At 61.3% G+C, this 55323-nt stretch carries 52 protein-coding genes (1 of these 52 running past the window's edge); 27 read left to right on the forward strand and 25 right to left on the reverse strand.

All coding sequences use genetic code 11. The features are described 5' to 3' along the window. A partial coding sequence (locus SYN65AY6A5_RS02920) for a zinc ribbon domain-containing protein (RefSeq protein ID WP_143597130.1) occupies window positions 1–297 on the forward strand: 297 nt, incomplete at its 5' end. A gap of 52 nt (window positions 298–349) precedes the next feature. Next, window positions 350–799, forward strand: coding sequence for a tetratricopeptide repeat protein (locus SYN65AY6A5_RS02925; protein WP_168174234.1), 450 nt, complete (start codon window positions 350–352; stop codon window positions 797–799). Here SYN65AY6A5_RS02925 and lipB read toward each other — a convergent pair. Next, window positions 796–1578, reverse strand: coding sequence for a lipoyl(octanoyl) transferase LipB (gene lipB / locus SYN65AY6A5_RS02930; RefSeq protein WP_099813144.1), 783 nt, complete (start codon window positions 1576–1578; stop codon window positions 796–798). The two genes, SYN65AY6A5_RS02925 and lipB, sit on opposite strands and share 4 nt — an antisense overlap. Window positions 1579–1591: 13 nt before the next feature. Next, window positions 1592–1924: a thioredoxin gene (trxA, locus tag SYN65AY6A5_RS02935; protein WP_011430556.1), complete on the reverse strand. Its 333-nt coding sequence runs from the start codon at window positions 1922–1924 to the stop codon at window positions 1592–1594. A gap of 209 nt (window positions 1925–2133) precedes the next feature. On the opposite strand from trxA, the gene SYN65AY6A5_RS02940 reads away from it, so the two are divergent. Further along, entirely contained in the window at window positions 2134–3390 is a 1257-nt protein-coding gene (locus SYN65AY6A5_RS02940) for a coenzyme F420-0:L-glutamate ligase (protein ID WP_240527862.1), read from the forward strand. On the opposite strand, the gene sulP is transcribed toward SYN65AY6A5_RS02940, so the two are convergent. The 4 genes from sulP to SYN65AY6A5_RS02960 form a co-directional block, all read right to left on the reverse strand. Beyond that, a complete protein-coding gene (gene sulP / locus SYN65AY6A5_RS02945) occupies window positions 3365–5161 on the reverse strand; it encodes a sulfate permease (protein WP_099883886.1) in 1797 nt (598 codons plus the stop codon). The two genes, SYN65AY6A5_RS02940 and sulP, sit on opposite strands and share 26 nt — an antisense overlap. Then, on the reverse strand, window positions 5158–5739 hold the full coding sequence (locus SYN65AY6A5_RS02950) for a rhodanese-like domain-containing protein (RefSeq protein ID WP_099813146.1): 582 nt from the start codon (window positions 5737–5739) through the stop codon (window positions 5158–5160). The genes sulP and SYN65AY6A5_RS02950 overlap by 4 nt, the downstream gene beginning before the upstream one ends. Before the next feature lie 19 nt (window positions 5740–5758). Then, entirely contained in the window at window positions 5759–6226 is a 468-nt protein-coding gene (locus tag SYN65AY6A5_RS02955; RefSeq protein ID WP_099883888.1) for a DUF29 domain-containing protein, read from the reverse strand. A 97-nt stretch (window positions 6227–6323) separates the two neighbouring features. Continuing rightward, on the reverse strand, window positions 6324–7040 hold the full coding sequence (locus tag SYN65AY6A5_RS02960) for an MBL fold metallo-hydrolase (protein ID WP_011430551.1): 717 nt from the start codon (window positions 7038–7040) through the stop codon (window positions 6324–6326). A gap of 112 nt (window positions 7041–7152) precedes the next feature. On the opposite strand from SYN65AY6A5_RS02960, the gene SYN65AY6A5_RS02965 reads away from it, so the two are divergent. Then, a complete protein-coding gene (locus SYN65AY6A5_RS02965; protein WP_206336922.1) occupies window positions 7153–7560 on the forward strand; it encodes a metalloregulator ArsR/SmtB family transcription factor in 408 nt (135 codons plus the stop codon). Here the strand turns inward: SYN65AY6A5_RS02965 and SYN65AY6A5_RS02970 are convergent. Beyond that, window positions 7527–7943: a DUF202 domain-containing protein gene (locus SYN65AY6A5_RS02970; RefSeq protein WP_099813149.1), complete on the reverse strand. Its 417-nt coding sequence runs from the start codon at window positions 7941–7943 to the stop codon at window positions 7527–7529. The two genes, SYN65AY6A5_RS02965 and SYN65AY6A5_RS02970, sit on opposite strands and share 34 nt — an antisense overlap. Window positions 7944–7959: 16 nt before the next feature. Continuing rightward, a complete protein-coding gene (arsB, locus tag SYN65AY6A5_RS02975) occupies window positions 7960–9108 on the reverse strand; it encodes an ACR3 family arsenite efflux transporter (RefSeq protein ID WP_099813388.1) in 1149 nt (382 codons plus the stop codon). 150 nt (window positions 9109–9258) lie between these two features. On the opposite strand from arsB, the gene SYN65AY6A5_RS02980 reads away from it, so the two are divergent. From SYN65AY6A5_RS02980 to SYN65AY6A5_RS14105, 9 genes are all read left to right on the forward strand, one after another. Continuing rightward, window positions 9259–9672, forward strand: coding sequence for a DUF3119 family protein (locus tag SYN65AY6A5_RS02980; RefSeq protein ID WP_011430547.1), 414 nt, complete (start codon window positions 9259–9261; stop codon window positions 9670–9672). After that, window positions 9669–10481 carry a peptidoglycan editing factor PgeF gene (gene pgeF / locus SYN65AY6A5_RS02985; protein ID WP_011430546.1) on the forward strand — a complete coding sequence of 271 codons (813 nt, stop codon included), beginning with the start codon at window positions 9669–9671 and terminating at the stop codon, window positions 10479–10481. The genes SYN65AY6A5_RS02980 and pgeF overlap by 4 nt, the downstream gene beginning before the upstream one ends. Window positions 10482–10545: 64 nt before the next feature. Continuing rightward, window positions 10546–10887 carry a hypothetical protein gene (locus tag SYN65AY6A5_RS02990; protein WP_011430545.1) on the forward strand — a complete coding sequence of 114 codons (342 nt, stop codon included), beginning with the start codon at window positions 10546–10548 and terminating at the stop codon, window positions 10885–10887. Between the two features lie 55 nt (window positions 10888–10942). Continuing rightward, window positions 10943–11374 (forward strand): DUF6464 family protein, encoded by a 432-nt coding sequence (locus tag SYN65AY6A5_RS02995; RefSeq protein ID WP_041438398.1) that lies wholly within the window; start codon window positions 10943–10945, stop codon window positions 11372–11374. Between the two features lie 20 nt (window positions 11375–11394). Then, window positions 11395–12093 (forward strand): orotidine-5'-phosphate decarboxylase, encoded by a 699-nt coding sequence (gene pyrF, locus SYN65AY6A5_RS03000; protein ID WP_011430543.1) that lies wholly within the window; start codon window positions 11395–11397, stop codon window positions 12091–12093. 101 nt (window positions 12094–12194) lie between these two features. Then, window positions 12195–12737 (forward strand): hypothetical protein, encoded by a 543-nt coding sequence (locus SYN65AY6A5_RS03005; protein WP_187147154.1) that lies wholly within the window; start codon window positions 12195–12197, stop codon window positions 12735–12737. Continuing rightward, window positions 12734–13831: a hypothetical protein gene (locus SYN65AY6A5_RS03010; RefSeq protein WP_228375226.1), complete on the forward strand. Its 1098-nt coding sequence runs from the start codon at window positions 12734–12736 to the stop codon at window positions 13829–13831. Before SYN65AY6A5_RS03005 ends, SYN65AY6A5_RS03010 begins: the two co-directional genes overlap by 4 nt. A 26-nt stretch (window positions 13832–13857) precedes the next feature. Next, window positions 13858–14889 (forward strand): PLP-dependent aminotransferase family protein, encoded by a 1032-nt coding sequence (locus SYN65AY6A5_RS03015; RefSeq protein ID WP_206336846.1) that lies wholly within the window; start codon window positions 13858–13860, stop codon window positions 14887–14889. A gap of 27 nt (window positions 14890–14916) precedes the next feature. Beyond that, window positions 14917–15063: a hypothetical protein gene (locus tag SYN65AY6A5_RS14105; RefSeq protein ID WP_206336951.1), complete on the forward strand. Its 147-nt coding sequence runs from the start codon at window positions 14917–14919 to the stop codon at window positions 15061–15063. 248 nt (window positions 15064–15311) lie between these two features. On the opposite strand, the gene SYN65AY6A5_RS03020 is transcribed toward SYN65AY6A5_RS14105, so the two are convergent. From SYN65AY6A5_RS03020 to SYN65AY6A5_RS03035, 4 genes are all read right to left on the reverse strand, one after another. After that, a complete protein-coding gene (locus SYN65AY6A5_RS03020) occupies window positions 15312–16346 on the reverse strand; it encodes a TMEM43 family protein (RefSeq protein ID WP_143597105.1) in 1035 nt (344 codons plus the stop codon). 270 nt (window positions 16347–16616) lie between these two features. After that, on the reverse strand, window positions 16617–17042 hold the full coding sequence (locus SYN65AY6A5_RS03025; protein WP_011430539.1) for a TerB family tellurite resistance protein: 426 nt from the start codon (window positions 17040–17042) through the stop codon (window positions 16617–16619). A gap of 88 nt (window positions 17043–17130) precedes the next feature. Continuing rightward, window positions 17131–18978 (reverse strand): aminopeptidase P family protein, encoded by a 1848-nt coding sequence (locus SYN65AY6A5_RS03030; protein WP_240527865.1) that lies wholly within the window; start codon window positions 18976–18978, stop codon window positions 17131–17133. A 131-nt stretch (window positions 18979–19109) separates the two neighbouring features. Beyond that, complete coding sequence (locus SYN65AY6A5_RS03035) at window positions 19110–19523, reverse strand: rhodanese-like domain-containing protein (RefSeq protein ID WP_099813392.1); 414 nt, start codon at window positions 19521–19523, stop codon at window positions 19110–19112. A gap of 133 nt (window positions 19524–19656) precedes the next feature. Here SYN65AY6A5_RS03035 and SYN65AY6A5_RS03040 point away from each other — a divergent pair, with 133 nt between their 5' ends. Together SYN65AY6A5_RS03040 and ileS are read left to right on the forward strand one after the other, a co-directional pair. Next, window positions 19657–20499 (forward strand): nuclear transport factor 2 family protein, encoded by an 843-nt coding sequence (locus SYN65AY6A5_RS03040; protein ID WP_240527920.1) that lies wholly within the window; start codon window positions 19657–19659, stop codon window positions 20497–20499. 564 nt (window positions 20500–21063) lie between these two features. Then, on the forward strand, window positions 21064–23829 hold the full coding sequence (gene ileS, locus SYN65AY6A5_RS03045) for an isoleucine--tRNA ligase (RefSeq protein WP_049749824.1): 2766 nt from the start codon (window positions 21064–21066) through the stop codon (window positions 23827–23829). Window positions 23830–23858: 29 nt separating this feature from the next. On the opposite strand, the gene cysK is transcribed toward ileS, so the two are convergent. Beyond that, window positions 23859–24839, reverse strand: a complete 981-nt coding sequence (cysK, locus tag SYN65AY6A5_RS03050) for a cysteine synthase A (protein WP_011430534.1) — start codon at window positions 24837–24839, stop codon at window positions 23859–23861. A 507-nt stretch (window positions 24840–25346) separates the two neighbouring features. Between cysK and dxs the strand changes: the two genes are divergently transcribed. After that, window positions 25347–27296, forward strand: coding sequence for a 1-deoxy-D-xylulose-5-phosphate synthase (gene dxs / locus SYN65AY6A5_RS03060; protein WP_011430533.1), 1950 nt, complete (start codon window positions 25347–25349; stop codon window positions 27294–27296). Window positions 27297–27298: 2 nt separating this feature from the next. Here dxs and SYN65AY6A5_RS03065 read toward each other — a convergent pair whose 3' ends face one another. The 3 genes from SYN65AY6A5_RS03065 to fbp form a co-directional block, all read right to left on the reverse strand. Continuing rightward, window positions 27299–28213: a tetratricopeptide repeat protein gene (locus SYN65AY6A5_RS03065; protein WP_240527867.1), complete on the reverse strand. Its 915-nt coding sequence runs from the start codon at window positions 28211–28213 to the stop codon at window positions 27299–27301. Window positions 28214–28389: 176 nt separating this feature from the next. Then, the gene (gene zwf / locus SYN65AY6A5_RS03070) at window positions 28390–29940 is read right to left on the reverse strand and encodes a glucose-6-phosphate dehydrogenase (RefSeq protein WP_099883891.1); all 1551 of its coding nucleotides are present in this window, start codon (window positions 29938–29940) and stop codon (window positions 28390–28392) included. A gap of 41 nt (window positions 29941–29981) precedes the next feature. Further along, the gene (gene fbp, locus SYN65AY6A5_RS03075; protein ID WP_011430530.1) at window positions 29982–30980 is read right to left on the reverse strand and encodes a class 1 fructose-bisphosphatase; all 999 of its coding nucleotides are present in this window, start codon (window positions 30978–30980) and stop codon (window positions 29982–29984) included. 267 nt (window positions 30981–31247) lie between these two features. Here fbp and ilvD point away from each other — a divergent pair, with 267 nt between their 5' ends. Further along, window positions 31248–32945 (forward strand): dihydroxy-acid dehydratase, encoded by a 1698-nt coding sequence (gene ilvD / locus SYN65AY6A5_RS03080; RefSeq protein ID WP_099813398.1) that lies wholly within the window; start codon window positions 31248–31250, stop codon window positions 32943–32945. A 129-nt stretch (window positions 32946–33074) separates the two neighbouring features. Here the strand turns inward: ilvD and SYN65AY6A5_RS03085 are convergent, their stop codons facing one another. Next, window positions 33075–35120, reverse strand: a complete 2046-nt coding sequence (locus SYN65AY6A5_RS03085; RefSeq protein ID WP_099883893.1) for a PhoX family phosphatase — start codon at window positions 35118–35120, stop codon at window positions 33075–33077. Window positions 35121–35363: 243 nt separating this feature from the next. Further along, a complete protein-coding gene (locus SYN65AY6A5_RS03090; protein WP_240530972.1) occupies window positions 35364–36734 on the reverse strand; it encodes a DUF2079 domain-containing protein in 1371 nt (456 codons plus the stop codon). A 369-nt stretch (window positions 36735–37103) separates the two neighbouring features. Here SYN65AY6A5_RS03090 and SYN65AY6A5_RS03095 point away from each other — a divergent pair, with 369 nt between their 5' ends. The 4 genes from SYN65AY6A5_RS03095 (at window position 37104) to fmt (ending at window position 42294) form a co-directional block, all read left to right on the forward strand. Next, a complete protein-coding gene (locus SYN65AY6A5_RS03095) occupies window positions 37104–38828 on the forward strand; it encodes a 4Fe-4S dicluster domain-containing protein (RefSeq protein ID WP_099883897.1) in 1725 nt (574 codons plus the stop codon). Between the two features lie 288 nt (window positions 38829–39116). Continuing rightward, window positions 39117–40517 (forward strand): magnesium transporter, encoded by a 1401-nt coding sequence (gene mgtE / locus SYN65AY6A5_RS03100; RefSeq protein WP_099813160.1) that lies wholly within the window; start codon window positions 39117–39119, stop codon window positions 40515–40517. Between the two features lie 76 nt (window positions 40518–40593). Further along, window positions 40594–41301 (forward strand): hypothetical protein, encoded by a 708-nt coding sequence (locus SYN65AY6A5_RS03105; RefSeq protein WP_071813519.1) that lies wholly within the window; start codon window positions 40594–40596, stop codon window positions 41299–41301. A 24-nt stretch (window positions 41302–41325) separates the two neighbouring features. Then, window positions 41326–42294 (forward strand): methionyl-tRNA formyltransferase, encoded by a 969-nt coding sequence (gene fmt, locus SYN65AY6A5_RS03110; RefSeq protein ID WP_011430523.1) that lies wholly within the window; start codon window positions 41326–41328, stop codon window positions 42292–42294. An 84-nt stretch (window positions 42295–42378) separates the two neighbouring features. On the opposite strand, the gene radC is transcribed toward fmt, so the two are convergent. From radC to SYN65AY6A5_RS03125, 3 genes are read right to left on the reverse strand one after another with little or no spacing between them, the layout of a single operon-like run. Then, on the reverse strand, window positions 42379–43110 hold the full coding sequence (radC, locus tag SYN65AY6A5_RS03115) for a DNA repair protein RadC (RefSeq protein ID WP_011430522.1): 732 nt from the start codon (window positions 43108–43110) through the stop codon (window positions 42379–42381). Window positions 43111–43117: 7 nt separating this feature from the next. Beyond that, entirely contained in the window at window positions 43118–44809 is a 1692-nt protein-coding gene (locus SYN65AY6A5_RS03120) for a phospholipid carrier-dependent glycosyltransferase (RefSeq protein ID WP_011430521.1), read from the reverse strand. After that, window positions 44802–45863: a CIA30 family protein gene (locus SYN65AY6A5_RS03125; RefSeq protein WP_099883899.1), complete on the reverse strand. Its 1062-nt coding sequence runs from the start codon at window positions 45861–45863 to the stop codon at window positions 44802–44804. Before SYN65AY6A5_RS03125 ends, SYN65AY6A5_RS03120 begins: the two co-directional genes overlap by 8 nt. A 391-nt stretch (window positions 45864–46254) precedes the next feature. On the opposite strand from SYN65AY6A5_RS03125, the gene psbV reads away from it, so the two are divergent. The 4 genes from psbV to SYN65AY6A5_RS03145 all read left to right on the forward strand — a co-directional run bounded on the left by psbV (window position 46255) and on the right by SYN65AY6A5_RS03145 (window position 48770). Beyond that, window positions 46255–46791 (forward strand): photosystem II cytochrome c-550, encoded by a 537-nt coding sequence (psbV, locus tag SYN65AY6A5_RS03130; RefSeq protein WP_011430519.1) that lies wholly within the window; start codon window positions 46255–46257, stop codon window positions 46789–46791. Then, window positions 46791–47315 carry a photosystem II cytochrome PsbV2 gene (gene psbV2 / locus SYN65AY6A5_RS03135; RefSeq protein WP_011430518.1) on the forward strand — a complete coding sequence of 175 codons (525 nt, stop codon included), beginning with the start codon at window positions 46791–46793 and terminating at the stop codon, window positions 47313–47315. Before psbV ends, psbV2 begins: the two co-directional genes overlap by 1 nt. Window positions 47316–47385: 70 nt before the next feature. Beyond that, entirely contained in the window at window positions 47386–47886 is a 501-nt protein-coding gene (locus SYN65AY6A5_RS03140; protein ID WP_011430517.1) for a hypothetical protein, read from the forward strand. Then, on the forward strand, window positions 47874–48770 hold the full coding sequence (locus SYN65AY6A5_RS03145) for a sulfatase-like hydrolase/transferase (RefSeq protein ID WP_083759164.1): 897 nt from the start codon (window positions 47874–47876) through the stop codon (window positions 48768–48770). Before SYN65AY6A5_RS03140 ends, SYN65AY6A5_RS03145 begins: the two co-directional genes overlap by 13 nt. Window positions 48771–48850: 80 nt before the next feature. Here the strand turns inward: SYN65AY6A5_RS03145 and SYN65AY6A5_RS03150 are convergent, their stop codons facing one another. The 4 genes from SYN65AY6A5_RS03150 to SYN65AY6A5_RS03165 form a co-directional block, all read right to left on the reverse strand. Beyond that, a complete protein-coding gene (locus SYN65AY6A5_RS03150) occupies window positions 48851–49987 on the reverse strand; it encodes an AI-2E family transporter (protein WP_011430515.1) in 1137 nt (378 codons plus the stop codon). Window positions 49988–50008: 21 nt separating this feature from the next. After that, window positions 50009–50785: an enoyl-ACP reductase FabI gene (fabI, locus tag SYN65AY6A5_RS03155; protein WP_011430514.1), complete on the reverse strand. Its 777-nt coding sequence runs from the start codon at window positions 50783–50785 to the stop codon at window positions 50009–50011. Window positions 50786–50844: 59 nt separating this feature from the next. Further along, window positions 50845–52650: an aspartate--tRNA ligase gene (gene aspS, locus SYN65AY6A5_RS03160; protein WP_099813162.1), complete on the reverse strand. Its 1806-nt coding sequence runs from the start codon at window positions 52648–52650 to the stop codon at window positions 50845–50847. 72 nt (window positions 52651–52722) lie between these two features. Further along, window positions 52723–53676, reverse strand: coding sequence for a zinc ABC transporter substrate-binding protein (locus SYN65AY6A5_RS03165; RefSeq protein WP_240527869.1), 954 nt, complete (start codon window positions 53674–53676; stop codon window positions 52723–52725). A 44-nt stretch (window positions 53677–53720) separates the two neighbouring features. On the opposite strand from SYN65AY6A5_RS03165, the gene SYN65AY6A5_RS03170 reads away from it, so the two are divergent. Both SYN65AY6A5_RS03170 and SYN65AY6A5_RS03175 read left to right on the forward strand, forming a co-directional pair. Continuing rightward, window positions 53721–54476, forward strand: coding sequence for a metal ABC transporter ATP-binding protein (locus SYN65AY6A5_RS03170; RefSeq protein WP_011430511.1), 756 nt, complete (start codon window positions 53721–53723; stop codon window positions 54474–54476). A gap of 15 nt (window positions 54477–54491) precedes the next feature. After that, window positions 54492–55323, forward strand: partial view of a metal ABC transporter permease gene (locus SYN65AY6A5_RS03175; RefSeq protein ID WP_011430510.1) — the 5' portion only. The gene runs 2 nt beyond the window's last position; only the first 832 of its 834 coding nucleotides appear in the window; the start codon lies at window positions 54492–54494; its stop codon straddles the right edge of the window (only 1 of its three bases is visible, at window position 55323).

Consider the following 55323-nt stretch of genomic DNA (forward strand, 5'->3'; position numbering starts at 1 on the left):
CACTATCGGTTCAAGCAGTTCCTGAAGTTTCAAGCCAAGAAGAAAAACGTGGTTGTCGTGGAAGTATCGGAAGCGTACACCAGCAAAACCTGTACCAAGTGCGGGCACATCCACACCAAGTTGGGTGGCGCAAAGGTGTTTAGATGCCCAAAGTGCAACCATAGGCTACCACGAGATTGGCAAGGCGCTCTGGGCGTTATGCTCAGGGCTTTGCGGGATACCGCCATCCTGTTCAGCAGTGGGCAGGATGCTATCGCTGCACCGTTGAGCGATAATACTCAGCAGTGTTCAGCGTAAATGTATCAGCACAATCAAGTGTCGATGGGGAAGGATAGCTCTGATAGGTTTCTTGGCAGCATTCCTCGCTCCTGCCCCTGCCATCTCTTTGCTTGCCTTCCCACCTCCTCCTGAGAAGACCTCGGCCCCAAACACCGCTTCCGAGTTCAACTGGCAGGGATCCCTCAAGTTGCTGCGGGGGGATCCCGTAGCTGCCCTGGCGGATCTGGATCGGGCGGTGCAGTTGGATCCCAGCTATGCTCCGGCCTATGTGAACCGCAGCTACGTCTACAACCAGTTGCGCCAGCCGGAAGAAGCTCTGGCCGATGCGGAGCGGGCCATTCAGTTGGATCCGCGAATTCCAGAAGCCTACTTCAGCCGCGGCGTGGCCCACCTGCAACTGGGGGATCGAGAAGCCGCCATGGCCGACTTTCGCCAGGCCTTGGCTCTCTTTTCCAAGAGTGGCAACTTTGCCAACCAGGCCATCCTGCAGCAACTGCTGCGCCAGTTGGGGGTGGATTAGCCTTGAGTCTTTAGAGACTTGCGTTCTCCCAACCACTCTGATAAGGAAACTTCCTGAGCTTGCAGCCCAAAGACCTGACAAAAGGACTTCACCACCACCGGGGCCACTGCCGCCATCGTTACTCGGGGACAAAACTGAACCAGGGATCCCACCGGGCGATCAGGGATCCCACAGGGCACGATGGCCTCGAAGGCAGCTAGATCCGGGCAGACGTTGAGGGCAAAGCCGTGGTAGGTCACCCAGCGGGAGACCTTGATGCCGATGGCCGCCACCTTGTGGCCTTGCACCCAAACCCCTGTTAGGCCAGGGATCCGCTCCCCCTGCAGGCCGAAGTGGGCCACAGTCTGGATGAGCACCTCTTCTAGGTGGCGCAGGTAGCGATGCAGATCCGGCTGGCCGTGGGAGCCGTAGACAGTCCTATGGCGCTTTAGGTTGAGCAGGGCATAACCCACCCACTGGCCCGGCCCGTGGTAGGTCACTTCGCCGCCCCGCTCCACCCGCAGGATCTCCGGCCCCTCAGTAACAGGGGACTCTGGCTGAGTGTCTGGAGATCCTATCTGTCCAGCCAGGCTTTTGAGAAACTTGGGATCGGCCCCCGCCCCCAGGGTGTAGACCGGCGGGTGGGTGAGCAACAAAAGCCCATCTGGCACCTGGGGATCGCGGATCATCTGGGCCAACCTGACTTGCTGCCAAGCCCACGCCCTGCGGTAGGGCACCTCTCCCGCCTGGTGAACTTGGAGAACCGGCCCCGCCTCAAGCTCCTGCCAAAACGCCCTCAAGGTCTATCTGCCCTTAGCTGACCGGCAGGCCGATCTGCGCCCGCAACCGCTCCACCAGGGCGCGAGGCTGCAACAGCCCCTCGATGCGGTCAACCGGCTTCCCGTCTTTGAACAGGATGAGAGTCGGCACAGCGTAGATCCCCCAGCGGGCAGCAATGTTGGGGTATTTATCTATATCCACCTTCACGAAGGAAATAGCATCCCCCACCTGCGGCTTCACCTGCTCCAACACCTGAGCCATCACCTGACAGGGACCACACCAGGTAGCGTAAAAGTCCACCAGAATGGGAGTTTTGGATCCCTGGATCATGTCGTCAAAGCTCTTGAACTGCTGTTTTTGGGCCATGGGCAACCTCCAAAGGATGCGGCAGAAAACTTAGGGTGCAATCTATTTTTAGTCTAACTGTTTGAGATGAAGGTGTAGATAGGGATCCTGCTACAGGGTGCTGGCGGTTTCCCGGTAGGATGGCTAGGGCTGGGGAGCGTACCTGTAGTCTAGGGTGCAGGCCTGAAGGAAGGGGCAGACTTGAGCAGGGTTTAAGGAGTGGGATCCCAATGGCAACCATTCGGATGGTGAGCCGAGGTGTGGTGGCTGGCGTATTGGCTGGCATGGTCTTGAGCCTCTGGGGGATCGGGCGCTGGCTTTGGGATCCCTCGGCCTGGATCCAGGTGGTGGCCGGGCTGCTCCTAAGTGTGGCGACGTTGCTGTACTGGCTGAAGACCCGCCCCGCCGACTGTCTGCTGGTGGAGCCCCAGAGCTGGCGCCTCAGCCGCCTCAGCCCTCATCGCTGGCTTATCCAGGCCGAGTTTGTGGCCCGCAACCTCAACCCCCTTTTTGAGGTCACCTTGGCCCAGGTGCAGCCGCGGCTGCATCTGCTCAGCGCCGGCTCCCTCGAAGGGATCCAAAGTAGGATCCGCCTGCGCTCCCGCCATCCGGATCTGCCCCCCCGCCCAGACAACTACTGGCAGGCCTACATCATCTCCCCCCAAAGCCAGACCGGCTTAGAAGTCGAGATCGAGCTAGAGGGGGAAGGGCTGGCAGATTTGCGCTCGGCCTGGCTGGAGTTGGACTACATCCAGTACGGGCGGCAACGGCGCACCCTGAAGACCAGCCACCTGATCCTGCCCTTGCAGGAAGTGGAGCCCTTGCCGGAGCTGGCCTGGCAGCAGCAGGGGCTGGTGAGTTGGGCTCCTGTTCCCACCCATCTGCTTACCCCCAGCGACGACCTAGCCGAGGTGCTGCGGCACTACGTAGGCCCCCATATCCAGCCCGGCGATATTGTGGCCATCTCGGAAAGCGCGGCGGCCATCGTCCAGGGCAACTTTCGCCATCCCCTGCAGGTGCAGCCCGGCTGGCTGGCCCGCACCCTCTGCTACTTCTTCCCTTCCAAAACCAGTCTCTCAAGCTGCTATGGGATGCAGACGTTGATCGACTGTTCGGGGGCCTGGCGGGTGTTGGGGGCTTTTGTCGTCGGATCCCTGGCCAAATTGCTGGGGATCCGCGGAGCCTTCTACGCCCTGGCGGGGGAGCAGGCGGCCTTGATCGACGATGTCACCGGCACTTTGCCCCCCTACGACCAGTTCATCGTCTTGGGGCCGCGGGATCCAGCCAAGCTGGTGGCCGAGCTCCATGCCCAGACCGGCTACGAGGTGGCCATTGTCGATGCCAACGATCTAGGCGAAGTAAGCGTTCTGGCAACCAGCCCTGGCGTGGAGGAGGAGCTGGTGGAGCAGGCGCTGCGCAAGAACCCAGCCGGCAATGCGGCAGAGCAAACGCCGATTGTGCTCATCCGGAAGCGGCTGCCGGCATAGAGTTCGTCTGAGACTTGAGAACCTGCATCGCCTGGTGGGTCGACAAGAAGAAGCGCTCGGCGCCCACTTTCTCCACAAACCCAGCCCTTTTGAGGCGATCCATCACCGGCCCCTTCACCTCGGCCAGGGCAAAGCCCACCCCCATTTGCTGCAGACGTTCTACCAACTGGGCCAGGGCCTCCAAAGCGCTGCCGTCGACGAAGTTAATGGCGCTGGCCACCAGCAGCACCTGTTCCACTGCTGGCCGCGCTGCTACCTCCTGCAGGATGGACTCCTGCAGGTAGGCCGCGTTGGCAAAAAACAGGCTTTCATCCACCCGCACCGCCAAGATGCGCGGATCGGTAATCACCTCATGGCGCAGCACGTTGCGGTAGTGCTCGGTGCCCGGCACCTGGCCAACAATGGCGATGTGGGGACGGCTGGCCCGCCAAAGAAAGAGCAGGATGGAAACCAGCACCCCCAGCCCAATCCCCGGCTCCACCCCGATCCCCAGCACGCTGGCAAAGGTGACCAGCCAAACCAAGGCATCGCCGCGGTCGTAGCGCCAGCTCTGCAGCAAGGGGTGAAAATCCACCAGTCCCAGCACTGCCACCAGCACAATAGCTGCTAGGGTCGTCTGGGGCAGGAAGGTAAACAGGGGCATCAGCCAGCTCACTGCCAGGGCTATCAGGGATCCCGTGACCACCGAGGCCAGGCCGCTGTTGGCCCCGGCCTGAGCGTTAACCACCGAGCGGCTGATCCCACCGGTTACCGGGTAGCCACCACTCACGGCTGCCGCCAGGTTGGCCACCCCCAGGGCCACTAGATCCTGGTTGGGATCCACTTTCTGGCGCCGCTGGCTGGCCAGCGACTGCCCCACCGCATAGCTTTCCGTAAAGCCCACCAAGCTGATGGCCAAAGCTGTGGGCAGCAAAGCTCTCCACTCTGCCCAGCTCAGCCAAGGGAAGGTCAGGGGGGGCAAACCCGCCGGAATGGATCCCACCACCGCCACCCCCGCTCTCTCTGAGAGGTTCAACCCCCACACCAGCAGCGTGGTCAGGAAGACGGCTCCCAGCGGCGCGCCCTTGGTGAGAAGTAGGCCCCAGAGGGGTGGGATCCCCCAGCGGCGCAGTTGAGCGGGGAGCTTCTGCTGGGCGTACACCAAGAGGGTGATGGCCAACAGCCCCAGCCCCAGGGTGGCCCAGTTGACTCCCTCCAAGCTCTGCCAGAGCCGTTGCAGCAGCAGCCAGAAGGACTCGGTGTTGGCGATCTTCACCCCCAGCAGATGGCGGAGCTGGCTGAAGGCGATGATCAAGGCTGCCGCGCTGCCGAAGGCCGTTACCACTGAGTGGCTCAAGAAATTGGCCAGAAACCCCAAGCGCAGCAGACCTACCCCTACTTGGATCAAGCCCGCTTCCAGGGCCAAGCCCAGCGCCAGCCGGCCATACTCCGGGCTGCTCGGCTCAGCCAGCGGCTCCAAGCCCGCGGCCACCAGCAGGGAGATGATGGCCACCGGCCCCACCGACAAAGCCCGGCTGGATCCCAGAAAGCCGTAGGCGATCACCGGCAGGATGCTGGCGTAGAGGCCCGCCTGGGGAGGCAGCCCGGCCAGCAGCGCGTAGGCCATGCTCTGGGGCACTAGGAGAAGGGCTGTAACCAGTCCGGCAATGAGATCCCCCGGCAGATCCTCTCGCCGATAGCGAAGCCACCACAAGGAATCCTTGGCAAAGGGCAGGTAGCGCGCCCAGATCCCCTGCTTTGTAGAAGAGGCGGACGGGATCTCGCTGCTCATAGCGTCTGACCTTGGTTCCAGGGCATGCGGGCCAACAGCAGCGCCAGGCCGCAGGTGTTGGTGATCCCGGCAAACACCAGCCCGGCTCCCACAAAGCCGCTCAGCAGCAGCCAGGCCGGATGGACAAAAGCTCCCAGCAGGGTGCCGGCCACCACCAGGGATCCCGCCGCAATTTGAACCTGCCGCATCAGCGAGATGGGGGCGTTGCGGGTGCGGGTGGTGGGCAGCTTGGCGGCCTTCCAGGCTTCGATCCCGCCCTTTAGGCTCATCGCTTCCGGCCAGCCGTACTCCAGCAACTGACAGCCGGCGCGGATGGAGCGGCTGCCCATGCGGCACTGCAACACCACCGGTTTTTCCGGCGTCGAGGCGGGCACCTTGGCCGGATCAAAGCTAGACAGAGGCATGTTGATCGCCCCTGGGATCCGCTCATCGGCATATTCTCCCGGCTCCCGCACGTCGATGAGCTGTACCCGCCCTTGATCCAGCCACTGCTTTAAGGTCAGGGCGTCGATCTCCTTGAGACGGGGATCCCGTTCCTGCTGAGCGGAAGGCGTAGGATTTTGTCGGGCTACAGTCATTGGTTTCCTCCTCGGGTAACTAACCTTCTTCCTCAAGCAACCTGCTGGGCTCGCCGGGGTAAAACTGGCTATCCAGGATTTGCTCGGGAGCGTAAGGACACGTCTTGGGAAAAGTCTTTCTGGGCAGCTTGGTCTCTTCCAGGGCTAGCTGCAGCGCCCTCAAGTAAGACTTGGAGATGGCCTCCGGCAAATAGGGCCTCAAGCTGGGGTTTTCTTCCAATAGATCCAGAACTTCCTGTCGCTGCACCTGTAGGGTAAGAAGCCAGCTTACAGATCTAGCCTGCGGCTGATACTCCCATTTCAGAAGGTGCCCCACCAAAACCCCTAGCCGGTTGCGCAGCTCTTGCCGCTGTTGCCTGCCCAACGATTCCATCTCCTCAATCAAATGGGGCAGGTCTAGCTTCTCCCAAGCCCGCTCCCGCAGAAATTGAGCTTGTTGCTGAGTCCAAGCATAGAAATCCTTCTCATAGAGACTTTCTGGATCCACTCTCAACCCTCCCATTTCTGACCCGCCGGCTCAGAGAAGTCTAGCTAGCCCCGCAGGCTTTACAGCCAGGCTCTCCCACCCAAGAGGGTTTGCCCCACTAAACCGCGGCTGCCACTTGGCCGCACTGCTCGTTGGCGGGCACCGCCTCCTGAATCTTCTTGGGCTGAGGTAGGTTGAGGCTGTTCATCAGGGCGATGAAGCTCTCCCGCGAACGCAGCTTGCCCGTCTGTAGATCCACAAAGCGGGGGTTCCAGCGCTTCTCTTCGCCAATAGTGGAGACGGTGTGCCCCCGGTAGTCATGGCCGGGATAGACCAACGTCTCGTCCGGCAGGGTAAACAGGTGCTGGGTAACATGGTCATACATCAGGCCGGGATCCCCACTTTGGAAATCCGTGCGCCCACAGCCGCGAATGAGCAGGGCATCGCCGGTAAGAACGCGATCCCCATTGACGCGATAGGTCATGTGGCTGTCGGTGTGGCCCAGGGTGGCGATGGCCTCGATGACAATGGATCCCACCTGCAGCGTTTCCCCATGGCCGATAAAGCGATCCGCACATTGCGCCTTGGCCTGAACCGGCACCACCCCTTGGCAGCCGGTCAGCTCGCGCAGCTTGCCAGTGCCGGTGATGTGATCGGCGTGGACGTGGGTTTCCAAGCAGTACTTCAAGGTCAGACCCAGCTCTCGAATTAACTTCAAGTCCCGCTCCACCTGCTCCAAAACGGGATCCACCAGAGCTGCCTCGCGGGTGTCTGGGTCTGCGATTAAATAGGTGTAGGTGCTCGTCTCGGTGTCGAACAGTTGGCGAAATAGCATGCTGCCCTCCTGTCTGTTGGCAAAACCCGAACGCGATCCAATTCGGGCCTCTAGATCTACTGTATAACTATTTAGTGTTAAAATCAAGCCAGCGCATCCCTCAAGACAGGCTATGGATTGGGACGAGCTCGTGAAAGGTGGCAAAGACGAGTGCCAGTTGACTCTGACGCCGGAAGTGCTGACCAGCGTAGCGGAGTACTTCAAGGTTTTGGCGGAGCCCAGCCGGCTGCAGATCCTGTGTCAGTTGCGCTCGGGACCCAAGAACGTCACCCAGATCTTAGAGGCCACCGGCATGGGCCAGGCCAACGTTTCCAAACATCTCAAGATCTTGGCGCAGGCAGGGATCGTCAGCCGCGAGCCCAGGGGCGTGAGCGTCTACTACCAAATTGCCGATCCCATCTGCTTTGAGCTGTGCGAGGTGGTGTGCAGGCAGTTGATCGAGCGGCTCAAGCAGCAAGCCCGGCAATTGCAGCCGCTGGCAGCCCTTCACTCCGGCAGGCTGAGCCGGGAAGGCTCCTGAGGGCGGGGGCGGCGCAGCATCAGGGGAAGGCTCAGCAGCCCAAACAGGGCCACCACCGCAGCCATGATCCAGACGAGAAAACGGCTGGGGCGAAAGTTGCCCGCCTCGATTCGCCGCATCACCTGGTTGTAGCGCCAGGTTGAAAGGCCAATTGTCAGGATCCCAAAGATCACCAACAGGAGGCCCAGGTTCTGGGTACTCAAGAGGCCGTGGCTCGGGGAGGGCTGCTCGGGGGAGCTGGAAGCTTCGATCTGCTGCAGAAAGAGGCTGAAGCGGGTGAGGGCAAAACCAAAGGCAATGAGAGCCACAGAGGTGCGCAGCCAAGCCAGAAAGGTGCGCTCGTTGGCCTGGTGTTCCCGTTGGCGATCCGGGGGCAGGTTCATGGGCTGAAGGGATCCCTCAGGGGCTAATTTTAAGGCAGCGGGGATCGGGCAAGCTGGCCTTTTCCGGCTGGCGGGGGAAATAAAAGGCGGTACGCCGGCAGATCTCCACCAACATCAACATCACCGGCACCTCGATCAACACCCCTACGACGGTGGCCAGGGCGGCCCCTGAGTTCAAGCCAAACAGCACCACCGCCGTTGCAATGGCCACCTCAAAGTGGTTGCTGGCGCCGATTAAAGCTGCCGGAGCCGCATCCTCATAGCACAAGCCCAGTTTCTGGGCTGCCACATAGGTGATGCCGAAAATGAGGTTGGTTTGAACGAAAAGAGGCACTGCGATCAACAAAATGTGGAAGGGATTTTCCACAATGAGATCCCCTTTAAAAGCAAAAAGAAGCACCAACGTCACCAGCAAGGCGGCGATGGCAATGGGGTTGAGGTAGCGCAAAAAAGCTTTTTCAAACCATTCCCGGCCCTTGGTTTTGAGAATCCAATAGCGGGAGGCTGCTCCTGCAACTAACGGTAGGCCCACATAGACGGCCACCGACAGCAAAATGGTTTGCCAGGGCACCGTTAAATCGCTCATGGCCAGCAGCCAGCGGCCCAGCGGTGCGTAGAGGAAGAGCATGGTTAAAGAGTTCACCGCCACCATCACCAGGGTGTGGCCCTGGTTGCCATAGCTGAGATAGCCCCACATCAGCACCATGGCTGTACAAGGAGCAATGCCCAACAAAATGGCCCCGGCAATGTAGGAGCTGCTGAGGCTAATCTCTGTGCCGCGGATGATTTCCGTGCCGGTTATCCAAGGGGCAAACAGCCACCCCAAAAAAAACTGGGCGATCACCACCATGGTAAAGGGCTTCACCAGCCAGTTCACGGCCAGGGTCAACAGCACTGGCTTGGGAGATTTCAAAGCATAGGCTGCCTGGCCGAAGTCAATTTTCACCATGATGGGATACATCATGAAAAACAGGCAGACGGCAATGGGAAGGGAGACCTGATAGAGGCTCAAGGCATCCAAAGCCTCGGCCACGCCCGGAAACCATCGCCCCAGGAGGATCCCGGCAACAATACACAGGGCCACCCAAAGGGTGAGATAGCGCTCAAAAAAGCTCAGGGAGCCGCCGCTGGGGAGAGCTTTGGGGTCAGATGCGGTTAGGGCCATGATCAAAAGCCGCGTTCCTGTGTGCTCTGTCAGGATACATCAAAACAACTTGTTTGGTATGCCCCCAACTTACCCAGAGGCGGGATCCCTCCGGAGAAAGGTAGTGGCAGCGGCGTAAAATGGAGCTGGCAAGCGGAGGAGAAGCAAAAAGTGATCAAACCCCACTCTGCCCATCTGTTGACCCCCGACTTCCGCCTCAGCTTGGCAGTGCTGGCTTTGGCGGTGCCGCTGTTGTGGCTCTCGTTTTGGCTAGGGTTGGGAGTGGGGTTGTTTGGCCTGTTTTTGCTGGTACAGACCTGTCTGATCGGGCTGGCCTTTACCCGCACGGCGCTGCAGGTCTACAGCGGCTCCCGGCGCATCCGCGAGTTCCCCTACAGCGAGTGGCAGGACTGGCAGATCTTCTGGCGGCCGGTGCCGATTTTGTTTTTCTTCCGAGAAAGCCGGAGCATTCACTTTTTGCCGATGCTCTTCAACCCGGTCGAGCTGCGCATCTGCCTGGAGGAGCGGCTAGGCCACCTGCACGCCCGACGGCAGGGATCCCCTTTCCACCCATCAGGCCGATGAGCGGTTCCGGGGGCTGGGTTTGGCAAGAGGCAGGGAGATGGCGTTGGCTGCAGTGTCAACTGCTGGCGGGGTGGCCCCATGCTTTTGGCTGTCGTCAAGCTTCCCCCTATCAACCAGCCGATATGGCCGACCAGTTGCAACTCCTCCCAGAACGAGCTGCGTGGGGCCACCAGGTGCATGGCTGTCGCTGGACGTGGGCGGATGCAGTTGTCTTCTCCCAGGGGAGGGCTTCAGGTTCTCACGTCGGGGAAGGGAGTTTCGCCCGTCCCGAAGCAGATGCCGTGATCGCCCGTCGCCCAGGGGACTCGGCCTGGGTTTGCACTGCCGACTGTGTGCCCATTTTGGTGGCCAGCCCCCACTGGGTGGCCGCAGTTCACGCCGGCTGGAGGGGGACGGCTGCCGGTATCCTGACTAAGGTGCTGCAGGCCTTTCTCCAGGGGGGGATCCCTGCCAGCCAAATCCGCATTGCCCTGGGGCCGGCCATCTCCGGGCCAGCCTACCAGGTTTCTCAGGAAGTGGCCGAGCAGGTGCTGCAGTCGCTGCCTTCAGGGGTAGACCCACAACCTGCCCTCTGGCCAGATCCTCTGCCGGGTAAGGTGCGCCTGGATCTGCGCTGGATCAACCGCGCCCAGGCCGAAGCTCAGGGGATCCCGCCGGAGCACATCGCCATCAGTCCTCATTGCACCTTTGGCCAGCCTCAGGATTTCTTTTCCTATCGCCGCGAGGGGGCCTTAGAGGATGACCAGGGCCGTCGTTGCGTGCAGTGGTCGGCGATTGGCCTGCCAAAGGCGGCTTTTGACAAATCCTAGCTGCCAAAAATAGCAGCTATAATTGCCCTCAAAACTCAACCCTATCTCGCGGGGGAGGGATCCCATGCTTTGCCGGCTTGCCCTTCGGGGGTTGGTTTGGGTGGCTTTGTCTTTCCCTTTTGCCTTTGTCGGAGAAGCCCCTGCCCAGACCTCTCTGACGGGCATCAACCGCGACAACGTACTGCAACTGAACATCGGGCCCGGACGCCGCCTGGCTCCAGGGCCCGCAAAGGGTTCCGGCTCCGAGCAAGGCCAGGATCCCACCGTTCCCTCGGCGCTGATGTGGGCAGAGTGGCATATCCGCGCCAATGTTTGTACCGGCAACCTATCTGCCGAAGAATTGGCGGAGCTGTTTCCCTTGGTCAACCAAGAGTTAGTAGATGCCGTTTGTCAAGGGGGAAGTTAGCCGGCTTGCCCAGGCAAGCGGTAAGGTGAAAAGAAAGCTCTCAGGTTGCTGCTGCATGGATTTTGAGAAGCTCTTGGAGGAATGGGTGGCAGCCTTCACCCAGGCGGCGGAAGAAAGCCTCACCGCTTTGGAAGCCGCCCTGACGGAGTTGGCGGAACACCTGGCCGCGCCTCTCCAAGAAACCCTTCGGCAGTGGGAAGCCTTCTGGAGCCTGGAGGAGGAGCCGCAGCCCGGTTCAGAGCTCGATGAGGAAACGTTCAACCCTGCTGGGGGGGAGTCCTTCAGCACCAGCCGTTTCTTCGTCAGCCCACTGGGGTTCGGGGGTGTAGTTGTTTATACTTATGTCGCTTCGCCGCCTGGCTGGATTGGGGATCCCACCTGTCGCTACAATGCCCTTTCCCCGGAGTTGCGCTGTGCCGTCAACCCCTATGGCCCCTGTGAAGGCTGCTCCCACTATGAGCCGCGAGAGCGGAGCCCTTCGCGTTAGCCGGCCTGAGGGCTTTCGCCATGCAGGGTAGCCGCCTCATTGTTGCTCTAGATACCGCTTCTTGGGAGCAGGCCCTGAAGTGGGTGGATCGCCTGCCCCAGGTGCTGTGGTGGAAGGTGGGCCTGGAGCTGTTTACGGCTGTTGGCCCTCAGATTTTGCAGGCCCTTAAGGAACGGGGCAAGCGCATTTTTCTCGATTTAAAGCTGCACGACATTCCCCACACAGTGGGGCGGGCCGCTCAGGTGGCCGTTGGTTATGGGGTGGATCTGCTCACCGTTCATGCCGCTGGCGGCAGTGCCATGTTGCGGGCAGCAGTGGCCGCCACCCAGGGCAGTTCTTGCCGGCTGTTGGCAGTTACTCTTCTCACCAGCCTTGGCCCCGACCAGGTGCGGCAGGAGTTGGGCGTTGAACGAGATCCCGGCGACTATGTGTTGCAGTTGGCGCGGCTAGCTCTGGATCAAGGCGTGAGCGGGCTGGTCTGCTCCCCCCAGGAAGTGGGACGGCTACGGCAGGCTTTGGGGCCGGAGGTGCTGCTGGTAACCCCAGGGATCCGCCTTGGGGATCCAGAAGCGGAGGACGACCAGCGGCGGGTCTGCACCCCCGCGGCAGCGCTGCGGGCGGGGGCCGATTATTTGGTGGTGGGCCGCCCCATCACGGCGGCTGCGGATCCCGTTTCGGCCTGGCAACGCTTTCAAGCTGTAGAGGAAGCGATCGGCTGAGGATTGGGGCAATGCCGTTCCTAGGCTGGTGTAGCCGGCGAAGAAGACAAGCGGGCGGGTATCTTTTCCCCCACCCCGCCCGAGGGGGGTGGCGGATAGGTTTGTCGGCGGCTTTGGGGTTGTGCTGCCTTACTGCCACAGCAGCCAGAGGAGAAGTTTGTGCTGCCGATCCGCAAACCTGGGCTGAAGCCCTGACAGAGCAGTTGCCCTTGTTTCTCAATTTGGCCTTGAGCCGCGCCCGCTCAGACTTTCAGGTGGTGTTGGTGGGCCGGCCAGAGGCCGAACTCCTCTCTGCCGAGGAGCTGGCCCAGCTTCTGCCGGATAGCCCAGCCGCCTCGGCTTCCCAAGGCTTTCGCTTGTATTTCACCACGCTGGAGCGCCGCTTGGTTCTGCCCCAGCAGCCCGAGCGGGAGGATAACCCCCTAGCCGGTCGGCGCAGCGAAACCCTGCAACTGGCTTATGAAGCTTATGTGCTGCGGGCTACACCTGGGGATCCCTGGCAACTGGTGCGCCTGCAGGTTACCGGCGCCGGTGTTCCTGTCCGCGACGTCACCGAAGGACTGACCGCCCAAGCCATTCGTCGCTGGCAGGAGGCTGGGTGTCCCTTGACGGGCGATCTAGAGTTGACTAGGCCTACCCTATGAAGTTTCCCCCCGCCATGCCTCCTCAGGGCAAACGGCTGTCTCGTCCCTCTTTTCCTCAACTGAGCCTGTCCAGGGCGGACAAACGTCGGCACCACCGCCCAGACGGGCTCAGTTGGGTGAGCCACTGGCTGCTGTGGGGAGGGATGGGGTTGCTGCTGGGTCAGCGGCTCCGCTTTGTGGGGCAACCGGCTCAGATGCTGTGGTGGCGCGCTGTGCCCATCAGTGGCCCTGAGGGATCCCTGCCCCCTGTCCAAGCGGAACTGCCTCTCTACCATTCAATTGCAAACGGGCTACTGCCCTGGCTGGCTGAGGGAACCGGGATCCCCCCCGAAGGGATCCTGCGAGCTGTCTCGGCCCTGGCCTGCCTGGTAATCCTGCTGTTGTGCTGGAGCTGGGGCAATTTCTGGAGCGCTGGCCTGTGGGGACTCAGCCCCTGGGTGCTGACCCAGGGTTTGGAGCCGGGCAACGAGATCTTGGCCAGCCTGGTCTTGTTGGTCAGCAGCGGTGTTGGACCGGGATCCCGCCTGCGCTGGGGGGGTTTGGCGCTGGCCTGTGCCTTGAGCTACAAAGTTTGGCTCTTGGCCCTGCTCTGGGGGGCGCTATGGACTAGCCAACACTGGCCGCGGCAGCGGTTGCAAGGGCTACTCTGGCTGCTGCTGGTGATTGGCCTCTCCTGGTTGCTGCGGGTCGAGCTGCCCGCCGATCCCTTCACCGGGACAGAGCGCTTTCCTACGGCGACGGTGTCCTATTCGCTCACCAGCCAAAGCGGCCTGGCTGTTCTGGCCACCTTGATGTTGCCCTTGGGGCTGGCCTTGGTGCGGCTGGGTTGGCCCTGGGCGGAACGCCAACAAACCCTGCTCAGCTTGGCTGGTTTGGGCCATGTCCTGTGGATGGGGGTGCTAGCAGCTTGGCTTTGGGATCCCCAGATGAACCTGTTGCAGCAAAGCGCCCGTTGGGGCCTGGTGGCCCTGCCCTTTTTGTGCCTGAGTGCCGGTGGCGTCTTGGCGGAGATCCCCTGCCGGGGCTGGCGACAGTTTTTGGGATCCCTGCTCTTAGCCAGCTCGTTCTTGTTATCGTGGCAAGCGTTGGCCTGAGTTCTTCTCCTGCCTTGAAGATTCGGATGCGGCCCCTCTTAGAGACCCTGTTCGCCCGGCGGGCCCAGGCGGTGATCCCGCCTCCTGTTGGCGCGGAGATCGCTGGGGCGGTGCCGGTAGTAACCAGTTTTACCTTTGGCCTGGCGGATCCGCGGTTGTTTCCCAAGGCCGACCTGGCGCGGGCGACAGCGGAGGTGTTGGCGGAAGATGGGGATGCTGCCCTCAATTACGGCGGCACCTTTGCCGGGTTGATCGAGGTGGTGCAGCAGTTGATGCGGGCCAGAGGGGTGGAGGCGCAGCCGGAAAACCTCTTGATCGGCTATGGCTCTGGGCAGATCCTTGGCCTCTTGCCCCAGGTCTTTGTGGAGCCGGGGGATGTGGTGATCGTGGAGGGGCCCACCTTCATGGGGGCGGTCAGCCGTTTTGCGGCGGCAGGGGCGCGTCTGATCTCGATCCCGGTGGATGGGGAGGGCATGGTGGTGGATCGCCTGGAAGAGGTGTTGCGCGAGCTAGCCCGCCAAGGGATCCCACCCCGCTTTATCTACACCATTCCCACCTTTCACAACCCTAGGGGCTGCACCCTCTCTTGGCCGCGGCGGCAGAAGCTGCTGCAGTTGGCGGCTGAATACGGCGTGGTGGTGGTGGAGGACGAGGCCTACTACGACCTGCGCTTTGTCGGGGATCCCTTGCCCAGTTTGGCCGCGCTGGATAAAGAGGGCTGGGTTCTGCACGTGGGCACCTTTTCCAAGATTGTGGCGCCGGGGGTGCGGGTGGGCTGGGCCTGTGGCCATCCCGAGATCATCCGCCGCTTGGAGATGTTTCGCAGCGAGGGATCCCTGGGGCCTTTTTTGGGCCGGGTGGTGGCCCGATACTGCGGGGAAGGCCGCCTAGAGAGCCACATTCAGCTTTTGATCCGCCGTTACCGAGAAAAGTGCCACCTGATGTTGGAGGCCATCGCTCAATGTTTTCCCCCTGAAGTCAAGGTGGAGGCCCCTGGGGGTGGATTCTTTATCTGGTGCGAGCTGCCCCCTCCCCTGAGTGCCAACACCTTGCTGTAGGCCACCCGAGCGCTGGGGGTAACTTTCTTGCCGGGTACCCACTGCTTTGCTGATGGCCAAGGGGATCACGCCCTGCGCCTCGCCTTCAGCTACCAACCGGAAGAGCGCATCCTCAGCGGCATCCAGATCCTCGGAGAGCAACTGTACAAACTCATGGGCCAACGATCAATATAGGAAAAAGAATCTGCTAGGGCAGCCACAAAGCGGCTCTTAACCTTCGGGGATTAGTAGGTTGGTCGCTCCAAATTGCGTTGAAACCGTTTGCCTTGATCCCCAGCTCCTTTTGTCCTTCGGGAGAGAAGTTGGGGGTGAGGGGAAAGTAAGAGGAATCGAGACAAGCTATTTCGCTGCTCTTCGGAGCAGCCATATTTGAATGGATGCAGCAGCGCTGCAAGCTCTTTGCTGTGCCGGCAGAGGAACTCTTAAAAACCTGCCACTTGCCGTCTGGGACGTCGCCCCAGCACGTTGAGGATGAAAACTCCCGCCACACCCAAACAGAGGAGCAGCGCCACCGGATTATGCACTATCGATGAGACTAAAATAGTCGTCCCTGTTAAAACCAAGGCTATGAAAAAGGTGACCACTCTCGTCATAGATCGCCCCAGGCCGCTTAGAAAAGGAAAGATGCTGAGCATCGTATGAAGGGGGACGAAGAAAGAGTCGGCCCCGATCCACATCATCAAGAATCCCACAAAGCGCAGGATCCAAGTCAGGGCATTGTGTTCGGCAGCAAGACGCTCAATGGCTGCAAATCGATCGCTGGCAAATAGCCGATAAAATCGAATGCTGCGCGGCCCCAGGTAGCTCTCTAGGCTGTTAGGGGTGGCCAAACGACCAAAGACAGTTACTTGAGTTCCGCTGTACAAGGCAGTGTACGAAGTTCGCATATCGCCAATTTGTGGATTGGCCAGGGTTCCCCGCCCCTTGAAAACATAAGAGCCTTCCACCCTAGCTGGGATCCCCCGGATCAACGTTTGGGGCTCCAGAGGAACAGCGTAGGGAGTTTCGATCTGCAAATCTTGCATTCCAATTCGGTAATTCCCAATTTGAGCCTGGCTGACTCGAAAGAGTTGGCTGGAAAAAGCCATCGGTGGGTTGACGTGCTCACTGCTGCGATAAAACCGGCTTGAATCTTCGGGGTTTTCCGTCCAGACTTTGGTGTAAGTATAGATTGTCTCTCTGACTTCCGATCCGCCAAACTCCTCTTGAGTGCGAGTTTCTTTTTCCTCTTCCCAAGCATACATTTCCGCCTTGCGCCTGACGGCAATATACGGCCCTGGCCGCAGGAAGAGATTATCGCCCAAAAGCTCATTGCTGGTAATTGGGCCTGTGAGCGATACTAAGCTTCCAAGAGGCGCAGAGGGCGAGCCCAATGGACTGATTTCAATGGCCCCAGTTGCCACTTGGGCAAGGTTGACCCGCCCCTCATTCCAAAACAAAAGCCAGAACGATCCCAAAACAATTCAACAAACACTGATACAAAAGAACTGGCCAGCCGCGAGCCAAACCCAACCCGCTCTACCTGTCTATAACGCTCAGCCATAGCCCTGTCCCCAGCGATGGCTTCAGTCTAGCACAGCCCCTTCTATTTATCCATGAAATCTAGCCGTTTTATAGAATTATAGAATTCAGAGCAAGTTTTTAACTTTTCCAAACTTATGTCTATTCCAGAAGTAGATTGCACCTCGTACAGGTTATGAGAACCCTATTTTTCAGCTAAGAATTGATTAAGCAATGTCCCCCCTTACAGCCTTGACCAGGCGCCGGAAAAACTGCCCCACGCCCTTCACCAGATGGGGTGCCGATTCTGGGCGAGGCGGGATCCCTGCCATTAGGGTGTAGTAGTCATCCAAAAGGTCGTGCTCTTCCGGAGAAACGGCGTTGTCGGCCATCATCAGGTTGCCGATTGCCCCCAGAAGTTGTAGGCGCTCGGTTTCGGTGGCCTGGGCGAGATAATCGGCCATCCAGCGCTCCGTTTGCGCCATCGGAATGGGCTCTTGGATCAGCTCTCGCAGCTCGGCATCGTGCTCCAAACCATAGCGGCGCAGCAGGGATCTCAGATAGGCCAACTCCTGCGGCTCTAGGTGCCCATCGGCCCAGGCGGAGCCGGCCACAATTTTGAGGATGAGCCGATGTTGGGTTGTCGGGTTCATGGCGGGATCCCTTGTCGCTAGAGGTGCCGCTGGCGGTCGGGGTTCTGGGGCCCTGAGCGAGCTGGGAAGGGGCTGGCCAGGGGCAGTCTCACTCGGCGAGGCCGCAGGCGCGTTTTAACCAGGCGGCATCTTGTTCTGACAAGGTGGCGTGGTGAATGGCGTAGACCTGGCGGTGATACTCCTCAAGCCAAGCCCGCTGTGCCTCGTCCAAGAGATCCCAATCGATCAGCCGCCTATCGAAAGGGATCCAAGTCAGGGAGCGAAAGCCCATCCAGCCCTCTGGCTCCGGAATTGCAATCACTTCGTAGAGGTTCTCTAGGCGAATTCCACCCCAGCCCGGCTGGTAGTAGCCCGGCTCGATACTGGTGATCATGCCTACCTTGAGGGGGGTGCTGGCGCGGCGGTGGATCCCGTTGGGCCCCTCGTGGACGTTCAAAAAGGCGCCGACACCGTGGCCGGTACCGTGGCCGTAGTCCAGCCCCGCTTGCCAAAGGCTGGAACGGGCAATGCCATCCAAGGAGACGCCGTAGGTATCGGGGGGGAAGATCTGACGGGCGCAGTGAATGTGGGCTTTGAGCACCTCGGTGTAGCGCCGCCGGCACAGGGGATCCGCCGGTTGCGGGCCAATCCAGAGGGTGCGGGTAGCGTCGGTCGTGCCCCCCAGGTAGTGGGATCCGGAATCCAACAGAAACAACTCGCCTGTCTGCAAGAACTTCTGGGGATCGGGGGTGCCGTAGTGGACGATGGAGCTGTTGGCGCCGGCCCCGGCAATGGTGTTGAAGCTCAGGCCCACCCAATCCCCTTCCTCGCGGTAGTGGGCCTCCATAACAGCGGCCACATCGGCTTCGCTGATGGGGATCCCTGCTTGGATTTGCCGGTCAATCCAGGCCAGGGTGCGGATCTTGGCCCGGCTGGCTTTGCGGTTGGCCAGGCGCATCTGCTCCAGCTCGGTGGGGTTTTTGACCGCCTTGAGGAGATCCACGGGGTGATCCAACTCGCGACAGGTTGCCCCCCGCAGCAGCTCTTGCGTGCCCTGGGTAGTCTGCTTGGGATCTACTCCCACTGGCCCGTAGCGCTCGGCCCACTGGGGCAGTTGTTCCCGGTAGGCCTCGTAGGGCCAGAGCTCTACCCCTGCCTCAGCCAGCACTTGCTTTGCGGAGGGAGTGAGGCGCTCCAGATCAGTAAACAGGGCAACCCTCTCCAGGGCAACTAGCGCATAGGCGCGGAAGACCGGGTTGTAGGGAATGTCGGAGCCGCGCAGGTTAAACAGCCAAGCTACCTGATCCAGTTTGGTTAGGGGCAACAGTCCCACCCGCTTGCGGCGCATCTCCTGGCGCACCTGGGCCAGCTTGTCGCTGGGGGGGGCTCCGCAGAGCTGGGCAGGGACAGGGTAGATGGGTTGCTCCAAGAGGGCTTGGCTAGATTCCTTGGCCAGCTTGTCCAGTGGGTTTTCGCTAACCGGCACCAGCAGCACTCCTCCGGCTTGGGCGTGGGCTTGCAACTGGCGGTAGGTGGCCACCGACACCGTAAAAGGATCCACCCCCAGGCGAAAGCCGGATCCCAGCTCTTCCACGATCTCCATCAGGCTGGGCTGATCCGGCAGGCCGCCTTTGATCACCGTAAACAGGTTGGGATCCACCTCCCGCTCCGCCTGCTCGTGGTAGCGGGGATCCACCCACAGCCAGGCGCGGTCTTGGCTGATTAGGGCATCGCCCACCGAGCCGGTAAAGCCCGTGATCCACTGCCGCCGCTTGCGATATTCCAGCAAATACTCATTGAGGTGCTCATCAGCCGAGGGCACCCAAAAGCCATCGAGATTTTGTTCCTGCAAAAGCTGGCGCAACTGCTGCAAACGAGTGGCAATATCCAGGCGGGGCAGGGTTTGGAGCATGGTGGGGATGAGAGGGAGATCTGGGCCGATGACCTTAGAGACCAATATAGTTCTCTTTACCTTGGGAAAGCAGATGGGAAGAGAGGAACCGGCTACCTAGGCCGCTGGTCAACTGCGAAGCAGTAGCCAAGGGCTTCTGCGTTATTGCTAGGCGACGCGGTTGCGAACGCACCGCTCTAACTCCCCTCTCCCTCTGGGAGAGGGGCTGGGGGTGAGGGCTGAGATTCGGGAAAGCCGGCCTCTCGCCAAGCGCGGATCCCGCCGTCCATGGAGATCACGCGGCGGTAGCCCATCTTTTGCAGGTTATCGGCTGCCAGCGCCGAACGAAAGCCGCCGCCACAATAGAGGACAATCTCGGCTTCTTTGTCTGGGATCACCTTCTCGATGTCCCGCTCGATAATGCCTTTGCTGAGGTGAATGGCGCCGACGATGTGGCCGGCCTGCCACTCCGACTCTTCCCGCACGTCGACCAAATAAAAGGGATCCCCTTGCAGTTGTTTCTGCCTGACTTGCTCGACTGTCAGCTCTTGGATGCGGCTTTTGGCCTCGTTGACCAAAGCTAAGAAAGCAGGGGAGTGGTGGGACGCCATGCACACCTCGCCGAGAACCCAGCTCCCAGGATAAACCCAGGCCCACTCCAGTGAGGCAACGCCAAACCTCAAAACCTCGATCCTCAGCAAGCTAAACTAAAGAAAGGCAGATTTGCCGCCGGAGGCCCCCAGTTTGAGCTTCCAATCCACCCTTTCCCAACTGCTTGGGTTCCTTGCTCTGACTTTGAGCTGGGGGATCCCTTTGCCCAGCAAGGCAGCGGCCCAGGCTGCCCCCTTGCCTCTGGAAAGCGGGATCCAAAAACAGGTCTCCGCCCCGGCACCGGCTCCCTTGGTGAAGTGGCTGCAAGAGCAAATAGAGGCCGCCAACCGGCGGGATCTGGAGGAGGTGATGGCCGGCTATAGCCCCGACTTCCGCCACCGCGACGGCCTGGATCGGCAGGGGGTGGAAAGGGCCATTCGCAAGCTGTGGGAGGCCCATCCCCAGCTGACCTACGCAGCGGAAATTCTCTCTTGGCGGCGGCTAGGCCCTGAGATCGTGGCCGAGATCGCCAGCCAAGTGCAGGGATCCCAATCTTCAGCGCGGGGGGAGTTTCAGGTGCAGGCCTCTGCCCTGGTGCGCAACCGCTACCGCCCGAATGCGGCCAAGCCGGAGCAACTGCTGTTGGTGGAGCAGGAAGTGCTGCGGGAGGCCAGCACCCTCACCTCCGGCTCGGCGCCCCCCACCGTCACCTTCAGGTTGCCGGAGGTGGTCAAGCCGGGATCCCCCTACTCGCTGCAGGCCATTGTGGCCGAGCCCCTCGCCCAATCTTTGCTGTTGGGCGCCGTCGAGGAGCAGCCCGTGGCTGCGGCCGGCTACTTAGATCTAACTTCGTTTGCCCTTGAACCTCTGCAGGCGGGCGGGCTCTTCCTGCAGGCAGATGCGCCGCCAGAAGCTGGCGCCCGCTGGCTCTCGGTGATGCTAGTCAACCAGAGTGGCCTTGTTGTCGAAAGCCGGCGCCTCGTCATTCAACCCTGAGGGATCGACAGCCCTTAAGGACTCTTGACCTGGGTAGTTGTTGAGATCTTTTGGGCGAAGCTGAGATTTGAGAGGTCTGGAAGCCCTCGGAAGATTTCTGCTTGACTCCAAGCCCCGGCGGTCGTCGAAAACTTGCAGAAAAACTATCCGCTCTCCCCCACCACCCAGGCAAAACAGGCGGTCCAGGAGAGAGCGGTCTAGCGGGCCTTCAACTGGAACCTGACTGCCGGGAGGAACTCCAAGCGAGCCAGAACGCGAAGACTCCTCAGCAAGCTAAGGATCTGAGTTCAGGCCGTTAGAGAACAGCCCCGGCGCACAGCCGGCTGAACCCAACTTGACGACCCTTACAACAACTACTATCTGGCATCCGCTGGAACCTCCCTTACTCAACGACATCCTGAGGCTAGCACAAATCTTTACCAAGGTGGCGGGCCGGATCCCTTCCCCTCAGGCCAAGGAGACTGAGAACGAGGCAACGGCGTAGGATAGAAGGACGCCCTTTAGCCTGCTCAAGTTGCCGTGGACTACAAAAGTACCCTCAACCTGCCGCAAACCCAGTTTCCCATGCGGGCGGAGGCTGCCAAGAGGGAGCCCGCCATCCAAGCCTTTTGGCAGGAAGAGCAAATCTATCAGCGTCTGTCGGAGAACAATCCTGGGGATCCCTTTGTGCTGCACGATGGGCCGCCCTATGCCAATGGCGACATCCACATGGGCACCACCCTCAACAAGATCCTCAAGGACATCATCAACAAGTACCACCTCCTGCAGGGGCGCAAGGTGCGCTATGTGCCCGGCTGGGATTGCCACGGTCTGCCCATCGAGCTGAAGGTGTTGCAAAGCCTCTCCCCCCAGGAGCGGCAGAGCCTCACCCCCCTACAACTGCGGCAAAAGGCCAGAGAGTACGCCTTGCACTACGTCAACGTGCAGCGGGCCAGTTTTCAGCGGCTGGGGGTATGGGGAGATTGGGATCGGCCCTACCTGACCCTATCGCCGGAGTACGAGGCGGCCCAGATCGAGGTGTTTGGCCAGATGGCCCTTAAAGGCTACATCTACCGCGGCCTCAAGCCCGTCCACTGGAGCCCCAGCTCCCAGACAGCCCTGGCGGAAGCGGAGCTGGAATATCCCGACAACCACATCTCCCCCAGCATCTACGTAGCTTTTCCTCTGCAGAGCCTCAGCCCGGCGGCGCAGCCGATTTTGGAGCCCTTCTTGCCAGGCCTGCGGGCGGCCATCTGGACGACTACCCCGTGGACGATCCCGGCCAACTTGGCTCTCTGTTTCAATCCCAAGCTTACCTATGCGGTGGTGGAGTCTCCCCGCTTCGGCCTACTACTGATTGCCGCCGATTTGCGGCAGCGGCTGGAGAAAGTCCTGGAGACCCCCTTAGAGGTCAAGGCCACCCTGCCGGGATCCGCCCTGGAGTACTGCCAGGGACGCCACCCCCTCTTCGACCGCAGCAGCCTCTGTGTGCTGGGGGACTATGTTACCACCGAGTCCGGCACCGGCATTGTCCACACGGCGCCGGGGCATGGGGAAGAGGACTTCAAGACCGGCCAAAAATACGGCCTGCCCATCCTCAGCCCTGTGGATGAGCAGGGGAGATTCACCGCCGAGGCCGGATCCCAGTTTGTCGGGCTAGATGTGCTCTCCAAAGAACCAGAAACCAGTGGCAACCTAGCTGTCATTAAGGCTTTGCGGGCTGTCGGCGCCCTGCTCAAGGAAGAACCCTACAACCACAAATACCCCTACGACTGGCGCACCAAAGAACCAACCATCTTCCGGGCCACCGAGCAGTGGTTTGCCTCTGTAGCCGGCTTCCGGGAGCTGGCCCTGCAGGCCATCAAAACCGTGAAGTGGATCCCGCCGGAAGGGGAAAACCGCATCACCGCCATGGTCAAGGAGCGCTCCGACTGGTGCATCTCCCGCCAGCGGGCCTGGGGCGTGCCCATCCCCGTCTTTTACGACGAGGAGACCGGCGAGGTGCTGCTCACAGCCGAAACTATCGACCACATCAAGGCCATCTTCGCCCAAGAGGGATCCGACGCCTGGTGGAAGCGCCCGGTGGAAGAGCTGCTGCCGGAGCAGTACCGCCGCCATGGCCGCACCTACCGCAAGGGCACAGACACCATGGATGTCTGGTTTGACTCCGGCTCCTCCTGGGCGGCGGTGGCCCGGGCACGCGGGTTGGGCTACCCCGTGGATCTCTACCTGGAGGGTTCCGACCAGCACCGGGGTTGGTTCCAGTCCAGCTTGCTGACTTCCGTGGCCGTCAACGGCCAGGCCCCTTACAAGGCGGTGCTCACCCACGGCTTTGTGCTGGACGAAAAGGGCCAGAAGATGAGCAAGTCCCTGGGCAACGTCATCGATCCCCTGCTGCTCATCAACGGCGGCAGCAATCCGCAGACGGATCCCGCCTACGGGGCCGATGTGCTGCGGCTGTGGGTCTCCAGCGTCGACTACTCCGGCGATGTGCCGATAGGCAAGACCATTCTGGGGCAGATGGCGGATGTCTACCGCAAGATCCGCAACACGGCCCGCTTTTTGCTGAGCAACCTCTACGACTTCAACCCGGCGCAGGATGCTGTTCCTTTTGAAGCGTTGACGGAGTTGGATCGCTACATCCTGCACCGCCTGCAGGAGGTGGGAGCGGAGATCACCGAATCGTTTGAAAACTACCAGTTCTACCGCTTTTTCCAAGCGGTTCAAAACTTCTGTGTGGTGGATCTCTCCAATTTCTACTTGGATATCGGCAAGGATCGCCTCTACATCAGCCACGCCCGCAGCCTGCGGCGGCGGCAGTGCCAGACGGTGCTGTCGCTGGTGCTGGAGAACTTGGCCAAGGCCATTGCCCCCGTGCTCTCCCACCTAGCCGAAGAGATCTGGAGCTACCTGCCCTACCCCAAGCCCACCCGCTCGGTGTTCGAAGGGGGCTGGATGCGGCTGCCGGAGCAGTGGCGGGATCCCCAGTTGGCCGCCACCTGGGAAAAGCTGCGGGCGGTGCGGCAGGAGGTGAACAAGGCCCTGGAGCAGGCCCGCACCGACAAGGTCATCGGCGCTTCCACCGAGGCCAAACTCATCCTCAAGGTGGCGGATCCCCACCTACATGCCCTGCTGGAGGAGCGGGCAGCCGAGCTGCGCTACCTGTTTATCACTTCCCAAGTCGAGTTGGTCAAGGCCGGCCCTGGAGAGGAGGATCTACAGGTTGCCGTTCAGCCAGCGGAGGGGAAAAAATGCGTGCGCTGCTGGAACTATTCCACCCGGGTGGGCGAGTTTGCCGAACACCCAGAGCTGTGCGAGCGCTGTGTGGCAGCCCTGGCCGGCGAATTTTGAACGTCGGATGGATTGTCGGAATTGTTGGCCTAGGTTGGGTTGGCCTGCAGGATCCCGGCGTCGGCCTCCTCCCGCTCCAGGTTGCGGAAGAGGGGCGTGCTCAGGTAGCGCTCGCCAAAGCTGGGCTGGATCATCACGATCAGCTTGCCGGCGTTTTCCGGTCGCCGCCCCACCTGGATAGCGGCAGCCAGGGCTGCCCCGGTGGAGATGCCGGAGAGGATCCCTTCTTCTTTGGCCAGGCGGCGGCTGTAGACCATGCTCTCCTCGTCATCTACCGCAATTACCTCGTCCAGCAGGTCGCGCCGCAACACCTCCGGCACAAACCCCGCCCCGATGCCCTCGATGCGGTGAAAACCGGGCCGCCCTCCACTTAAAACAGCACTGGCCTTGGGCTCGACGGCCACCAGTCGAATGGAGGGTTTTTGGCTTTTGAGGAAGCCGCCTGCCCCTGTGATGGTGCCGCCGGTACCCACCCCCGCCACCAAGATGTCCACCTGGCCATCGGTATCCTCCCAGATCTCCGGGCCAGTGGTGCGGGCGTGGATTTGAGGGTTGGCCGGATTGGTGAATTGGCCCAGCATATAGGCATTGGGGGTGCGGCGCACGATCTCTTCGGCCTTCCAGATGGCCTCCCCCATGCCGCCGGCGCTGCTGGCCAGGTGCACCTCTGCTCCGTAAGCCTTCAGCAGCCGCCGCCGCTCCAGGCTCATGCTCTCAGGCATAACGATGATCAGCCGGTAACCCTTGGCAGCAGCAGCCATGGCCAGGCCAATGCCGGTATTGCCAGAGGTGGGCTCCACCAAGATGGTCTTGCCGGGGGTGATCAAGCCAGCTCGTTCGGCAGCCTCGATCATGCTCACGGCAATGCGATCTTTCACCGAGGCGGCAGGGTTAAAGCTCTCCAATTTCACGACGATCTCAGCCAGACACCCTTCGGATTGAGGGATCCGGTTTAGCCGCACAAGAGGGGTACGACCGATGAGCTGAGTGATGTTGGCGGCAATTTTCATGGTTCACAAAAAGGCAGAAACCGATCGCGACAGCAGGCCGTCGGCCTCAAGTCCAGAGCAGCCGAGGGCCTTGTGCGATGCTAACCCCTGCATGAGCTCCTTGGTGCTCCCTCTCAGGATCTCACTGCCCTTGGACCAGGGGATCCCGATGTTTTCCGAAGTTCCGCAGGGGATGGCAACAAAACCCGCCCAGAAAATGATTTAGCTGAAGGGGGTTCGGGGGTAGATCAGCCCCGCACTGTACTGTCGAGAGGCAGTCAGTGCCAGATACCCCCGTCGCAGACTCGCAACAATAAAATGGATCTAGTTGTAGAAAACGGCGTTGCCGGAACCTGGTGCAACTACGCGGTAGGGCATTCCATGTCTGCATCCCTAACGGCACGGCAAAGCCGAACGCAGAGGGTTCTTGCAGAAGCTCCCCGACGAAGCGAGAAGCCCGCACTCTATACGTCAGCATGAGTGCGGGAGTATGTCACAGTGAGATTACACCGGAAGGACAAGTCCCCTATGCACCTAAGTGAGATCACTCACCCCAACCAGCTCCGCAACCTCAGCCTCAGCCAGTTGCGCAGCCTAGCCCGCCAGATTCGCGAAAAGCACTTGCAAACGGCTGCCAACTCTCCAGTCGGCTGTCACCTGGGGCCGGGGCTGGGCGTGGTGGAGCTGACCTTGGCGCTCTACAAAACCCTCGACCTGGATCGCGACAAGGTGATTTGGGATGTGGGCCACCAAGCCTATGCCCACAAAATGCTTACTGGCCGCTACCACAACTTCCATACCATTCGCCAGAAAGGAGGGATTTCCGGCTACCTGAAGCGGAGTGAGAGCCGCTTCGACCACTTTGGGGCCGGGCACGCCTCCACCAGCATCTCGGCAGCCCTGGGCATGGCCATCGCTCGGGATCGGCGGGGAGAAAACTTCAAGGTGGTGGCCATCATCGGGGATGGCGCCCTGACTGGGGGCATGGCCTATGAAGCCATCAACCACGCCGGGCACCTGCCCAAGACCAACTTGATGGTGATTCTCAACGACAACGGCATGTCGATTTCCCCCAATGTGGGGGCCATCCCGCGCTATTTAAACCGCCTGCGCCTCAGCCCACCGGTGCAGTTTTTGGCCGACAGCCTGGAGGAGCAGCTAAAGAACCTACCTCTAGTTGGCTCCAGCCTCAGCCCGGAAATCGACCGTCTCAAGGAGACGGTGAAGCTGGTTACTGCCGTGCAGAACAACAAGGCCGGCATCATCTTTGAGGAGCTGGGCTTTACCTACGTAGGGCCGGTGGACGGGCACAACCTGGCGGAATTGTTGGATGCTTTTGAGCTGGCCCACGGCATCTCTGGGCCGGTGCTGGTGCACGTGGCTACGGTCAAGGGCAAGGGCTACCCACCGGCAGAGGCTGAGCAGGTAAGCTATCACGCCCAATCCCGCTTCGACCTAGCCACCGGCAAACCCTATCCTCCTACCAAACCCACTCCCCCTAGCTATAGCAAGGTCTTCGGCCACACTCTTTGTAAACTGGCGGAGCGGGATCCCCGCATCATTGGCATCACGGCGGCTATGGACACCGGCACCGGCCTAGACAAGCTCAAAGAAAAACTGCCGGATCAGTTCGTGGATGTGGGGATTGCCGAGCAGCACGCTGTTACTTTGGCTGCTGGCATGGCCTGCGAGGGGATGCGACCGGTGGTGGCCATCTATTCCACCTTCCTGCAGCGGGCCTACGACCAGATCATCCACGATGTCTGCATTCAAAAGCTGCCGGTCTTTTTCTGCTTGGATCGGGCAGGGGTGGTGGGAGCGGACGGCCCCACCCACCAGGGCATGTACGACATTGCCTATCTGCGCTGCATTCCCGAGATGGTGCTGATGGCCCCCAAAGACGAGGCGGAGCTGCAGCGCATGGTGGTGACCGGGATCCAGTACACAAAGGGCCCCATCGCCATGCGTTACCCGCGCGGAGCTGGCGTGGGGGTGCCTCTGGCCGAAGAGGGGTGGGAGCCCATTCCCATCGGCAAAGCAGAGGTGCTGCGCAGCGGCGGCGAGGTCCTGATCCTAGCCTATGGGTCGATGGTGCATCCCAGTTTGCAGGCAGCGGAGATCCTCAAGGAACACGGCATCTCCACGACGGTAGTCAATGCCCGCTTTGCCAAGCCTCTGGATACCGAGCTGATCCTGCCCCTGGCCCAACAGAGCCGCCTGGTGGTGACGGTGGAAGAAGGCTGCCTCATGGGCGGGTTTGGCTCGGCAGTGGGGGAAGCTCTCCTGGATGCCGATATCCGAGTGCCGCTGTTGCGCCTGGGGGTGCCGGATGTGTGGGTGGAGCACGCCACTCCTGAAGAATCGCTGGCGGAACTGGGCCTGAACAGCGTCGGCATTGCCGAGCGCATCCGGGCCAAGGTCGAGGCCCTTCAGGGACAGAGGGCCTCGCAGGCTCAAGCTATTCTGGGCAGCTCCTGAGCCTACTCTTTCCCAAGGCCCATCTGCTGGTTGAACTGCTCGATGGCGGCTTGCTGCAGAGCCTCTGCAACAGGACGGGTGCGCAGGAGGATTTGCACATCCCGCAGCAGGTTCTCCCGCCACAGGTTCTCCCGCAGCACCTCTAGCCGGGCATAGCTGGGATCCAGGCGCATGGCCTTGGCCCCCAGTTCTTCCGCCCGTTCGGTTTCGCCGCGAACGTAGAGGGCCGTAGCCAGGGCTAGGTAGGGCTCTGCCACCGCGTCGTTCATCTCGATGGTGCGTTCCCAACGCTCGATGGCCGCCTCCAGATCCCCTTGTTCATAGTCCACCAGGCCGATGTTGTTCATGGCCGGCCAATAGGCGGGATCCAACTCCAAGGTTTTCTCATACTCCTGCCGGGCGCGATCCCATTGGTCGAGCATGAGGTAGGCATTGCCCAGTTGAAAGCGGGCGTTGGGGCTATCTGGCTGCAAGGCAACAGCCCGTTCCAGGGTTTCAGCGGCGGCAAAATAGCTGCCCTGCCGCAAGTAAGCAGATCCCAGCGAGTAGAGAATGTCGGCGTCGTCGGGAGCCAGGGCGCGGGCCTTTTGCAGCGCTTGGATGGCTTGGCCATAGTCTCCTAGCTCCAGGTGGACGTTGCCCAAAACGTAGAGCAGCTCGGAAGAGGTGGGCACCATGGCCACCGCCAGTTGCAGGCGGCGCAGCGCCTCTTCCGTCTGGCCAAACTGGGCCAGCCGCAGCGCGTCCGTGGCCAGTTGCAGCCCCTGCGCCCGCATCAACTCCCCATTGGGCAGGGGAACACGCAGCAACACCTGGGCTCGAGCGGGATCCCATTTCCCTCTCCCCAACACCATGGCGAGGCCCAGCGGCAAGGTTAGCAAAAACCGGACAGACAACCGGAATAACAGTGGCGGCATGACACCCACGCAAAAACAGGCCATGCCCATGTTAGCTGCAGCAAGCGGGGATCCTTCCTGCCAGGACTGGTTTCAACCATATTGCTATCCAACGCTGTCGCGAACGTGTCGGCGGCCTCCAACTCCCCCCTCCCTGAGGAAGAGGGGCTGGGGGTAAAGGCAGCGATTGAAACAAACTAGAGGCGTCGCCACCGCCGCCCCGACTGGGCCAGCAGGTCTTCGGCGGCCTTCGGCCCCCAGGTGCCGGCTTCGTAGGTGTACAGCGGCGGCGCAACGCTGCTGCCATTGCCGCCGGGCTGGGCTTCCCAGGCCGATAAAACCGGCGTCACCACCCGCCAGGCGGCTTCCACCTCGTCAGCGCGGGTGAACAGGGTGGGATCCCCCAGCAGGCAGTCCAACAGTAGGCGCTCGTAGGCATCTGGCGTGGTTGACCCAAAGGCTGTCCCGTAGCGAAAATCCATTTCCACCGAGCGGGTGCGGATCTCCGGCCCCGGCATCTTGGCCTCAAAGCGCAAGGAGATGCCCTCGTTGGGCTGTATGCGCAGCACCAGGATGTTGGGGCTCACCTCCCGCGCTGCCGAAGGAAAAAGAGATAGCGGCACCTGCTTAAAGTAGATGGCCACCTCGGAGACCTTCTTGGCTAGGCGCTTGCCGGTGCGCAGGTAAAAGGGCACCCCTTTCCACCGCCAGGTGTCGCATTCCAGCTTCAGGGCGGCATAGGTGGGGGTCTGCGAGTTGGGGTTGACATTGGGCTCTTGGCGATAGCCTGGCACCGGCTTGCCGCCAATCCAACCAGGGCCGTACTGGGCCCGCACTGCTGCCGCAGCTACATTGCGAGTGTCCGCCAGGCGGGTGGCCTGCAGCACCTTAGTCTTTTCGTTGCGCACGCCGTCGCTGCGCAAGGAGACGGGCGGCTCCATGGCAGTCAGGCAATAGATCTGCATCAGGTGGTTTTGCACCATGTCCCGCAGAGCGCCGGCAGCGTCGTAGTAGCCGGCCCGGTCCTCCACCCCCACCGTTTCCGCCACCGTAATCTGCACATGGTCGATGTAGTTGCGGTTCCAGAGAGGCTCAAAGATGGCGTTGGCAAAGCGAAAGACCAGCAGGTTTTGCACCGTCTCTTTGCCCAGGTAGTGGTCGATGCGGTAGACCTGCTCTTCCTGACAGATCCGCTGTACGATGCGGTTCAACTCCTGAGCCGAGGTGAGGTCGTGGCCAAAGGGCTTTTCGATCACCACCCGCGTTTTGGTTGGATCGGCCAACATCCCCGCTGCCCCCAACTGCTGGATGGCCTGGGCGTAGAAGTCCGGCGCCACCGCCAGATAAAACACCCGGTTGCCGCGGGTGCCCCGCTCCTCATCCAGTTGGCCGAGGAGTTGCTTGAGACGCAGGTAGCCCTCGGCCTCTCCGATATCGAGGCGACAATAGAACAGGCGGCTGGCGAAGTCCTGCCAGAGGGCTTCTGGCCCCAGATCTTGGGGGGCAAATTCTTCCAGGGCCGCCCGCATCTTGTCCCGATAGACCTCGTGGCTCCAGTCGCGCCGGGCCACCCCCACCAGGGTAAACTCCGGCGGCAGCCGTCGCTGCACGAATAGCCGGTAGTAGGCCGGGATCAGCTTGCGGGCGGCCAGATCTCCGGAAGCACCAAACTGCACCAAAATACAAGGATCCGGAATGCGCTCTTGGTTGAGGCCAACGCGCAAGGGGTTTTCAGTCAGGGTTGCCATAGGGTCGGCTCAGCTTGGGTGGGCGGGGTTGGGAAGGGTGGCTAGGGGGTCAACGACCCTTCCAGGCAGCGCAACACTTCTTCCACATTCTTGCGGCTGCCGATAATCAAAGGCACTCGTTGGTGCAGGGATTGGGGCACGATGTCCAGGATGGCCTCGGTGCCGGTGGTGGCTACGCCTCCCGCCTGCTCAGCCAAAAACGCCAGCGGGTTGGCCTCGTACATCAGCCGCAGCTTGCCCTCTGGTTTTTGCCGGGTGCCAGGGTAGAGATACACTCCTCCCTGCAACAGGATGCGGTGAAAATCCGCCACCAGAGCGCCGCTGTAGCGGGCGGTGTAGCCATCGCGGCGGTGGACATAGCGGACATAGTTCTGGATCCCTTCGCTCCACTGACAGAAGTAGCCCTCGTTAAGGCTGTAGACGGAGCCGCGTTCGGGAATGCGAAGGTCGCTCTTGGAGAGGATGAACTCGCCCAAGCTGGGATCCAGGGTAAAACTGTGTACTCCCTTGCCGACGGAATAGACCAGTTGCGTGCTGGGGCCGTAGAGGATGTAGCCGGCGGCCAGTTGGCGACGGCCTGGCTGGAGGAGATCTTGGTTGTCTGCTTCCGGACGATCCTCAAGGGGGTGAAGAACGGAGAAGATAGAGCCGACGCTGAGGTTGGCGTCAATGTTGGAGGATCCATCCAAGGGATCGATCAGCAGGGCCAAGCGGCTGAGGGAGCAGTTTTCCGGCAGGCGGGCCGGCGTTTTCAGCTCTTCTGATACCAGCCGGCACACCAGGCCGGTCTGCTCCAAAGCGCGGATGAAGGCCCGGTTGGCGTAGTCGTCCATCCGCTGCTGCTCTTCCCCCTGCACATTGACGCTGCCGGTTACCCCCAGCGTCCCCTCGATCAGCCCTGCCTGGCTGAGGCGGCGGGCGATCATCTTGCCGGCCAGAGCAATGCGGTTCATCAGGGCGCTGAAGTCTTGGGCCTCAGGGGTAAAGCCGCTAAACTGCTGCAGCACATGCCGGGAGAGGGTAAGCACATCCCGCGCCATCTCGCGCTCGGCGCTGCTGGGCACTACGGGCGGAGAAGAACTGACCACCATAATCGCAGGCTTCCTCAGGATTCTTACTAGCTAGGCTGGCCAATCCCGACAGCGAGAGCCGAGAACTTACAGGGTTGCTTTAGATTTGGCCTGCCGGCAGGGTTCTCGTTCGGCTTGCCTGGCGAAAAACCGAGTAGGATAGGTTCTACTTGTTTTTTTTGAATTTTTTTTGAATTGGATCCCAGCGCGGGCTTATTGTCCCGCTCTTTACCTATGATGGCCAACCCTCCTTTTCCGCTGCGCAGCCAAGTGGTCACCCAGGGGGTGCAGCGCTCTCCCAACCGCGCCATGCTCAGGGCCGTGGGCTTCCGTGATGAGGACTTCGGCAAGCCCATCGTCGGCATTGCCAACGCCCACAGCACCATCACTCCCTGCAACATCGGCATCCAAACCCTGGCCGAGCGCGCCGAAGCTGCCCTCAGGGCCGCCGGCTGCATGCCTCAGGTCTTCGGCACCATCACCATCAGCGACGGCATTTCCATGGGTACGGAGGGGATGAAATACTCCTTGGTGTCGCGGGAGGTGATCGCCGATTCTATCGAGACGGTGGTCAACGGCCAGAGCATGGATGGTCTCTTGGCCATCGGCGGCTGCGACAAAAACATGCCGGGGGCGATGATCGCCATGGCCCGTCTCAACGTGCCCGCCATCTTCGTCTACGGCGGCACCATCAAGCCGGGGCATTACAACGGCCGCGACCTCACCATCGTCAGCGCCTTTGAAGCCGTAGGGGAGTACAGCGCTGGCCGCATCTCCGAGGACGAGCTGCTGGCAGTCGAGCGCCATGCTTGTCCCGGTGCTGGATCCTGCGGCGGCATGTACACGGCCAACACCATGTCCAGCGCCTTTGAGGCCATGGGCATGAGCCTGCCCTACTCTTCCACGATGGCGGCAGAGGACGAAGAGAAAGCCGAAAGCGCTGCCCAATCGGCCAAGGTCTTGGCTGAGGCCATCCAAGCCAATATCCGACCCCGGGACATCATCACCCGCCAGAGCATTGAGAACGCCATCTCGGTCATCATGGCGGTAGGGGGATCCACCAACGCCGTGCTCCACTTTTTGGCCATTGCCCACGCAGCAGAAGTGCCCCTGACGCTGGATGACTTCGAGACCATCCGCGCCCGCGTGCCCGTCCTCTGCGACCTCAAGCCTTCAGGCCGGTTTGTTGCCACCGATCTGCACCGGGCCGGCGGGATCCCCCAAGTAATGAAGATCTTGCTCAACCACGGCCTGCTGCACGGCGACTGCCTCACCATCTCCGGCCAGACGATTGCCGAGGTTTTGCGGGACGTGCCCGACGAGCCCAGCCCCGACCAAGAGGTCATCCGCCCCTGGCACAGCCCCCTTTACCCCCAAGGGCACATCGCTATCCTCAAAGGCAACCTCGCGCCCGAAGGGGCGGTGGCCAAGATCAGCGGCGTCAAGACTCCCAAGATCGCGGGGCCGGCGCGAGTCTTCAACTCAGAAGAATCCTGCCTGCAGGCCATCCTCGCCGGCCAAATTCGACCGGGGGACGTAGTGGTGATCCGCTACGAGGGCCCCAAGGGCGGCCCCGGCATGCGGGAGATGCTCTCCCCCACTTCGGCCATCATCGGCGCCGGCCTGGGGGACAGCGTGGGCCTGATTACCGATGGCCGCTTCTCCGGCGGCACCTACGGCATGGTGGTGGGCCATGTGGCCCCTGAGGCCTACGTAGGCGGCCCCATTGCCCTGGTGGAGGAAGGGGATCTCATTACCATCGATGCCCCCGCTCGCCTGTTGCACCTGCATGTTAGTGAGGAAGAGCTGGCCCGCCGCCGCGCCCGCTGGTCTCCTCCTGAGCCTCGCTACAAACGGGGCACCCTAGCCAAGTACGCCAAGCTGGTCTCCAGCAGCAGCCTGGGGGCGGTGACGGATTTGAACTTGTGGGATTAGGCCCTTCACCCCCGGCCCCTCTCCCTCAGGGAGAGGAGAGGTTTGAGTACGACTCTTGCAGGAACAGAGACAAGAAAGCGGCAGGAATCCCTGCCGCTGGGTTTTATTGGCTGACTGCATCAGCGCCAGTTAGGCACCGATGATGCCGCCGTCATTTTTGGTGATCACCACCACCGCCGAGCGGGGGTAGACGTCGTCCTTGTAGTCGGGCCAGCGAGAAATGATCTTGCCGGCGGCAAAGTCCTCGTCACTGGTGGTGGAGCCGGGGTGCTGCACGTTGATGAACATGGTGCGCTGATCAGGAGTGGTAACCACACCGGTAATCTCCTGTCCAATCGGCCCTACCAAGAAGCGGCGAATTTCTCCCGTGTCGGGATCGGCGGCCAGCATCTGGTTGTTGCCGAACTGGGCGAAGTCCCCCTTGTTAAGGCTGCTTTCGCTGATGTCGGTCTGGATCCAGAGGCGACGGCTGGCGTCGAACCACAGCCCATCGGGAGAATTGAAGATGTTGTCTGCGTTGAGAGGCTGCCCTGACAGGGTACGGCTGTCGGCGGAGGGGCCGGCCAAGACAAAGATGTCCCACTCGAAGCGGGTGGACTGGGGACTGCCCATCTCTTTCCAGCGGATGATGTGGCCCCACTGGTTCTTGGGACGGGGGTTGGCGGCGTTCACCTGGTCTGGTTCCCGGCGGCTGTTGTTGGTCAGGGTGAAGTAGACCATGCGGGTTTGCGGATCCACCGCTCCCCATTCGGGACGATCCATCTTGGTGGCGCCGACGAAATCCGCCGCCGTGCGGGTGTTCACCAACACGTCCGCCTGGCTGGTGAAGCCATTCTCGGGCGTGAGGCCGTTTTGCCCAAACACCAGCGGGATCCACTCCCCTGTGCCGTCTTCGTTGAACTTGGCCACGTAGAGGGTGCCTTTATCCAACAGGTGGCCACCTGCCGTCTCCTTGCGGTAGGGCTCGGCAGAGACGTACTTGTAGATGTACTCGAAGCGGGCATCGTCCCCCATGTAGAGCACAATCGGCTGCCCTTCCACCGGCGGCTGGAACACCACGCCCTCGTGGGCAAAGCGGCCCAGAGCCGTGCGCTTCTTGGGCGTGCTGCTGGGATCAAAGGGATCGATCTCCACCACCCAGCCGAAGGTGTTGGGCTCGTTGCGGTAGTCCTGGGTGGGATCGGCGCCCGTGGGGGTGGCGTTGAAGCGGATGAACTCGTCGGCTTTGTTGCTGGCCAGCTCCCAGCCGTAGCGGGAGGTCTCGGTGCTCACGCCGTAGCGCTTGTGCTCGCGGGGCAGGTTGGGCTTTTGATCCGGCCCTTTGCTGGTGTTGGTGAAGTAGCCGGCCCAGTTTTCTTCGCAGGTGAGGTAGGTGTTCCAGGGGGTAACGCCGTGGGCGCAGTTGTTCAAGGTGCCCCGCGTCATCGTGCCATCGGGGCTGAACTTGGTCTTGACGAAGTCAGATCCCCGCACAGGCCCGTGGATCTCCATGAGGGTGAGGCCGGTAATGCGGCGGTTGAGGCGATCCCGCACCACAGTCCAGTTGCCGTCCCCCTGCTGCTTGATGTGGACAATGCTCACCCCGTGGGCGTTCAGCTCTTTGAGTACTTGATCGGGATCGCGGCTGCCGTCGGGATTGACCGGATAGTCCTCGTCGTCAAACTTTTGCCCCTTGGCGGCAGCGTGCATGAAGCGCGGCTCCACATACTCGTGGTTGAACACCAACAAGCCCTCATCAGAGCGGCCCTGCCAGGGATCCTTCCCATCAATGGGGAAGAAGTGCATGCCGTCGTGGTGGCTGCCCACCTGCATCCCTTGCTCGGCGCCGGTGTTTTCCAGCTTGAACTGTGGGTAGGTGCCGGTGATGGGGGTACCCCAGGCCAGCAGCGGTCGAGCCGTGTAGCCTTCGGGCACCACCACTTTGTCTTCTGCACTCACGGGGATCGCCTTGAAGCCCAGCAAGGAGCTGCCGCTGGCCGCTTTGGCAGATTTGGAAGCGCCGTTTAGCGCCGGCAGGCCGAAAAAGGTGGCCACTGCCGCCGCAATGCCGCCCTGCAGCACTTGGCGCCGCTGCAGGCGGGTTTCCAGAATGCTGCTGAAGGTAGGGTTGGGCGAATGATTGCACAGAGGCTCGTCCCCATGACGGAGCCGGGGGCCATGCGGATTGCTATTCACTTTGGTTCTCCTCTTCTCTTGTCTTGTCGGTCTTCTAGAAGCTAGATGTTTTACAAAAAACATCTATTCCCCGCGTGACTGTTTTCACGCATAAGGATAGGCACTACAAAACTAGTGGCTCGAAGTTAAGGAGAGACCAAGCCCAGGTTAAGCCTTGCCGATTTGGAGAATTTCTTTAGATCGACGTAACAATTTTTTTTAACGATTTGTTGCGATGAGGCAGGGCATTGCTGCGGCTGCCTGTCAGGATCTTTCTCGTAGCCTGGAGAACAGATACACCCCATCGCAATGGTAGAGAAGTCGAAATGAGGTTTCGTTTTGTAAAGCGGCAATCAGGGTCTGGGAGAACTCTGGGCTGCTGCGCCACCCCGGATGGCGGCTGTTGAGCAAGACATAATCAAAGGGATCCCATTGGTCGGGAGGGGATCCCTTAAAGCGGCTCTCGTCGGTAAAGTAAATAACCCGCCGATGGGTGAGGTGGGGGCTGATCTCATGGGTGGTGAGAACGCCCCCTGAGGTGGCGATCTGGGCAAGGGCCTCACGAGTGGCCTGCCAAGTGTCGAGAGACTGGAGATAGAGGGAGCCGAAAAAGGTATACTTGGCCAAAGCCAAAAAAGCCAGCAAAGACCAGATCAGGGCTGTTTTGTTTACTTTCGCAGAAGAGGCGGGAGGGTTGGTCGTCTTCCCGTTTTCGATAACAGCTAGAAATAGAAAAGGAACAACAGGCAGCGCGTACTGGTGCACCAGGTCCCGATAAGCAGGATTGCTAGAAAGGATATTCAGCCCCAAAGTTGGCAGGGCAGGGATCCAGGGATCCCAGTGGCGCCAAGAGAGGCCCCAAGCCACAGGGATGACTAACAAAAATCCATAGAATAGGGTGTCGAGAGAGAAGACCTTGCCCAGGACTAATGTTGGCTTGAGAACCAAGTTTTGGATAATTTCAGGAACAGAACTGCCCAAATAGCTATAGTGAGAAACGGCTGCCGGCTCGCTGCCACTGAAGTGAGGAATAATCCAAAAAGTAGCCACGCCAAACCAAGCCGACCCTGCCGCTATGGCAAGCCAGTCGGCCACTTGGCAGCGCCGTTGCCAGCGCTTGTCAATCCGCCGGCTTTCCCAGATCAAAAGCCAAACTCCCAGGGCAGCGACATTGAGAGACAATGCCGCCTTACAGCCGAGGATGCCGCCTAGGCACAGCAAAAACCCCCACAGCTTGCCAGAGCGAACACAGAGTATAGCGGCCAAAAAAAGGGGAACGGCCAACACTTCTGGATGAAAATCAAAAAGGTTGGCGTTGAAGATGGCTGGGTAGAGAAGATAGGCGGCGGCAATTGTTCTCGCCCTGCCAGAATCAATCTCGGCCTGGAGCGCCAGATGGTAAACGGCCAGCGCTCCCAGCGTTAGTGCCAGAGCTTGGATGCCAAACAGCCAATATACAGAGGGAACAATGCGATACAAGAGACTGAGAGGATACAAGATAAAAGCTGCGTGATCCCCAAGAATGTGGATCCCGCGAATAGTAGAAAAAGGAACCTCGCCACGGCTGATTAAATAAACAGCTTGGTCGAAAATACCGAGATCATACCCTCCCGACTGAAACAAGTGGTGCCGCACAACGCTGCAGCCTAAAAGAACAAAGAAGGCTCCAACCAGCGTTGCCAAGAAAGACTTGGACAGAGGATGTTCCTTCATTGCCGCCTACAACTTGTTTAGCGTAGAATCCAAGCTCTGCCAGCTAGCAGTAAGACCGCAAGCCAGCTCAAAGACAGCCCCTTTTTCTCTGGCAAGAGAGGCTCGAATCCGGCTAGCTGGAAAAATTGCAGGAAGGAGGGATCCCTACCCAAGCAAGGCAAGAGGCTGGGGGTGGGCCCCCGCGGGGAGAACGCCCAAAGCCTTGAGAAGGTCTAAAGTTTTGGGATCTTTCCACTTTTCCTTTCTAGGATACGGGCAGACTCTCCAGAGCCACTGGGTGGGGAATTTTGCATGAGTGACGCCATCCGCTACGACCTGCTTTTGGTGGGGGGGAGCTCCTCCAACCTGATCCTGGCCCATCGCCTTTTGGATCTGGCCAAGCTCTCGGGGCTCAAGCTCTCCATCGCCCTTTTGGAAAAAGCCCGGCAATTCGGCGGGCACATCATCAGTGGTGCCATCTGCAATCCCCAGGTAATCGCCAGGCTTTTCCCGGATTTTGAGAGCCAAGGATTTCCCCACGAGGGGCGGGTGGAGGTGAGCCACCTGAGCGTACTGGGATCCCAGGAGCGCTGGGACTTGCCAGAGGCGGCGATCCCAAAGGGGCTGCGCAAACAGGGGCAGTTCATCCTTACCCTCAGCCATGTCATCCGCTGGCTGGCCGAAACCCTGCAGGAAAAAGCCAAAGGGATCCCCAACGTCACCCTGGATGTGTTCCCCGGCTTTGCCGCCCACGAGATCCTCTATGACGGCGAGCGGGTCATTGGGGTGCGGGTAAGCGACTCCGGCCAGGTTTATGAAGATTGCGTCTTTGCCGAGCTCACCTGCTTCGGGGACAAGGGATTTATCTCCAAAGATCTGGTCGAGAAGTTTCACCTGCGCCCCCGCCCGCAACTGTGGTCGGTGGGGGTCAAAGAGCTGTGGCAGATCCCTTGCTCACTGCAGGGGCAGGTGTGGCATACCCTGGGCTACCCGGTTTTGGATGGCAGCTTCAGCGGCGGCTTTGTCTACGGCCTCAAAGATAACCGCCTGGCCCTGGGCTTGATCATCGGCCTCGACAGCAAAAACCCCAACCTCAACCCGCAGCAGCGCCTGCAGGAGTTCAAGGCCCACCCCTGGATCCAGTCCCTCATTGCCGGCGGCAAGTTGCTCAAATATGGGGCTGCCGTCATTCCTGAGGGGGGCTACTACAGCTTGCCCAGCCGCTTTGGCGTCGAAGGGGCTTTGCTTTTGGGCGATGCCCTGGGGGTGCTGGATGTGGGCAGCCTGGCCGGGATCAACAACGCCATGGAGACCGGCTACCTGGCGGCGGGCCTCATTCACGACGGCTTTTTGAAAGGGGATCTGCGCATCCAAGCGGCCTACCAAAAAGCAGTGCTGGAGAGCTCCGTCGGCCAAGATCTCTACCGCAGCCGCTATTTTCGGGAAGCCTTTCTGGAAAACTCCCGCCTGCTGGAAGCATACCTGCCCCAGATCTGCCGCAGCGTCGATGCCGGCCATCCCTGGCTGGGATCTCTGCGCTGGGGCCTGCAGGATCCCGTGCGTCGTGGCGGAGAACTCCTGCGCGCCTACACCTTGCTCAGCGGACGGGTCAGCGCCGGCGAGCCGCCCCCCCAAGGCTATGTCGCCCCCCATGCCGCCATCCAAGCGGACTTTGTGGCTCCCCCAGGTCTGGATCCCGAAACATTGACCACGCGAGCGGGCTATTTCTCGCGATCCGATGCCGTCTTTTTTGCGGATCCCCGCTACCCCGAAGGCAACCGGCACATCCTCGAGTTCAGCGCCGAGATCTGCCGCCAGTGCATTGCCACCTACGACAAGCTCAACCGCCCCACCCCCTGCGTGGCCGATTGCACCGCGGAAGTCCACCACATCCGCGAGCAAAACGGCATCCGCTCCCACGCCATGTCGCTGGAAAACTGCATCCAGTGCCGCACCTGCGAGATCGTCTGCCCCCACTTAAACCTGCGGGTTAACCCCAGCTACGAGGGATCCGGCCCCGACTTTTATGGGCTCTAGCCGAGCTGTGGCCAGCGAAATAGGGGCTCAGCCTTGCTGGCATTATTGACGTTCTCTCCAGGGCCCCCCGTAGACGGGGGGTTGGGGAGGACGCCATAACCCCAACTACTGGGCCAAGCCGAGATACTTGCGTCGGATATTGCTCGAACCAATACCGTGGATCGAAATCCGCAGGCGCTCGTGACATCATCATAAAGTCGAGATAAGGCGGCTTATCCCCAGGGCTAAAGTCCGGGGCTTGCGCCGCCCGACCTTTGGTTACAGCTAGAGTTGCAGGGAGCAAGGCCGTTGAATTCCGCCCCGCTGATCCCACCCGCCCCCAGTCCTGAGTTGAGCCGCGAGCAATCTTGTGAGCTCTTGCGCGGCCAGCTCAGCTTGGCCTTAAAGGAAAACAACTTGGAACAGGCCAAATCTCTCCTGCTGCCGGTGCAGCCGGTGGACATTGCCGAGGTCATTGGGGAGTTGCCGGAGGCGCAGCAGGCTCTGGCCTTTCGCTTGCTGCCCAAGGATCTGGCTATCCGCGTTTACGAACACCTGGACATAGAGCTGCAACAGACGCTGCTGCGCGAGTTCAGAAGCCAAGAGATCCAGGACATCCTGGACAAGATGTCGCCGGACGACCGGGCCCGCCTCTTCGACGAACTGCCGGCCAAGGTGGTTGCCGAACTGCTGCCGCAGCTCAGCCCCGAAGAGCGGGAAGCCACAGCCTTGCTGCTGGGCTATGCCCCCAACACCGCGGGGCGGATCATGACTCCGGAATACATTTCCCTGCGAGAGAACCTGACCGCAGCCGAGGCGCTGGAGCGGGTGCGCCTCTTGGCCCGCGAAACCGAGACCATCTACTACCTCTACGTCACCGACCAAGAGCGACACCTGACGGGAACCCTGTCCTTGCGGGAGTTGGTGATGGCCGACCCGGCCCAGCGGCTGGAGGAGGTGATGAACCGGGAGGTGGTGTTTGTCAGCACCCACACCGACCAAGAAGAAGTGGCGCGGGTCATCCAGCGGTACGACCTGTTGGCGGTGCCGGTGGTGGATGCCGAGCGGCGACTGGTGGGGATCGTTACGGTAGATGATGTACTGGACATCCTGGAGCAAGAGGCCACCGAAGACATCTACTCCTTGGGGGGGTTGCAGTCTGGAGAAGAGGACTATTTCGACCTCAGCTTTTGGCAGGCGGCCCGCAAGCGGGTGGTGTGGCTGCTGATTTTGCTGTTTACCAACACCTTTACCAGCACGATTATTGCCGGTCAGGAAGAAGTCTTAAGCCAGGTGATTGCCCTGGCGGCTTTTATCCCCCTGTTGGTGGATAGCGGCGGCAACGTCGGCTCCCAGTCTTCGACGGTGGTGATTCGCGGCCTGAGCACGGCGACGGTGCGCCTCAAGGACGGGTTTGGGGTGCTGGCCCGGGAAGCGGCGGTGGGAGCCATGCTGGGGATCATGCTCAGCTTGATCACCATCGGCTGGGCCTATGCCCTGCAGCGGGATCTCTTGGTGGCGATCAGCGTCGGGCTGAGCCTATTTGGGATTTCTGTTCTCTCTTCGGTGTCGGGGGCGGGGCTGCCCTTTTTGTTCCGCTCCTTCGGCTTCGATCCCGCTTTGATGGCTACCCCCTTCATCACCACGATTGTGGATGTGCTAGGGGTGTTGATCTACTTCTCCGTTGCCCGCTTAATCCTGGGAATCTAGCCCCGGCTGGCAACCCCTCCAAGCCCTTGCCGAACTTGGGCTAGGTTGGATCTGGTCTTGTTGCGGATCCCTGCCGATGTCTGACCATTCTGTGGAGGTCCAGGCGGCTCTCCCGGAGATCGTGGCTCGCTTGCAAGCAGCCCTGGGATCCCAGGGGCTGGGACATCTGCAGGTGCAGGCGCGTCTTTCCGGACACCGCCTGTTGCTGCGCCTGGAAGGGGATCCCCTCCCGGATGCGGATCGGCTGCTGCAGGGCCTCTTGCCAACCCTAGAGGAAATAGCGTTGAGCTACCGGCAGCGCCAGGTGGAGCTGTTTGGCTTTCCCCCCAACGAAGGGATCCCGGAGTGGCACCGCGAGTGGCGCTACCAGCCGCCGCCCAACCCCAACAGCCCCTTGTATCGCGCCCAACGCGGGGATGGAGAAGCCATCCAGTATGTGCTCGACTACCTGCTGCGCCCGCAGGGGATCCAGGCCCGCGTCCATCTGCACCCCAAGCTGGGCCTCTTACAGGTGAACTTGCAGGCAGCGGAAGTTCCGGATCCGGCTTGGGCCAAGGACTTTGTGCGGCGGGCCTTGACCCGTCTGGAATGGACCTTTGTGCAGCGGCTGCGGCTTTCCGGGCAAAAGCTGGGCTCCTTCTTGCCGGCCTGGAGCCAAGAGTTCGATCTCAAACAGCCCGCCTTTTGGCAGGCTTCCCCGACCAGGCTTTCTCCCTTTCCTTCTCCAGCAGCCGACGCCGCCGAGGGCGAGCCCTCTCCACCTTCCCCGGCCGCTCTAGACTAAAGGGCAGGGCTCAGGGGGTCGGCCATGCGGGTTGTTTTCTTTGGCACGCCGGAGTTTGCTCTGCCCTCACTGCAGATCTTGTTGCAGCCGCAGTCTCCCTTTGAAGTGGTGGGATTGGTCTGCCAGCCGGATCGGCCGCAGGGGCGAGGACAGAAGGTGCTCCCCCCGCCCACCAAGATCCTCGCCCAAGCCCACGGGATCCCGGTGTGGCAGCCTGGCCGGCTGCGGCGGGATCCAGAGGTGCTGGCGGCGCTAGAGGCGCTGGCTGCCGATGTGTTTGTGGTGGTGGCCTACGGCCAGATCTTGCCGCCGGCGGTGCTGCAGATGCCCAAGCTGGGCTGCATCAATGTCCACGCTTCCCTCCTGCCGGCCTATCGCGGCGCCGCCCCCATCCAGTGGGCCATTGCCAACGGCGAGACCGAGACCGGCGTCACCACCATGCTCATGGACGAAGGCATGGATACGGGGGCCATCTTGCTGCAGGCCAAGCTGCCCATCGAGCCGGAGCAGACCGGCTTGGAGCTGGCCTCCCAACTGGCCCAACGGGGGGCAGAGCTGCTGGTGGAAACCCTGGTGAAACTGGAAAAAGGAGAGCTGACCCCCATTCCCCAGGATGACTCGCGGGCAACCTATGCCCCCCTGCTTAAAAAACAGGACTTCCAGCTCGACTGGCAGCGCCCGGCCCAGGCCTTGCACAACCAAATCCGCGCCTTTTCCCCGGACTGTTTTACCGGCTTGCAGGGGCAGCGGATTAAGATTGTCCGCTCCGCCGCTCCCCAGTTGCACCCGCCACCTGCCGAGCTTCCCCCGGGCAGCCCCGGAGAAGTGGTGGGACTGGCCAGGGGAGAAGGGGTGTATGTGGCCACAGGGGAGGGATCCCTCCTCATCCGGCGGGCCCAACTGCCCGGCAGGAAGGAACAGTCGGCCTGTGATCTGGTCAACGGCGGCCAACTCAGGGTGGGCATGCGCTTTGAGGTGCTGCCGGATCCCTAGCCCCGGCCCCCCTCTTGTCCCCCCGCCTGCGGGGGGATGTAGGGGGGCGGGGGTGGTCGCGTTAGCGGCGCGAAGCGCTTGGAACTACTCGGGCTGGGGAAATTCCTCCCACAGGCGGGTGTGTTGGCGCAGGCTGAGGAACTGCCCGCCGCCGAGGATGAGGTGATCCAAAACCGGGATCTGCAGCAGTTGCCCCGCCTGCAAGAGTTGCCGGGTGAGAGCAAGATCTTCCGGGCTGGGATCCAAGCTGCCGGAGGGGTGGTTGTGGGCCACCAGGATGCGGCTGGCCCCTTGCCTAATGGCGCTGCGGAAGGTTTCCCGCGGGTGGGTGAGGGTTTCCGTGGCGGTTCCCCGGGTTACGATCTGCTGGCCGATGAGGCGGTGTTTGATGTCCAGGTGCAGGACGGCAAAATGCTCCTGGGGCTCCCACATCAGGTCGCCGCTTAGGGCCATGGCCGCCTGTTCCGGCGATTCAATCACCGTCCGCTCGGGGGGTCGGGCCAAAAAGATCCGCCGCCCCAGCTCGATGGCGGCCAACACTGTTGCTGCTTTGGCTGGGCCAATGCCCTCAATTTGCAGCAGCTCTCCGGCTTCCACCTGGCGCAGTTGGGCCAGGGGATCCCCTTGGGCTTCCAATGTTTTCAAGAGCAACTGGGCCAGGCCCACAGCCGAGAGCTTGCCCGGCCCCTGGCCGGTATTGAGCAAAATGGCCAGCAGCTCGGCGTGGGAGAGGCTTTTGGCCCCTTGGCTGAGCAGCCGCTCGCGCGGGCGATCCTGAAGGGGAAGGTCGCTGATCCGCAACACGTACTGGCCCATATCTTCCCTAGGTTTTCTTCAACAGCCAAAAGGGGCTGCGGCGCTCCACGGCCTGCCAAGCTGCCGCTGGGATCCCTGGCTCCGTTAGCTCAGCTACAAAGGGATCCCAGGTCACCAGATAGTCGGGCACCTGGCCTTGGGCTTGCCAGGCAGCCAGCTCCTCCAGCTTGGCGGCATAGGGCACCCGCAGCGGACCATAAAAATAGGGTACAAACGAGCGGAGCCCGTAGAGGCCAACCCTTCCCGAAAGAGCCGGTTCTGGGCCGGCAAACTGGCGGAAAAAGTAGACGGATCCCCCCTGGGTATGCTGCAACACCCTTGGGAAGATGCAGCTCCAGGCCAACTGGGCGCTGAGTCCAGTGGCCAAGAGCAAGATGGCCCATCCCCGAACGCTCTGCCGCGCCCTGATCCAGGCCAGTCCCCCCAGCACCAGGAGCAAAGCAGGGCCATAGGTGAAGAAGGGCCATTCCACCTCGGCCTGTAGGTATCCCAGGGCCAAACGGCCGGTTAGGCTGTCGGGGATCCCCAAGGCGGCCCCCACTTGGGCCCGCAAAGCCGGATCCTGGGATCCCAGCCACGGCAATAGCAGCCACAGGGCCAGCCAACCCAGGCCGCTGAGCAGGATCCAGGCAGTTTCCCCAAAGCTGGGCCCCCTTTTCTCGGCAACCAGGCCTTGCAGGCGCAGGGCGGCAAAGTAGGCGCCGATGGGGTAAAGCAGCGAGGTGTAGTGGATCAACTTGGTTTGCACCAGGAGCGAAAACAGGGCCAGCACCACCCCAAAGGCCACCAAGAGCAGGCGTTCTGCCCGCTGAGTTAAATCCGCAGCCGCCGAGTCAATACTCCTGGGGATCCTCTCCAGGATCCCGGCCAGGGCCAAAGCCCCCCAGGGAAAGCACCCCCAGGCAAAGGCCAAAAGATGCAGGTAGACCGGGCCCGGATGGCCGCTGGGGGTACTCACCAGACCCCACTGGTAGTGCCAAAACGCCGCCAGCCACTGCAGCCCCCGCGCTGTCACTTCCAGCACCAGCCAGGCCAGGGGAACAGCCGCCGCCAGGCCCAAAAAGATCACCATCTCCCCCCACCCCATTGGCGGATCCCGCTGCCAGAGCTTGTAGAGGATCCAGATGGCTAGCGGCAACACCAGCCCCACCGGCCCCTTGGCCAACACCGCCAGGCCCAAAGCCAGCGCGCCCAGAGCTCTCCACCCCTGACCGGAGCGCCCGGCCCGACGCGCCTCCTCAGCAGCCCAAAGGGATCCCAGCCCCACGCCCATACCCAAATTCAGCAGCGGGTCGATGAGGCCGGTTTTGTAGAAAAACAGGGGCAGGTAGCCCGTCAGGAGCAGGATCCCCCAGAGGCAGCCAAACCCCGCCCCGCGCAGCCGCCCTCCCCACGCCACCAAAAGGGCTACGGTGATCCCGCCAACCCAGGCATTGGGCAGCCGCGCCGCCCCTTCGTTGACCCCCAGGGCCGCCATCGCCAGGGCCTGCAGCCAAAAAAAGAGGGGGGGCTTTTCGAAAAAAGGCTCGCCGTTAATTTGCAAAGCCAGGGGATCGCCGCTGGCCAGCATCTGCCGCGCCAAGCTGGCGTAAATGAGCTCGTCCCAGTCAAACAGGTAAGGGATCCCCTGGCCCGCCCACAGCCATAGGCCGGCCAAAAGCCCCAGGGATCCCTTGAGGCGGCCCAGAAGCTTAGCCATGGACAGCTTCTAGAGGCACCACCCAGCCCACACTCTCGGGCGAGTGCAATAGCCGCAGCAACTGGGCTGCCAGAGCGGATCCCTCGATCTCTGCAGGAATCTCCACCCCACACCAGCGGCTGGAGCTCTCCCGCAAGGCCGCCACCCAATCGGGAGTTAGGGATCCCCGCGCCACCCCCATCAGTTGCGGCAGCGGATCGCGGCGGTAGAGCCCGATCCAGCGCAGGCCCAGTTGGAAGGGCCCAGGCCGAAAGCGGGGGTTGGGGCTGCCGTCCGCCTCAAACTTGCTCAGCATCAGTTGCAGGGAATAGATCTGGCGGGTATTCAAAGGGGGAGCAGCAACCCGGCGGGCGCGAAAGGTAGGCACCATCTCGGCAAAAGGCACCTGGACGGTCTGCTCTTCCCCTGGGGTGGTGTCGAAGGCATAGCCGTAGGCCGGGCTGTCCCAACCCCCTTGATCCCGCAGCAGAACCTTGTAGCGCTGCCCATCCCCCCGCAGCCGCAGCTCCAGGCCGGCAAACCCCGACACATCCAAGGGAGGCTGCCAGTTGCGGGTGCGCGTGGAAACAAAGCCGCCGAAGTTGGCCGTGGAAACCTGCCCCGTAAACAGCAGCTCGCCCTCGCCCCAGAGCAGTTGGCTTTGGCTCACCCCGCCCATCACCACATCGTCTAGGATGCCCCAGAACTGGTTCACCTGGGGGTCAGGCCGGCGAAAGTCAAAGAGCATCTGTTCCGTCTGGCCGCTGCGGCGCAGCCGCTCCAGGTGGGCCTTAGCTTCCTCCCGGTTCTCCAGACCCAGGATGACCCTGGCTGTCACCTCATCCCCTCTCTCCTGGACTTCCGCCCCCTGCTGTTGCAGCGCCTCCGCCAGCCCCACTGGTAGGCCATCGCCCAAGAAGATCACGGGAAGAGGAGCTGAAGTCGCCAGAGAAGGAGGCATGAAGTCAACCGCTGCTGCTTGGAACCCATTCTGAACCCAGCGCCATAGGTCGGCAAAGGGCAGCGCTTCGTAGTAGGTCAGCGTGTTCCAAAACCGCCCCAGGTCCCAAGGCATTGCCTACCCACTTAGAGAACGCACGCAGGAGAGATGCTTACAGGATAGCCCCAGCCAGGGGATCCCTGGCAATTGAACCGCCTTTGAGGACTCCTCAACCCTATCTGTCCCAACCTCTGCTGTCCTCTCCAGGAGGAAAGAGATCCCTTCTCCGAGTTTGCTTTTGTGTATCGCATTGCCGATCTCGGCAGGGTGGGGGCAATAACCCGACCGTTGAAGGGGCCCTGAATTCGCAATCAAACTTAACACCAAGGTCGAAGAGAACGCCTTGCAAAACGGATCCCGGATCCCATCTGCAAATGATCTCGCAATGGTCTATTCTTGATCCTGTTGTCGGGTTTGTCGCTGGAGCAGAGCTGACCCCTTTTCTAAGATCGAACTACGGAGAACCATGTTTAGCAAATTTTTTTCTCTTCAGAAAGCGTTCGCGGCGGCGCGTCGTCGGTTACTGATCCTGATCTTGGTTTTGGGGATGGCCGGGTATGCCTGGGGGCCGGCCTTGGCGGCCAGGCAGATTCCTCCTGTAGCCTTGTCGCCAACCGAGTCCATCACTTTCACGGAAGCGCAACTGGCCAGAGGAAAGCAGTTATTCAACAGGGCCTGTGCCCAGTGTCATGTGGGTGGACAGACCTATCCCAATCCGGATGTTACCTTGAAGCTCTCGGATCTGGAGGGGGCAACACCTCCCCGCGATAATGTGTTGGCGATCGTGGACTACATCAAGAACCCGGTCACCTATGACGGGGTAGAGTCCCTGGTGGAATATCATCCCAACACCCAGCTTCTAAGTGAGTATCCTCGCCTGCGCAACCTCACCGATGAGGATCTGAAGTTAATTGCCGGCTACATCCTAGTGCAGGCTAAGACCGTGCCCGGCTGGGGCGGCACCAAGAGCGAATCCCACAGTGACCTTTCGGCCTATCTCTGATGCCTGGGCAAACTCAAGGGGCAAAGCGGTGGCGGGTCCCGGGCCGTGGCTGGAGGTGGGCCGGGATCCTGCTTCTGGTATGGCTAGGGCTAGCTAGCCCAGCAGCAGGCCGCATTGATCCTTACGTGAGCCACTATCTGCGAACCACTGAGCCGATAGAGCTGCCCTGGGATGCGGAAGGGCACATGCTCACCTTTACTCCAGAGCAACTTACCGACGGGAAAAATCGCTTTCAGTCCGCCTGTCTGAACTGCCACGTGGGTGGCTCTACCCTACCGGCCCCCAACATTTCCCTGTCGCTCAAGGACTTGCGCGGCGCCACCCCACCCCGCGACACCATTCAAGCCTTGGTGGAGTACCAACGGGATCCCCGCAGCTACGATGGCACCGAGGTTAGCTATGGCTGCCGCCCCGTGCCCCCCTCCTGGATGGATGATGAAGCGCTGCGCAACCTGGCTGCCTTTATCCTCAGGGCGGCTCAAGTGGCTCCGGGCTGGGGATCCAACGCAATCGGAGGTGGCTGAGGAGTCGGGGTTTCCTCCGCCGCTCCTTGCAGGGGTGGTGGTAGCCTGGTGAAGAGGGAAGGTGGCGGCCATGCTCCAGAATATCCGCTCCATACTCCTGGGCCTGTGGATACTGACCCTGCTCGTTTTCCTTGTCCAAAACTGGGGATCTGCGGCAGCCGTAGTCGTAGCCGGGCAAGCTGGCGCTGCGATTCCTTTGTCGCTGACCCTCTTGACGGCCTATGGGGTAGGAGTGGGCTTGGGGTTTCTGTATGTGGGCGCTTGGCGGCTGCACGACCGGGTATTCCAGCGACAGGCAATCCGCAAGTTAAACCAGCTCATCGAGCGAGTGCGCTTTTTGGAAGCGCAGATGATTCCCCCCGACCACTATTTGCCTCAGGATCTGCCGGATCCCCAGGCAGGCCGCTATTCCTACTCCAATATCCCGCCGGAACGCATTCGCGACCCGGCTCCTAAATCTGCCAATCCTGAGGAAGAACTTGAGGAGGAAGACGACGCGGCCACAGCCCCCAACTGGCGGATCGTCCGACGGCCCTATTCTGCCCAGGAGGAAGAGGAATGGGACTCTTGAACTGGTGGCGATCTTCTGCGGCTCCCTCGTCTGAGTCCGACCCTCGACCGGAACCCCAGGGACAGAATAACTATCTGCTGATCGTTCTCGACAGTTGCCGTTTCGACAGCCTGCTGGCCGCCAACCCCAAGCATCTGCTCAAGCTGGGATCCCTGGAAAAGCGCTGGAGCTACGCTTCCTGGACGGCTCCCGCCCACTACAACCTGCTCATGGGCCTGCTGCCCCACACCAGCCCCACCCAGGTTTTCGCGTCTGAACACTACAAGCAGGAATATTTGCGCTACAACGAGCGCCTCGGTACCCGGCAGCCGATCGAGTTCAAGCATCTGCTGCCCCACCTCTATTTGCCGACGCTACTGAAGCACCAACTGGGCTACACCACCCACGCCATGGTCTCCCTGCCGGTGCTCAACCCCAGCACCCTGCTCAACCGCGACTTCGATTCCTACCGCCTCATGCCGCGCCACAACGACATGGCAGCCATGGTGGAGCAGTTGCGCTTTGATCCGGATCGCCCCAGCTTTTACCTGTTGAATGTGGGCGAAACTCACTATCCCTACGCCCTGCCCGATGAGGATCCCAGCCTGTGGCCCCGCATCTCTGGGGTGAATGGCGTGTTAAAGCGCCTGGATGAAGGGGAAGAGGCCGGGATCCCCTTTTTCAGCGCCGCCCAGTTGGAGGAGCTGCGCCAGCGGCAGATCGAGGCGGTGCGCTACCTAGATGGGGTTTTTGAACAATTGTTCGATCTGGTTCCCAAAAACACCTACATCACCGTTACCGCCGACCACGGCGAATTGTTCGGGGAAGGGGGCTATTTTGGCCATGGCCCCATCCACCACGAAAAGGTGCTGGAGGTGCCTTTTATCGAGGGAAAAATTCGCTGAGGCCCTCACCCCCGGCCCCTCTCCCAAAGGGAGAGGGGAGATACGGATTCGGGTTCGGCTCCGCTTGGAACGTCAGCACGCTAAACCTGTTGGGTCTCCGGTTTGGGCAAGGTGGGATCCCGGCGAGTTTCTCTGCGACTTTCGCCCAGAGAGGTCACTCTCGTGGTCGAGTCCAAGCCCTCTTCGGCGGCCAAGTCGGCGGAACGCGCGATCTCGTAGAGGCTTTTCACCACACTGGTTAGGGGAATCGCGACGATGACGCCCAGGATGCCCCCCAGTTGCGCCCCCACCAACAGGGCGATCAAGATCCACACCGGGTTGAGGCCGATCAGTTCCCCCATCAGGCGGGGGGCGATGACCCGATCCTTAACCTGCTGCACAATTAGGGAGACCAGCACCACCTTGAGGCTGAGCCAGATATCCTGAAAGGCCAGCAGCACCGCTGCCGCGCCGATGCCAATAAAGCCCCCCACCAGTGGGATCACCTCCAGCAGGCCGATCAACAGGCCAAACAAAAGCCCGAAGGGCACGCGCAAAAACCCAAAAATTGGCACCAGCATCAGGGCCATGATGAACCCCAACACCAACTGGCTGATGAGAAAGTTCTGGAAACTCAGAGCCAGGGCTTCGCCGATGCGCGGTCCCCAGGGCTTGGGGAAGAGGCTGAGCAACCCCTGCCAGAACTGCCCCCCGTAGAGCAGCATGTAGAGGGCCAGCACCAACACCAACACCAGATCGATCACCTGATTGAAGGTGCCCAGGAGGATGTCCAGGGATTGGCCGGCAATTTTTTCGGCGCTGGCCTGCAGGCGGTTGAGGAGGGTGTTCACCAGCTCTGTCTGGCCGAGGTTGATGTTGCGCTCTGCCGCCCACAGGCTGATTTGATCCAGCCAGCTTTGTAAGGTATCCACCCACTCCGGGATCCGCGCCCCCAACTGCACCACCTGCTTGGCCAGGATGGGCACCACAGCGATCCCCACCAAGGCCAGCAGCACCACCGACAGGGCAAAAACCAGGGTGACTGCCAAACCGCGGCTTACCCGATAGCGCCGCAGCACCTGCACCGGATAGTTGAGCAAAAAAGCCAGCACCGCCGCCGTCAGGATGGTGGTGAGCAGATGGCCAAACAGCCGGCCCACCTGTAGGGCCAGCCAGCCGCTGATGACGATCAAAATCCAGGTGAGCAGCAGCCGCTGCAAAGGCGAGAAGCGATTCATGCCAGGGGGATCCCCAAGAGCCTAAAAACCCAGGATGCTATATCCACTATCCACATAGATCACCTGGCCGGTAATGCCGCTGGCCAGGTCGCTGGCCAGAAAAGCTGCCACATTGCCCACCTCGAGCTGGGTGATATTGCGCCGCAGCGGAGCTTTCTCCTCGACCGCGTGCAGCATGGCATGGAAATCAGCAATGGCCGAAGAAGCCAAGGTGCGAATGGGTCCAGCGGAGATGGCATTCACCCGGATCCCGGCGGGGCCCAGCTCGGCCGCCAGGTAGCGAACGCAGGTTTCCAGGCCCGCTTTGGTGACAGCGGCCATGTTGTAGTTGGGCACCACCCGCACCCCCCCCAAATAGGTGAGGGTGAGGATGCTGCTGCCGGATCTCAAGAGAGGCTTGGCGGCCCGGCAGAGGGCAATCAGGGAGTAGGTGCTCACATCCATGGCCAGGGCAAACCCTTCCCGCGAGATATCGCTAAAGTTGCCGCTCAGCTCTTCTTTTTTGACGAAAGCCAGGCAGTGAACCAAGATATCGACCTGACCCCATTTCTGGGCTATTGCCTGAAACAGCTCGTCAATCTGCTGGTCGCTTTGCACGTCGCAAGGGAGGAGAAAATCCGGCTGCAGGGGCTCGGTGAGCTGCTGGACTTTGGTCTTGAAGCGATCCCGCTCGTCCGGCAGATAGGTAACCCCCAACGTCGCCCCCGCTTTGTGCAGTTGCTGGGCAATGCCCCAGGCGATGGAGCGCTCGTTGGCAATGCCGGTTACCAAGGCTTTTTTTCCGGTCAGGTCTAGCATACGGAAAGGTGGGGTAGGTTCTTCTCTATCCTTCCACAGTCCGGAACAGGGGATCCTGTTCAGCCGGGCTGATAGGTGGAGGCCACGTGCAGTTCTTTGAGCTGCTTGGCCTCGACGCCGGAAGGGGCACCGGTGAGCAAACACCTGGCCTGCTGGGTTTTGGGAAAGGCGATGACATCGCGGATGGAATCTTCCCCCGCCAAGAGCATCACCAGCCGGTCTAGGCCATAGGCGATGCCGCCGTGGGGCGGGGTGCCGTACTCGAAGGCTTCCAGCAAAAAGCCAAACTTGTCCCGCGCCTGCTCAGGGGTAAGGCCAATGGTCTGGAAAACCTGCTCCTGGATCTCGCGCTGGTAGATGCGCAGGGATCCCCCGCCCACTTCCACGCCGTTCCAGACCAGGTCGTAGGCCTGGGCCCGCGCCGTTTTCAGGTCGGCCAAGTCGTCGGGGTGGGGGGCGGTAAAGGGGTGGTGCAGGGCTTCCAGGCGGTTTTCCTCGGCATTGAATTCAAACAGGGGAAAATCCGTGATCCAGAGGAGATTCAAGGCGTTCTCCGGGATCAAGCCCAGCTCCTGGCCCAGGTGCAGCCGCAGGCGGCCCAGCGACTCGTTGACCACGGCAGCCGGCCCTGCTCCAAACAGCAGCAGATCCCCCGGCTTGGCGTTGGTAAGCTGCAGCAACTGCTGTTCCTGCTCGGGGCTGAGGCTTTCTTTGAGGGCGCCGATGGTGTCGAGGCTGCCGGGCCGCACCCGGATGAAGGCCAGGCCACCCGCCCCGTACTGGGTGACCAGCTTGAACAGATCCCCGCCCGGCTTGATGCGGGTGTTGGAGATCTTTTCGTCGCCGCCCGGCACCGGCAGAACTTTGATCACACCGCCCTCTTGCAAGGCCTTGGCGAAGACCTTAAAGCCGGATCCCTGAAACAGCGGCGAAACATCCACCAATTCCAGCCCAAAGCGGGTGTCGGGCTTGTCGGAGCCGTAGCGGGCCATGGCCTCGGCATAGGTCAGCCGCGGGAAAGGGCGGGGCAGGTCGATGCCTTTGACGGTTTTGAAGATATGGCAGAGGAGCCGCTCGTTGAGTTCCAGGATCGCCTCCTGATCCATAAAGCTCATCTCCATGTCCAGCTGGGTAAACTCCGGCTGGCGATCCGCCCGCAGATCCTCATCCCGAAAGCAGCGGGCAATTTGGTAGTAGCGATCCACGCCGGCCACCATCAGCAACTGCTTAAAAAGCTGGGGCGACTGCGGCAGGGCAAACCACTCCCCGGGGTTGACGCGGCTCGGCACCAGGTAATCTCTGGCACCTTCGGGGGTAGAGCGGGTGAGGATGGGGGTCTCCACCTCGATAAAGCCTTCTTCGTCCTCCAGGAAGCGGCGGATGGCCTTGATGACCTGGTGACGCAGCTGCAGGTTGCGGGACAGGCGCTCTCGCCTCAAGTCCAAGTAGCGGTAGCGCAGGCGGATCTCCTCCCGCACCTCTTCCCCTTCCTCCCCCGAGACGTTGAAGGGAAGCTGCTTGCCCACCCGGCTGAGAATTTCCAACTCTTCCGCGTAGACCTCCACCTCGCCGGTGGCCAGGCGGGGATTAAAGGAGTCACTAGGTCTTTGGTGAACCGTTCCCGTTACCCGCACCACATATTCGCTGCGCACCTGCCCCGCCAGCTCGTAGGAGAGGGGGGTTTTCTGGGGATCGGCCACCAGTTGCACGATGCCGGAGCGATCCCGCAGATCCAAGAAGATCACACCGCCGTGGTCGCGGCGGCGGTCGATCCAGCCGTAGAGGGTGACGGTCTGGCCGATGTGGGCCGGGCGCACTTGGCCACAGTAGAGGGAACGAGGCGGGCGACGGATGGCAGCAGGCATGGACGCGGTGAGATAACGAGGGTCTGAGCCCCTATCATACAAAACTCAGCCCCACCGTCTCGATGCTGCCCCTCAAGGACAGTCAGGGGATCCGCCCAAGGCCGCCACGATGGTGCAGGTGTTGAGGCGCATCATGGCGACGTAGGTTTCGGCGCCGCTGCCTGCTTCCCCCAAAGAGTCCGAGTACAGTTCCTGTTCGGCTACCTGCACCCCGGCTTCGGCGGCCACCGTCTGGATGAGAGCGGGGTTAAGGGTGGTCTCGGCAAAGACCGCCGGCACCCCCAGGGCGCGGATCTCCTCCACCAACTGGGCCACCGTCTGGGCGCTGGGCTGTTCCTCGGTGCTGATCCCCAGGAGGGATCCCCCCATCTTCAGGCCGTAGGCTTGGGTGTAGTAGGCAAAGGCATCGTGGGTGGTCACCAGAACCCGGTTGGCGGGGGGAATGGTCTGAATCTGTTCCCCGATCCAGGTGTGGAGCTCCTCCAGCTCCGCCCGATAGGCGGCGGCATTGGCCTGGAAAAAAGCGGCTTCGTTGGGGACTTGCTCCGTCAGCTCCTGGGCAATGTGCTCCACCATGAGGATGACGTTTTCCACATTGCCCCACACGTGGGGATCCGGCGTCGGGATCCCGTCTTCATCGGCGACGATGGGCTCAAGGATCTCGGCCAGGGCAACCCGCCGCGCTCCTTGGGCCGTGGCCTCGATAAGACGAATTAACCCCGGCTCCAGGTTGTAGCCGTTGTAAAACACCAGATCCGCTTGCTCCAGGGCCGCGGCATCGGCCGGCGTCGGCTCATAGACGTGGGGATCCACGCCCGGCTGCAGCAGGCTGCTGAGCTGGATGCGATCCTGCCCCACCTGCCCTACCCAATCGGCAATCAAGGTGGTGGTGACCACGACGCGGGGACGCGCCACAGCCAAGCCAGCCAGGGACAGCCAACCCCCGATCACCAGGCCAAATCCCACCGCCAAGTGGCGCCCAGCAAAAAACAAAGCTTTCATTTTCATAATCGTTTCATGATTCATGTACCCCCCTAGGTTACACTGGTCTTGATGAAAATGAAAGGAAAATGAAAAAACCAGCGGTTTCTCTCCCGCTTCGTCCGGCCTCCCTGGTGGTGCGGGATCTGACGGTGCGCTACGGCAAGTTGCTGGCGTTGGAGAGGATCGGCGCCGAGATCCGGCCGGGGCGCATCACGGGCATCCTGGGGCCCAACGGGGCCGGCAAGAGTACATTGCTCAAGGCGCTGTTGGGGTTGGTGCCCAAAGAGGGGGGCGAGGTGCGCTACGGCGGCCAGGTGCTGCGGGGGGAGCAAGTGGCCTATGTGCCGCAGCGGTCGGCCATCGACTGGAGCTTTCCGGCCACGGTGTGGGATGTGGTGCTGATGGGACAGGTAAGAGCTGCCGGCTGGTTGCGCCGCATCGGGCCAGAAGGTCGGGAGCGGGCCGCGCAAGCCCTGGAGCGGGTGGGGATGGGAGCCTATCGGGATCGGCCCATTGGTCGGCTATCAGGGGGACAGCAGCAGCGGGTGTTTTTGGCGCGGGCTCTAGCGCAGGAAGCGGAGATCTACGCCCTGGACGAGCCGCTGGCCGGGATCGACCAGCCCAGCGAGGCCATTGTGTTTCAGGTGTTGCGGGAGCTGGCCGACGCCGGCCATATCGTGATGGTGGTGCACCACGACCTGGGGCAGGCGCTGGCCTACTTTGACGAGGTGCTGCTCCTCAACCGCGTGCTGATTGCCCAGGGATCCCCGCAGCAGGTGTTGCAGCCGCAGGTGTTGCAGCGGGCCTATGGCCGTATCCTGCCCTTGGACTCGGCTGCCTAGGGGGTGAGAGGTGGTATGGAAGGGCTCTGGCACACCCTGGCGGATCCCTTGCGCTTTGCCTTCATGCAGCGGGCCCTGTTGGTGGCCGTGGCCATCGGCATGCTCTGCGCCGTGGTGGGCAGCTATCTGCTGGTGCAAAGCTTGGCCCTGCTGGGAGATGCCCTCAGCCATTCGCTGCTGCCGGGCCTGGCCATTGCCTACATGCTGGGCCTAAACCTTTTTGTCGGCGCCTTCGTGGCGGGGTTGCTGAGCGCTCTGCTCATCCAGTGGATCCGCTCCGCCACTCCCCTCAAGCCCGATGCGGCCATGGGGATCGTCTTTTCTGCTTTCTTTGCTTTGGGGATCCTGTTGATCACCCTGATCCAACGGCGGGCCCGCATCGATCTCAACCACTTCCTCTTCGGCAACCTGCTGGGGGTAAGTGCTGCCGACGTGTTGACGGTGGTGGGCATCACCGCTCTGGTGCTGGGATTGGTGGCCCTCTTTTTTAAAGAGCTGACTTTTTACAGTTTCGATCCCCTGGGAGCCAAGGCAGCCGGCCTGCCCACCGAGGGACTGGGCTGGGGGCTGATGGCGCTCACCTCCCTAACTTTGGTGGCCAGCATGAAGGCGGTGGGGGTGCTGCTGGTGCTGGCCATGCTCATCACGCCGGCAGCAACAGCCTACCTGTTGGTGCCTCGCCTGCAGCAGGTGATGCTGCTGGGATCCCTGTTTGGCGTCAGCGCTAGCTTGCTGGGGATGTACGCCAGCTACTACCTCAACGTCGCTTCTGGCCCGGCTATTGTCCTGGTGGCCTCCACCTGGTTTGGCTTGGCCTTTCTGGCCAAAGTCATCTTCGGCCAAAGCT

This window comes from Synechococcus sp. 65AY6A5, assembly GCF_002760415.1.
GTDB lineage: Bacteria > Cyanobacteriota > Cyanobacteriia > Thermostichales > Thermostichaceae > Thermostichus.

Bases quoted from the DNA above. Each gene is read 5' to 3' on its own strand.
- SYN65AY6A5_RS03120 (WP_011430521.1), bottom strand. From the start codon at position 44,809: ATGGCTAAGCTTCTGGGCCGCCTCAAGGGATCCCTGGGGCTTTTGGCC.
- arsB (WP_099813388.1), bottom strand. From the start codon at position 9,108: ATGGCCCTAACCGCATCTGACCCCAAAGCTCTCCCCAGCGGCGGCTCC.
- fabI (WP_011430514.1), bottom strand. From the start codon at position 50,785: ATGCTAGACCTGACCGGAAAAAAAGCCTTGGTAACCGGCATTGCCAAC.
- SYN65AY6A5_RS02995 (WP_041438398.1), top strand. From the start codon at position 10,943: ATGGATTTTGAGAAGCTCTTGGAGGAATGGGTGGCAGCCTTCACCCAG.
- SYN65AY6A5_RS03125 (WP_099883899.1), bottom strand. From the start codon at position 45,863: ATGCCTTGGGACCTGGGGCGGTTTTGGAACACGCTGACCTACTACGAA.
- aspS (WP_099813162.1), bottom strand. From the start codon at position 52,650: ATGCCTGCTGCCATCCGTCGCCCGCCTCGTTCCCTCTACTGTGGCCAA.
- ileS (WP_049749824.1), top strand. From the start codon at position 21,064: ATGCGGGCGGAGGCTGCCAAGAGGGAGCCCGCCATCCAAGCCTTTTGG.
- radC (WP_011430522.1), bottom strand. From the start codon at position 43,110: ATGGGCCAGTACGTGTTGCGGATCAGCGACCTTCCCCTTCAGGATCGC.
- SYN65AY6A5_RS03095 (WP_099883897.1), top strand. From the start codon at position 37,104: ATGAGTGACGCCATCCGCTACGACCTGCTTTTGGTGGGGGGGAGCTCC.
- SYN65AY6A5_RS02950 (WP_099813146.1), bottom strand. From the start codon at position 5,739: ATGACTGTAGCCCGACAAAATCCTACGCCTTCCGCTCAGCAGGAACGG.
- SYN65AY6A5_RS02970 (WP_099813149.1), bottom strand. From the start codon at position 7,943: ATGAACCTGCCCCCGGATCGCCAACGGGAACACCAGGCCAACGAGCGC.
- fbp (WP_011430530.1), bottom strand. From the start codon at position 30,980: ATGGCGCGGGATGTGCTTACCCTCTCCCGGCATGTGCTGCAGCAGTTT.
- SYN65AY6A5_RS02990 (WP_011430545.1), top strand. From the start codon at position 10,546: ATGCTTTGCCGGCTTGCCCTTCGGGGGTTGGTTTGGGTGGCTTTGTCT.
- fmt (WP_011430523.1), top strand. From the start codon at position 41,326: ATGCGGGTTGTTTTCTTTGGCACGCCGGAGTTTGCTCTGCCCTCACTG.
- sulP (WP_099883886.1), bottom strand. From the start codon at position 5,161: ATGAGCAGCGAGATCCCGTCCGCCTCTTCTACAAAGCAGGGGATCTGG.
- pyrF (WP_011430543.1), top strand. From the start codon at position 11,395: ATGCAGGGTAGCCGCCTCATTGTTGCTCTAGATACCGCTTCTTGGGAG.
- SYN65AY6A5_RS03025 (WP_011430539.1), bottom strand. From the start codon at position 17,042: ATGAACCCGACAACCCAACATCGGCTCATCCTCAAAATTGTGGCCGGC.
- ilvD (WP_099813398.1), top strand. From the start codon at position 31,248: ATGGCCAACCCTCCTTTTCCGCTGCGCAGCCAAGTGGTCACCCAGGGG.
- pgeF (WP_011430546.1), top strand. From the start codon at position 9,669: ATGAGCGGTTCCGGGGGCTGGGTTTGGCAAGAGGCAGGGAGATGGCGT.
- SYN65AY6A5_RS02965 (WP_206336922.1), top strand. From the start codon at position 7,153: ATGGATTGGGACGAGCTCGTGAAAGGTGGCAAAGACGAGTGCCAGTTG.
- SYN65AY6A5_RS02940 (WP_240527862.1), top strand. From the start codon at position 2,134: ATGGCAACCATTCGGATGGTGAGCCGAGGTGTGGTGGCTGGCGTATTG.
- dxs (WP_011430533.1), top strand. From the start codon at position 25,347: ATGCACCTAAGTGAGATCACTCACCCCAACCAGCTCCGCAACCTCAGC.
- SYN65AY6A5_RS03165 (WP_240527869.1), bottom strand. From the start codon at position 53,676: ATGAATCATGAAACGATTATGAAAATGAAAGCTTTGTTTTTTGCTGGG.
- SYN65AY6A5_RS03010 (WP_228375226.1), top strand. From the start codon at position 12,734: ATGAAGTTTCCCCCCGCCATGCCTCCTCAGGGCAAACGGCTGTCTCGT.
- SYN65AY6A5_RS03015 (WP_206336846.1), top strand. From the start codon at position 13,858: ATGCGGCCCCTCTTAGAGACCCTGTTCGCCCGGCGGGCCCAGGCGGTG.
- SYN65AY6A5_RS03145 (WP_083759164.1), top strand. From the start codon at position 47,874: ATGGGACTCTTGAACTGGTGGCGATCTTCTGCGGCTCCCTCGTCTGAG.
- psbV2 (WP_011430518.1), top strand. From the start codon at position 46,791: ATGCCTGGGCAAACTCAAGGGGCAAAGCGGTGGCGGGTCCCGGGCCGT.
- psbV (WP_011430519.1), top strand. From the start codon at position 46,255: ATGTTTAGCAAATTTTTTTCTCTTCAGAAAGCGTTCGCGGCGGCGCGT.
- SYN65AY6A5_RS02960 (WP_011430551.1), bottom strand. From the start codon at position 7,040: ATGCTATTTCGCCAACTGTTCGACACCGAGACGAGCACCTACACCTAT.
- SYN65AY6A5_RS03140 (WP_011430517.1), top strand. From the start codon at position 47,386: ATGCTCCAGAATATCCGCTCCATACTCCTGGGCCTGTGGATACTGACC.
- SYN65AY6A5_RS03150 (WP_011430515.1), bottom strand. From the start codon at position 49,987: ATGAATCGCTTCTCGCCTTTGCAGCGGCTGCTGCTCACCTGGATTTTG.
- zwf (WP_099883891.1), bottom strand. From the start codon at position 29,940: ATGGCAACCCTGACTGAAAACCCCTTGCGCGTTGGCCTCAACCAAGAG.
- SYN65AY6A5_RS03105 (WP_071813519.1), top strand. From the start codon at position 40,594: ATGTCTGACCATTCTGTGGAGGTCCAGGCGGCTCTCCCGGAGATCGTG.
- SYN65AY6A5_RS03065 (WP_240527867.1), bottom strand. From the start codon at position 28,213: ATGCCGCCACTGTTATTCCGGTTGTCTGTCCGGTTTTTGCTAACCTTG.
- trxA (WP_011430556.1), bottom strand. From the start codon at position 1,924: ATGGCCCAAAAACAGCAGTTCAAGAGCTTTGACGACATGATCCAGGGA.
- SYN65AY6A5_RS03035 (WP_099813392.1), bottom strand. From the start codon at position 19,523: ATGGCGTCCCACCACTCCCCTGCTTTCTTAGCTTTGGTCAACGAGGCC.
- cysK (WP_011430534.1), bottom strand. From the start codon at position 24,839: ATGAAAATTGCCGCCAACATCACTCAGCTCATCGGTCGTACCCCTCTT.
- SYN65AY6A5_RS03170 (WP_011430511.1), top strand. From the start codon at position 53,721: ATGAAAAAACCAGCGGTTTCTCTCCCGCTTCGTCCGGCCTCCCTGGTG.